The organism is Microbacterium salitolerans (genome assembly GCF_019720895.1).
Taxonomy (GTDB): Bacteria; Actinomycetota; Actinomycetes; order Actinomycetales; family Microbacteriaceae; genus Microbacterium.
The window spans coordinates 511,163-568,328 of sequence record NZ_JAHKSH010000003.1 but is presented as its reverse complement, the minus strand read 5'-3'; the positions used below and the strand labels follow the sequence as shown (position 1 = coordinate 568,328).

The following is a 57,166-nucleotide window of genomic DNA, read 5'->3' as shown; positions in this document are numbered from 1 at the left end:
ACGGAGCGGATCGGGTTCGTGTTCCAGAACCCCGAACATCAGTTCGTGGCGCACACGGTCCGCGCCGAGCTCGCCCACAGCGCGGGCGGGGACGACGAGCGCGTCACCGCCATGCTCGACCGGCTCGGTCTCGCCGAGCACGCGGAGGATCACCCATTCCGACTGTCGGGTGGGCAGAAGCGGCGGCTGTCGGTCGGCACAGCGCTGATCGCCATGCGTCCCGGCGGCGTCCTGGTGCTCGACGAGCCGCTCTACGGCCAGGACGGCGCACGCGCGGACGCACTCGTCGAGATGCTCGAGGAGCTGCGACGGGAGGGCACGACGATCGTCGTCGTGACGCACGATCGGCGGCTCGTCGCCCAGCACGCGACGCACGTCATCGAGCTCTCGGCGGGGCCGCCTGCTCCCGTCGCCCCCGCTTCTGCGCGCACGCGCCCACTCGAAGTCCGCGATCCCCTCGCGAAGCTCGCCGCCGTCGTCCCCGCGATGATCGGCCTCGTCTTCACCCGGGACATGCTGACGCCCGCGATCTTCCTCGTGATCGCGTACGCCGCACTGCTCGTCGGCACGCGGTTCACGCGCCGCGTCGCGATGTGGCTGCTGATCGCGCTGCCCGCGATCGTCGGGATCCTCGCGCTCGGCTTCGGCCTGTGGAGCACGCCGGCCGTCGGGCTCGCGACGGGCCTCCGACTGGCCGCGCTGCTCGCCCTCGCGCTCATCCCCGGGCTCACGAGCGAGGGCGTCGACATCGTGCGGGCTCTCGTCGCTCACGCGCGCGTGCCGTATCGCATCGGCTACGCCGCCTTCGCGGCGCTGCGGTTCGTTCCGCGATTCCGGCACGAGCTGCGGGTGATCCGCGCGGCCCACCGCGTACGCGGCATCGGCGGACGCGGTCCGTGGGCTGCCTCCCGCACGCTCGTCCCCCTGCTCGCGGGCGCGATCCGTCATGCCGAGCGCGTCGCCCTCGCCATGGACGCCCGCGCCTTCGGGGCATTCCCGACGCGCACAGAGCGGCACGCCGTGCAGTGGCACGCCGCCGACACGGTGCTCGTGATCGGCGGCATCGTGATGACGGCCGCGGTGTTCACCGCCGGGATCCTGCTGTAGTCAGCGCGAACGGCGGGGCGCCTCACTCGTAGCTCGGCGCGGCGGACAGGCCGAAGAACTCCTCGTAGGTCGCGTAGCCGCCCTCGCTGTAGGCCCGCGCCAGCTCCTGGCCGACGTAGCGCAGGTGCCACGGCTCGGGTTCGTAGCCTGTCGTGTCGGTGGTGCCCTCCTCGTAGCGCACGATCCAGCCGTGCTTCCACGCGTTCTCGGCCACCCAGGACCCCTGCGGCGTCGCTCCCACGTCGTAGATTGTTCCGCAGGATCCGTCCGCGCACGCCACGACGTCGGCGGCGAGCCCGAGCTGGTGCTCGCTGTATCCGGGGCGCGCAGAGGTGAGGTCGGCGTCAGCCTGCCCGAGCGCGCCCACCTGCGCGTCGTATGTCGTCACCTGCATGTCGTGCGAGCGATAGCCGCTCTCGAGGGCGATCTCGCCGACGCCCGCCTCGCGCGCCGCCGAGGCCAGCTCGTCGAGCGCCGTCGCAGCCGCGGGCGTGAGGTGCCCGCCGACGGGGCTGAACGTCTCGGGCTCGACGAGCGAGTTCGGCTCGTAGTCGATCGGCTCGACGGGACGCTGCTTGTTGACGACGACCCAAGCCCACGCCGGGTGCTCGAGGGAGATGCAATCGCTCGCTCGGCCGTCGACCACACCTGAGCGGAAGGCCTCGCCGCCACCCGCTGCCACGACCACGGCTTCGGCGTCGCCCGTCGCGATCGCGTCCCGCACCGCGGGGGTGCAGAACGGCTCCGCGTCGTCCTCGGGCTCCGGCATCGAATCCGGCGCAGACGCCTGGATGCCCTCGATGCTCTCCTCGACGATCGTCGTCAGCGACGGGATCACCGCCGTGGTCTCCGAGGTCTCGGACGCGGCCGACCCATCGACCCACCCCGCGGCCATGACGCCGCCTGCGACCACCATGACGCACGCGGCGAAGGACGCCGCGATCGTCGCCACGGCACGGCGCCGGCGCGCGGCGATGCGCTCGCGTCGCTGAACGCGGCGCGCGTGCTCGTCGGACATCGTCATACCGCCATTGTGACTCGGGGCACCGGCCTCAGGCCGCGTACGCCACGCCCCAGCGCAGCTCCCACGTCTCGCCCGGCTCGATCCAGTGCAGTCCCTGGCCCGAGTTGAAGGCCTCGGCCGGCGCCGACATGGGCTCGATCGCGACCGCGACCTCCTGCCCGGGGTAGCTGTCGGTGGTGAACACCTGCACGTAGTCGAACGTCTCGTCCTGCCACATCGTGACGGTCTGCCCGTCGGGCGCGCGCAGCGTCGTTCCCGCCAGACCGTTGGCGTCGCGGGAGAGCGTGCCGAACGCATCGTCGAGGCTCACGTCGCCGAGGCGGACACCCTCACGCAGGTCGCGGTCGCCCGTCACCGGTCGCTCGGCGACCGGCAGCAGGCGCTCGTCGACCTCGAACCACGTCGCGGCCGGAACAGTGAGCGTGAGATCGGCGGGACGGACGCCCTCGATCTGGAAGAACGGGTGCGTGCCGACGGCCACGGGCGCGGCCTCGGATCCGACGTTCGCGATGCGGTGCGTCACGTGGATCCCATCGTCGACCAGGGCATAGGTCACGCGTGTCTCGAGCCCGAACGGGTAGCCGTTCTGGGGCGCGACCGCGGCCGTGAGGGTCGCGGATCCGTCGCCCTCCTCGACGACGTACGGCGTGGCGCTCAGCAGGCCGTGGATGGCGTTGGCGAGGGCCGGCTCGGTGATCGCGAGCTGCTCGTCGTACTCCGTGCCGTGCGGATCCGTTTGCGTCCAGCGTCCGTCGCGGATGCGGTTCGGCCACGGCACGAGCACGATGCCCGATCCGAACGGCGCGCGCGATCCCTCGGGGAACGGGGCCACGACGGCGGTGCCGTCGACCGTGAGTCCGCGAAGAGACGCGCCCACCTGCGCGATGTGGGCCGTGACGCCGCCTCGCGTGAGACGGATCTGGTGGCCAGTGGGATCGAGCGGCATGGAGGTCCTTCCGTGGGGTGCTGACCCATTCTGTCGTGCCGCGCGAGAGCGACCAACACGGCGCGCAGCACGACGGGGCCGCCGGGAGAAGAACTCCCGACGGCCCCGTATCGATGCGCTGCGGATCAGACGAGCGCGGCGCCCGCGATCTCGGCGATCACGACATCGCCCGGCGCGGCGTCGCGGAACGGCGCCTCGATCTCGGCGCGGTGCAGCAGGTCGCTCATGCGGCGACGACGGTTGCGCGGGATGAGCGTGACGACGCGGCCCTCGCGGCCCGCACGACCCGTGCGGCCCGAGCGGTGCAGGTACGTCTTGTACTCGTCGGGGGCGTCGGCCTGCACGACGAGGTCGACGTCGTCGACGTGGATCCCTCGTGCCGCGACGTCGGTCGCGACGAGAACGCGGATCCGACCCTGCGAGAAGCGCTCGATGTTGCGCGAGCGCTTCGCCTGGTTGAGGTCGCCGTGCAGAGCGATGGCGCGCACGTCGGCGTCCTCGAGCTGCTCGACGAGCTGGTCGGCGAACGCACGAGTGCGCGTGAAGACGATGGTGCGACCGTCACGGTCGGCCAGCTGCGCGATGACGTCGCGCTTGGAGCGCTGGTCGACGACAAGCACCTGGTGGTCGATCGTGCCCGAGTCCTGGTCCTCGCCCGCGACCTCGTAGACCTCAGGGTCCTTGAGGAACTCATCGACGAGAGCCGACACCTCGCGGTCCAGCGTCGCGCTGAACAGCAGCTTCTGGCTGTTGTCCTTCGTGCGACGGAGGATGCGCTGCACGGGCTCGAGGAAACCGAGGTCGCACATGTGGTCGGCCTCGTCGAGAACCGCGACGCGGACGTCGCTGAGGTCGAGCTTGCCCTGCTCGAGCAGGTCCTCGATGCGGCCCGGCGTGCCGACGATGATGTCGACGCCCTTCTTGAGCGCACCCACCTGGCGCGCCTGGGGCACGCCGCCGTAGATCTGCGTCGTGAAGAGGCCGACGCTGCGCGCGATCGGCTGGATCGTGCGGTCGATCTGCAGTGCGAGCTCGCGCGTCGGCGCCAGGATCAGCGCCTGCGGCGTGCGGCCGAACTCACGCGTCTTGCCGGCACGGCCACGGAGCAGGCTCTCGACGAGCGGGGCACCGAAGGCGATCGTCTTGCCGGAGCCGGTGCGGCCGCGTGCCAGAACATCCTTGCCGTTGATGATCGGAGCGATCGTGGCCGACTGGATCGGGAAGGGCGACGGGGCGCCGAGGTCGGCGAGGGCGCGGACGATGTTGTCGCCCAGACCGAGGTCGCCGAAGGACTGGCCCTCGACGACGTCGGCCGTGACGGCGTCCGCCGTCAGGCGCTCGTGCACGACGTCGATGTGCTGCTCCTGCTGCGCCGTGCGCTGCGGGCGCTGCTCATCGCGGCGGTCCTGCCACTTCTTCTCGCCGTCGAACTCGCGGCGCGCGGGGCGCGCATCGCGGTCGTCGAAACGGCGCTTGGGACGGTCGTCCTCGAAACGGCGCTTCGGACGCTCGTCGCGGTCGTCGAAGCGACGCTTCGGACGGTCGTCCTCGAAACGGCGCGCGGGGCGCTCGCTGCGGTCATCGAAACGACGCTTCGGACGGTCATCCTGACGCGGGCCGCGGTCACCGCGGTCGTCGAAGCGACGCTTCGGGCGGTCGTCTTCAAAGCGACGCGCGGGGCGCTCGCTGCGGTCATCGAAACGACGCTTCGGACGGTCATCGCCGAAGCGCTCGCGGCGCTGGTCATCGCGGTTGCCGCGGAAGCCGCGGTCATCGCGGTCGTCGAAACGACGCTTCGGACGGTCGTCGCCAGCGCGACCGCGCTGGTCGTCACGGCGCGGGCCACGGTCGCCGCGGTCGTCGAAACGACGCTTCGGGCGGTCGTCGTCGAAGCGACGGGGACGGTCGTCGTTGTCGCGACGCGGTGCGCGGTCGTCGTAGCGGCGCTCGCCACCGCGGCCTTCGAAGCTGCGGGGACGCTCATCGCGGCCACCCGTGCGGGCGTCGCGGTCGTCACGCGACCAGCGCGGCTTGCGCTCGTCATCACGGCCGTGGCCGCGGTGCGGACCGCCCGTGCTGCTCTTCTTCGCGTAGCGAGGATCGAAGTTCTTCGCGGGGCGTCCGCCCTTGGGCTTGGTGTTCTTGGGCATGCGAAAGTACGCACCTTCCATAGGTGTAGTTGCGGCCAAATAGGACACAACACACACCCGCGCATACGGCGCGGCATCCCAGAGCCGACAGGACAGAGTATCGCGCCGCCCTGAGAAACCGCCGGGTCAGGTCGGATCCGCGCCCCACGCCCTTCTCGAGGGGCGCGGGAAGGGGGGTCCGGGGATCCTTCGGGTGACGCCTGTGCCCCTTCGTGCGCGGGGGACGGGCCACAGGCGTCATTCGAAGCGGTCGTCTGGCGCGGTGGGCGCTTCGGGTGACGCGCGCGGCCCCTTTCCGGCATGGGACGGGTCGCACGAGGCATATGAAACAGGCATCTGAACCCGGGATCACTCAGGTGACGCCCGCGACCTTTCCCGGGCGCGCGACGGGTCGTACGCGTCACGCGAAGCAGACGTCGCGCCCCGCGGACACCCCACGTGACGCGCGCGACCCCTCCCCCGAGCCGGGGCGGGTCATACGCGTCACCGGATCGCTCAGTCGCGCCAGCCGCGCGAGCGCAGCGCCGCGTGGACCCGGCGTGCGAGCTCCTGCGGATGCAGGGTCAGCTCGCTCGTCACCTGGATCACGATCCAGCCGGCTGCACGCAGGCGTTCGATGCGCTCGATGTCCTGCGCGTACTGGGCGCTGTGGTGCCAGCCCTGATACTCGACCGCGACCTTCTGCCTCGGGAAGCAGAGATCGACGCACGCCAGAAAGCGCCCCCAGTCGTCGAACACGTCGACGTTGAGGTCGGGCTCCGGAAGCCCCGCCCGAGTCAGGACGAGACGCGTGCGCGTCTCCTTCGGCGACCACGAGTCGAGCCGGATCTGCGGGAGCGCCTCTCGGAGCTTCTTCGCGCCTCGACGGCGCCCCGCCTCCGTCGCCCCCGCGAGCTGTTCCGGCGTCGCAAGCGAAAGCCGCCCGACGTCTCGTCGGCGATGACCATCCCGCCACACCCGGCAGAAGAAGTCGCCCGCGATGACGAGGTCGTCGACCGACAGCACGGACCCGAGCATCGCCCACGTCGATGCCGGAGATGACACGCATATGCCGTCCAGATCGCGGACGGATACCATATCGGCGCGCACGCGGTGCCCCCGCACGCCGGCTGCGCGAGGGAAGCTGCCCTCGCCGACGACCGTGATGTCGACGTCCGCGTCGGAGCGCACCACCACCGGCGCACCCCACAGCACGGCGGACGACACGTGGCTGACGAACTGATCCGACCCGACCAGCCGCGCGGCCGCACGCGCGCGCCACGCGTGATCCGCTCGCGCCGCTTCCCAGGGATCCGTCGCCTCATCGTCACGATGGGGACGTGCCCGGATCCCGCGGAACGGCCTGGCGAGATCCGCCCCGCGCAGCCGCGAGGTGCTCACGCCCGCCGCCCGCGCGTCGCGCACATGGAACTGTGCGCCCAGTTGCTCCGGCAGCTCGATTCGCGACCCCATGCGCACGAGCATGCCTGTTTCACTTCCGGCGACTCGAAAGTTATCCACAAACCGTGTGGGGGTGACGCCCGCGACCCTTCCCGCGCGCGTGAAGGGTCGTACGCGTCATTGGAAGCGCGCGGCCGACCCGCGCGGCGTCGATCACCCGGCGCGAGGATCGGTGACGCGGATCCCTGGAGTGACGCCCGCGACTCTCCCCGAGCGAACGAAGGGTCGTACGCGCCACTCGAAACGGGCGTCAGACGCCGTGGATCCTTCATGTGACGCCCGCGCCCCTTCGCCGGCGCGAGAAAGGGTCATACGGGTCACGCGAAGCCGGCGCCGGCCTTCCAGTGGCACCCGCACCCGTAACCCAGCGCGCGAATGGCCTCACGCGTCACTCGAAACGCGCCCCAGGCCCCACGGATCCCTCACGTGACGCCCACGACCCTCCCCGAGCGGACGAAGGGTCATTCGCGTCACTCGAAGCGGACGTCAGACCCCGCGGAGCGCGTCGGCGTCAGGGCGTGTGGTCGCGGAGGGTGCGACGCGAGCGGTAGATGGGGGCGCCGAGCGTCTCGGTCGTCGCGGTGACTGTGCCGGGCGAGGAAGGCTCCGGGTCCGGCTCCTGCTCGGGCGACGCGGATCCGCCGCTGCCCTTCGCCTGACGCCGCTCCTTCGCGCCCTCGACGAGGTTGTAGAGCGTCGGCAGCACGATGAGCGTGAGGAACGTCGACGAGACGAGTCCGCCGATCACGACGATCGCGAGCGGCTGCGAGATGAAGCCGCCGTGGCCCGTGATCCCGAGCGCCATCGGCGTGAGCGCGAAGATCGTCGCGAGCGCCGTCATCAGGATCGGACGCAGACGCATCGAGGATCCGGCGAGCGTGGCGTCGCGCGCGGAGAGCCCATGATGCGACCGATACTGATTCACCAGGTCGACGAGCACGATCGCGTTCGTCACGACGATGCCGATGAGCATGAGCACGCCGATGAGCGAGGCGACGCCGAGCGGCACGCCGGTCACAACCTGCAGAAGGATCGCGCCCGTGGCCGCGAACGGCACGGAGACGAGCAGCAGGAGCGGCTGACGCAGCGACTTGAACGTCGCGACCATCACGATGTAGATGATGAGGATCGCGGCGAGCATCGCGAGACCGAGCTGCGCGAACGCGTCGGCCTGCTGCTCGGCGACGCCGCCCACCGTGGCGCGCGCACCCTCGGGCATGTCCACCTGGTCGATCGCGGCCTGCACCGAGGCCGTCGCGGTCGCGAGGTCGTCTGTCGCGGGCGGCACCGTGATCGTCGCGGTGCGCAGCCCGCCGACCGTCGTGATCGACGTCGGGCTCTCGGCCTCTTCGACCGTCGCGATGTCGCTCAGCGGCACGGTGCCCGTCGCGCTGGGGATCTCGAGCTCGCGCAGCTCCTGCACGGTCGCGGGCGGGTCCTCGCTCGCCACGTAGATCGTGAGCGACGCGTCGTCGATCTCGACCGATCCCGCCTGCTGCGGCTGCATCGTTCCGTTCACGATGCCGCCCACTGCGGCTTCTGTGAGCCCGAGCTCTGCCGCCGCTTCGCGATCGACATCGACCGAGATGAACGGCATGGCCGTCTCGAGGTCGTCGCTGACGACTCCGATGCCGTCGCGGCCGTCGAGCTCGGAGACGAGCGCGGCCGTCGCCTCGCGCAGATCCGTGTCGTTCGCGGCCTCGACCTGCACAGAGATGTCGCTGGATCCGCCCATCGCCTGCGCCGCCGACACCGAGATGTCGCCAGCACCCTGGATGTCGGCGACGGCGCTCTCGACGTCTGCCCGGACGGCCTCCTGGTCGGCGCCATCATCCGTCATGACCGAGTAGGTGATGCCGGCTCCGCCGCTCATCAGGCCGGCCATGCCGGATCCGCCGCCGATCGAGACCTGTACGCTCTCGATGCCGTCGATGCCGTCGAGCGTCTGCTCGACGTCCTGCGCCGCGGCGTCCTGCGCCTCGAGGCTCGCAGCCTCGCCGATGTCCTGGGTGACCGTGAACGAGTTCTGACCGGAGTCGCCGAGGAAGTTGATCTTCATGAGCGGCGACATCGCGACGGTGCCGATCATGACGAGCGCGGCGATTCCGAGCGTGGACCACGAGTGCTTCAGGGTCCACGACAGGATGGGCGCGTACGCCTTCTGCAGGCGCGACGGCGGCGCGTCGGGGTGCTCGGGGTCGATGCGCTCGCCCTGCTCGTCGAGCAGCGGCTTGCCGGGGCGCATGAACCAGTACGCGAGCACCGGGACGATGGTGAGCGCGACGAGCAGCGACGCGAGCATTGCGATCGTCACCGTCATCGCGAAGGGACGGAAGAGCTCGCCGACCATATCGCCGACGAACGCGATCGGCAGGAACACGGCGACCGTCGTGACGGTCGACGCCGTAATGGCGCCCGCCACCTCGCGCACCGCGAGTCGGATCGCATCGCCCTTGTCAGCGCCCTCGACGTAGTGTCGCTTGATGTTCTCGATCACCACGATCGAGTCGTCGACGACGCGGCCGATCGAGATCGTGAGCGCGCCGAGCGTGAGCATGTTGAGCGAGTACCCGAACGCCTGCATGCTCGCGAAGGAGATCAGCACGCTGGTCGGGATCGAGATCGCCGTGACGAGGGTCGACCGGATCGACAGCAGGAACACGAGGATCACCAGCACCGCGAACACGAGGCCCAGCACGCCCTCGACCGCGAGCGTCTCGATCGACTGCACGATGAACGGCGCCTGATCGAACACGACCGTGAACTCGACGCCGGGGATCTGCTCGCCGAGGTCGTCGAGCACCGCGAGGACGCCTTCGGAGACCTCGACCGTGTTGCCGTCCGGCAGCTTCGTGACCGAGATCGAGATGGCGTCCTGGCCGTCGACGCGGGAGATCGACGTGACGGGGTCGTCCTCTCGCACGACCTTCGCGACATCGGCGATGCGATAGACCTCGGGCTGCGCCACCTGGCCCGTGATCGGGTCGACCTGCGGCTGCTGCGTCGACACGAGCGGCAGGTTGCCGATGTCGTCCACCGAGCCGAGCTTCTCGCCCGTCTGCACGGTGAGCGTGTCGTCGCCCTCGGTGATCTCGCCGCCCGGCGCCAGCATGCCGTTCTGCTGCAGCGCGTCGGTAATCGCCTGCTGCGTCACGCCCGCGGTCTGCATGTTTTCGGGAACGGGCGTGATCGTCACGCGCTCGCCCGTCGCGCCGACGACCGACGCGGATCCGACGCCGTCGACGTCCTCGATCTCGGGAATCGCGATCGCGTCGAGCTGATCCTGCACGGTCGCCGCGTCGTCGAAGCCCGACACCGCGACCTGGATCACAGGAAGGTCGTCGAGCGAGATCGCGAGCACCTGCGGGTCGACGTCCTCCGGCAGCTGGCTGGAGATGCGGCTGATCGCCTGCTGCATCTTCTGCTCGGCCGTGGCCATGTCGGTGCCGTAGTCGAACATCGCCTGAACGGTCGACATGTTCGACGAGCTCGTCGCCGTCGAGGAGTCGAGACCGGGCACCGCCTGGATCGCGGTCTCGATCGGCGTCGACACGTCGTCCTCGACGACGTCGGGCGAGGCACCCGGGTAGCTCGTCGTGACGACGAGGGCCGGGAGCTCGACCGCGGGGATGAGCTCCTGCTTGAGGCTCGTCAGTGAGATCCCGCCGAAGATCGCCGCGCAGATCGTGATGAGCGCGATCAGCGCACGGTTCTTCAGGCTGAGAATGGCGAGATTCGACACAGAGGATCCTTGGAATCGGCAACGGCGCGGGAGAACGGAGCCGCGCTCGATACGCGCGTGTATCCGACGGCTCCAGTGTTCCACAGACACCGCTCATCACCATCGGGGCAGCCCCCGAAATCAGACCGTGGGATGACAAGTGCTCCCTGCGCCTCCCCCATTCGGGGGAGGCGCAGGGTCAGGCGACGGGGAAGGAGGCGACCAGGCCGGCGACCGACGCGACGATGCACAGAAGCAGCGTGCCTGCGGCGTTGCCGATGGCACCTCGATAGCGCCGCTGACGCCACATCTCGGCGGCGTCGACCGAGACCGTGCTGAACGTCGTGAAGCCCCCGAGGAGCCCCGTGCCGACGACGGTCTGGAGATCCGCGGAGATCAGGGCGCCGCTGCCCGTGAGGAACGCGAGCGTGAAGCAGCCGACGACGTTGACGAGAAGGATCGGCCAGGGGAACCCCCGGCGGCGCCACCGCCGCAGTCCGACGTCGGCGAGCCAGCGCAGCCCGGCTCCGACACCGCCCGCGAGAGCGACGCCCAGCGCGAGGATCATGACCTGCGCCTCTTCGAAGCCGACCCGCCGATCGCGAGCCCCGCGAGGGCGCCCGCCACGGATCCCGCGACGACGGCGAGCATGATGCCCGCGTACATCAGCATCGCGCCGAGTGCCGGCCCGACGGCGAAGAGACCGGCGTACCCGAACGCGGGCGCCAGGGCGCTGTACGACGTGAAGCCGCCGAGCACGCCGGTCCCGAGGAAGGCGCGTCGACGCGGCGCACGGTCGCCGAGCGCACCGACGACGACGCCGAGCAGGAACGATCCAACGATGTTGATCGCGAGGATCGGGAGGAAGACGCCGCTCGCCCCGGCCCCGGTCGCTCCTGTGAGCAGGTAGCGCAGCAGGACCCCGGCGGCGCCGCCGGCGATCACGAGCGGAAGCTGGCCCCAGTCGATCGCGGGGCGGGGAACGGACGTCACTCGGGGATCCTAGGACACGCGGGGCGCCTCAGACGGTCGCCCGCGGCGCCCCGACCAGATCAGCGCGTCACGCGCAGCGTGCGCACCTCGAACGCGCGCAGGTCGAGGTCGACGCGCGCGCCGCCGACGAGGTCCGGCTGCGCCAGCTGCGGATCGTCGTCCTCGATCAGCGTCGCGGTGCGCACCGACGCGACGGGCTTCGCGAACTCCATCGAGGCCTTCGCCCGGCGCCCATACGGCTCGTAGATGCGGACGATGAGGTCGCCCGAGCGGTCCGCCGCGAGCTTCACCGAGGACACGAGCGCCCCGCCGTCGACGCGCACGAGGGGATCCACGGGGGCGCCCGTCGTTTCGCGGGCGGGCACGTTGAGCGCGATGCCCTCCCGCGTGGCCTCCTCGATCGTGGATCCGATGACGAATCCGTAGCGGTGCGTCTGCTCGCCCTGATCCGTCTCGGGGTCGGGGAACCGCGGAGCGCGCAGGAGCGACAGTCGCACGGTCGTCGTCACGCCGAGTTCGTCGTCGGCGTCGCGCGTGACGTCGTACCCGTACGTCGAGTCCGTCACGAGCGCCGCCCCGAAGCCCGGCTCCTCGACCTGCACGAACCGGTGCATCGATGTCTCGAACTTCGCGGCCTCCCAGCTCGTGTTCGTATGCGTCACGCGCTTGGCGTAGCCATACTGCGTCTCGGCGGCCGTGTGCTCGGCCTGGATGTCGAGTGGGAACGCGAGCTTGAGGAACTTCTCGGTCTCGTGCCAGTCGGTGCTCTGCGCGAACTCGACCGTGCGGGATCCCGGGCGCAGGACGAGCGTCTGCTCGACGGACGACTCCGAGAACGAGCGGCGAATCGTCACGACGGCCGCACCGTCCTCCCCCGTGTCCGCGCGCAGCTCGTCGACGCCCCGGAGGTCCGTGACGCGGTTGCGGTAGAAGCGGTCGACGTCCCACGCGTCCCAGAGGTTCGGGAAGTCCTGATGGAGCTGCAGCAGGTTCGCCTCGGCGCCCGCGGGGATCGCGTCGCGCCCCGTCGCGAGATCGATCGCGGAGGTCAGCAGTCCCGCGCTCGAGACGGTCACGCGCAGGAGGTCGTTCTCGAGGACGTATCCGCCGTCGTGGTCCGTCACGGAGACGGGATCGCTGTCGCCCCTCTCCGGCGCCGACGCGCCCAGCGCCGGCGCGCCCCCGCGCGCGAACGGCGCCGCGTTGAACACGACGCGCCCGTCGCCGTCCCCCGCCAGGATGCGCTGCGCGCGGGTGATCAGCTCGCGCGCCCGCCCTGCGACCCGGTCGTAGTTCTCGGTCGCCTCGCGGTGCACCCACGCGATCGACGTGCCGGGCAGGATGTCGTGGAACTGCTGCAGCAGCACCTGCTCCCACAGGGCGTCGAGCTCGTCGTACGGGTAGTCGGCGTCCTCCCAGAACGTCGCGCTGGCCGACCAGAGCTCGGCCTCGACGAGCAGGTGCTCCGTCAGCCGGTTGCCCTGCTTCGTCTGGTGCTGGCTCGTGAGCGTGGCCCGGTGCAGCTCGAGGTAGAGCTCTCCGACCCAGACGGGCGGATCCGGCAGCTCCTGCTTCGCGCGGTCGAAGAACGCGTCCGGGTGCTCCCAGCGCACCTGCGCGGATCCCTCGAGATCTGCGAGTCGGCGTGCCCGGCCGACCATCTCGCGCGTCGTGCCGCCGCCGCCGTCGCCCCAGCCGACGGGCGCGATCGAGCTGCGCGCCACGCGCGACTCGCGGAACTGGCGCGACGCCTTCGCGACCTCCTCGCCGGACAGCTGCGAGTTGTAGGTGTCCATGGGCGGGAAGTGGCTGAAGACGCGGGACCCGTCGATCCCCTCCCAGTCGAACGTGTGGTGGGGGAAGCGGTTGACCTGATTCCACGAGATCTTCTGCGTGAAGAACCACTCGAATCCGGCGCGGCGGATGAGCTGCGGCAGCGCCGGCGAGTATCCGAACGAGTCGGGGAGCCACACGCCCTTCGAGCGCACGCCGAACTCCTGCTCGAAGAAGCGCTGCCCGTAGAGGAACTGGCGCGCGATCGCCTCGCCGGTCGGCATCACCGTGTCGGACTCGACCCACATGCCACCGATCGGCAGGAAGCGCCCGTCCGCGACGGCGGCCCTGACCTTCTCGTACACCTCGGGCCGGTGCTCCTTGATCCACTTGTACTGCTGCGCGCTCGACATCCCGTAGAGGAAGTCGTCTGTGTCGCCGATCAGCTCCGTCATGCTCGACGTCGTGCGCGCGACCTTGCGGATCGTCTCGCGAACCGGCCACAGCCACGCCGAGTCGATGTGCGCGTGGCCGATCGCCGAGATCTGGTGCGCACTCGCTGCGGCCGGCGCTTCGTATGCGGGGGCGAGGCGCGCCCGCGCGTCGCCAGCGGTCCCGGAGATGTTCTGCAGGTCGAGGGCGTCGAGCGATTCGTCGAGCGACTGAAGGATCTGCATGCGCCGCGGATCGCTCTCGGGCAGCTCGGCCTGCAGCTCCAGCAGCACCTCGATGTCGAGCGCGAGCTCATGCGCCTCCGTGTCGAACACGGCGAGGTCGACATGACGCGTCGCGTAGATACGGCGCGAGGACGATGTCTGGATGTCGCCCTCGCTCGTGGGGAGGAAGGGGTGGGCGTCGAGCACGACGGGGTTCGAGGCGGCCTCGATGAAGAACTCGACGCTCTCGCCGCCCTCGGCCTCGTCGCACACGGTGACCCACTGGTTGCGCGGATTGAGCGACTTCACCGGCTCTCCGGAGGGGAGGTACACGAGGCCCTCGCACTGAAACCCCGTCCGGTCGGTGTCGAAGCCGAGGTCGATCGCCGCTTCGACGCGACGCCCGCGCCATGCGGCCGGCACGGATCCCCGCACGCGGAACCACGTCGTCCCCCACGCCGCGCCCCACGGGGAGCCGACCTCGTACGGCGAGTAGTCGAGGGCGAGGCCGTCGGAGGGCGGAACCGGCTCGTCCGGCAGCTCGTGCCACTGCACCTCGAGCGGCACGCGCTGCGCGTGGATCGCGGGCCGGATGCGCTCGCCGAGCACGCGCGTCGCGCGTCCGACCGTCAGGGGGATGTCGTCGTGCATGGTGTGGGCCCTTCCGCCGAGTCGGTCCGTGTCGACCGCCTATTTAATAAATCGTCTTGATTTACTAATGTCAAGAGGTCACCGCTGCTGACGCGCGGGCGCTCAGTATCCTGCCGAGATGAGACGAGGACCCCAGATGAGACGACGCGGCGCGAACCTCCCCGCGATCGGGGGCTTCAATCAGGCGCTCGTCTTCGACATCGTCCGGCGCGCCTCGTCCGGCGTGAGCCGCACCGAGATCGCCGCGCAGACGGACCTCTCCGCGCAGACGATCTCGAACGTGACCCGCCGCCTGCTCGACGACGGCCTCGTCCGAGAAGGCGACAAGGTCTCGTCAGGGCCGGGAAAACCCAGAACGAGGCTCCACCTCGTGCCCGACGCGCGTCTCGCCGTCGGCATCCACCTCGACCCCGCGCGCATCACCTACTCGATCGTCGACCTGGTCGGCCGCGTCATCGCCCGCCGCGCGACCCCGACCCCTCGGGGTCAGGCGCCGAAGGACGTCGAGGAGAGCATGATCGCGACGACCCGCGCGCTCATCGAGGACAACGAGGTCTCCCAGGATCGGATCATCGGCATCGGCATCGCCGCCCCGGGGCCCGTCGACATCGCGCGCGGGAGCGTCAACGATCCGCCGCTCCTCCCCGGCTGGAACGACGTGCCCCTGCGCGACGCTCTCGCGGAAGCCTTCGAGGTGCCCACGGTGCTCGCGAAGGACGTCGCCTCCGCGACGGTCGGCGAGCTCTGGGCGGGCGGCCAGGATGCCGTCGGCGATCTCGCGGTCGTCTACATCGGCTCGGGAATCGGCCTCGGAATCGCGCTCGACCACACGGTGCTCCACGGCGCGACGTCGAATCTCGGCGACATCGGGCACCTGCGCGTCTCGGCCGAGGGACCCGTGTGCTCCTGCGGGCAGCGCGGGTGCCTCGGTGTGAACGTCTCGCCCGCCCGCATCGTGAACCTCGCCGCCGACCAGGGCGTGGGCAAGGCGGTCGCCGAGACCGACCATGCGCGGGTCGCCGATGCCTTCACCGCACTGTGTCGGCACGCAGACGACGACGCCGACGCGCGGGCGCTGCTCGACGACGCCGCCGCCGACATCGCCCAGGGGATCACGGTCGTCGCCAACATGCTCGACGTCGCGACCATCGTCATGAGCGGCCCGATCTGGGCGGATGCCGCACGCCACATGCTCGACGGGGTGCGCTCACGCGTCGCCGCGTCAAGGGCGGACGCGCTGCCGCACCCCCTCGACGTGGTGAACTCCGCCCTCGGCCCCGATGCCGCTTCGGTCGGCGCCGGCTGCCAGGCGCTCGAGAGCGCGTTCGCGCGGGGTGAGGCGTCGCCGTTCGCGGCGCGCCTGCCCTGACCGCGCGGAGCGATCGGAACACGACGGAAGCGCCCGGCCACACGACGGATTCGTCGTGCGACCGGGCGCTTCCGGACTCAGCGCGAGAGGCGCCCGCTCAGTCGTCGGCCCAGATGTCCTTGTCGTCGGCCACGGGCTCCTCGACCGGCACGACCAGCAGCGGACGGTGCTGGCGGTGCGAGAGCCGCGCGGCGACGGATCCGGTGAAGAACTCGCGCAGCGTCTCCCCGAACCCGCGCTTGCGCGTGCCGAGGACGACGAGCTCGGCGTCGACCTTGTCGGCGTAGTGCTTGATCGCCAGAGCGGGGTCACCCACGAGCTGCGTCGTCGTCCAGCGGACGTCGACCCCTTCGAGTGCTCGCGCGACGTGCTCTGCGACCGCCTGCAGCTCTTCCGCTCCGGCGTCGACGTTGATGTCGATGGGCGCGGTGTGCGGGATGCCGTCGGGATCCTCGTACGTGACGAAGCGCGTCACATCGACGTGGACGACGACGAGCGGCGCACCGAGCAGCTTCGCGTATCGCGCGGCCTCCGTCACGACACGCGGTGACTGGTCGGGGATGATCGCCGCGATCACCGCTCCCTTCAGGTCGGCAGCGGGGTTCTCGGGCGAACTCTGGGCGTCGGTCACGTGGGCGTCCCTTCTGCCGGCGGAGCCCGCGGTTCAGGCCCCGTGGTATCCTGAATCCTACTCTTCCCGGCAGGTTTCCGGGTCCCGTGAAAGCATGTATCTGCATAGGGTTTGAGAGATCGCCCGCAGATGATCGTTAGAGGGGGTCGACGCGTTATGGGGCGTGGCCGTCAGAAGGCGAAGCACACAAAGCTCGCGCGTGAGCTCAAGTCGTTCAGTCCGACTGTCGACTACGCCGCGCTCGAACGTGAGCTGACGCACGACACTGATGAAGAATCGTACGTCGACCGCTGGTCCGACATGTACGAAGACGAAGATGAGGACGACGAGCCCGCGAGGGTGTGATTCCGACTTCTCCCCTTCTTGTTCGATGAGCGCCGCAGGCAGCCCCTGCGGCGCTCATCGTGCTCTCCGTCGGACTCGCATGTCCGGCCATCCCACCGCGCCGGCACGGCACCGCCGCCGCGTCACTCGGCGGGCAGCTCCTCCCACGTGATGAAGACAGACGCCTCATCGATGACGGCGCCGATCCGCTCGTACGTCGCGAGGGCAGCGACGTTGTCCTTCTCTGTCCCCGTCCACATCCCCGCGCATCCGCGACGGCGGGCCTCCGCGCCGAGCGCCGTGAGGAGCGCCGTGGCGATGCCCCGCCGGCGCCACCCGTCATCGACGCCGAGCTCGTAGACGAACATCTCGGGGCTCTTGTCGGGGTGCTGCATCTCGACCCCGGAGACGAACCCGATCCCCCGGCCGTCCGCCGACAGCGCGAGAAGCAGCACGTGCCCCGGCCGGCTCAGGAAGCTCGCGGCACCCTCCTGGGTGACCGGTCGGTCGAAGAGGTGCGAGTTCGCGACGAGCCGCGAGGGCTCGTCGGCCCGGTGAATGCTCCATTCCGTCGTCACACCGGCACGCTATCTGTTCCGACGCGGCGCAGGTTGCCCCGTGATGCGACGTCTCCCTCCGCGAACCGTGTGGAGGATCCGCGCGGTTCGCGTCAGCCGCAGAAGGCCGACACGGAGTCGCTCGCCTGCTCCACAGCCTCGATGGCCTCGGGCGACTGCAGATCGCCCGCCCCGGCGAGCCGGTCGGCGTTGGTGCGGATCACATCGCCGATCTGGCCGCCCACATCGTCGGCGAGATCCTCGAGCGTCGTCACGAGGTCGTCGCGCGCCGCCTGGACCTGCGCCTCCGTCGCATCGCCCTGGTCGAGCAGGGTCTCGTACTGCGCATACGCGTCGTCGAAGGTCGTGCAGATCTTCTCGACCGGGACCCCGGCGGTGTCGCCGGCGAACTGCGTCACCTGCGAGCAGCCGGCGAGGAGCACCACGGCGAAGAGCGGGATGATGGCGAGTCGGCGCATGCGATGAGGCTAGCCGCGGTTCTGAGGGATGGGCTGTATGCGCACTTCGCACGAGCGCACATGAGACCGCCGCAGGTACATGACATGTCAGGTACCTGCGCAGGAATCGTGTGCGCTCGACCGGAGCTACTTCGCGGATCCGCGGCGCACGCGGCGCGCGAGCAGCAGGAAGACGCCGAGCCCGATCGTCAGGATCGCGAGCATCGGCAGATACGCGATGCGAAACAGTTCCATCGTGTAGTCGTCGGGCGTCGTGGCGCCCTGCAGCGTCAGCATCGCGCCGATCGACCAGATGAACACGAGCGCGCCCGTGAACCCGCCCGTGTTCACGACGCCGTTCGCGCGGGCCGCGAGGTGTCCCGGCACGAGCTGGCGCGACAGGTCGAAGGCGACGAGCGACGTCGGGCCGCCGATCGCCGTCGTGATCGCGAGCAGGAGCAGCAGTCCACCAGGCGTCGGAGTCGGCCAGAAGAGGACGAGGATCCACGCGACGATCTGGGCGACGACGGACCCGATGATGAGCGGTCGCCGCACGCGCGGGTGCGTGCCGACCGCGCGGCCGATGATGGGCCCGGCGACCATGCCCGCGAGCGGGATCCACAGGAAGTACGCGCCGATTCCCGCCTGATCCATCTCCGCGCCGTGTTCGAGGAACAGCGGCCCCCATGTCACGACGAAGGCCGTGAAGCTGGCGCTCGCGATGAGGTGCGTCGTGAAGGCGAGCCACGTGCCGGGGTGGCGCATCGCCTCTCCGGTGCCGCGGAGCACGGACCCGATCGGCTCGCCGTGCGCGGTGCGCGACGGATCCGGCCCCATCCGCACGAGCACGATGGCCGCCGCGAGCGCGATGACCCCCGTGAACGCGGCCATGATCGCGTAGGCCGCCGGCCAGCTCGTCGTGGTGACGAGCAGGAGGAGCGGCGTCGCGGTGATGACCATGCCGAAGTTGCCGACGACGCCGATCATCTGCGTGCCGGTCGAGATCCAGGCGGGCCGCAGGGAGACGGCCGTGAGACGCACCGCGGACGGGAACACCATCGCGTCGCCGAGCCCCGCGAGTGCGCGCGCCGCGAGGAGCACCTCGAATGACTCGCCGACGCCGATCAGCAGCTGACTGCCCGCGACGATGGCGAGCCCGGAGAGGAGCACGGCGCGCCCGCCGAGCCGGTCGATGAGCATGCCGACAGGGATCTGGGCGGCCGCGTAGACGAGCAGCTGCAGGATCCCGAACGCCGCGAGCTGGTCGCTCGTGAGATCGAAACGATCGCTCGCCAGCGCGCCGGTCGCCGACAGCGAGGTGCGCGACATGATCGCGGCGAGATACGAGATGCACCCGACGACCCAGACGGCGATGCGCAGGCTGGAGCGCGCAGAGGACGAATGCGGCATATCAGCACTGAGTCTACGCTCGCGTGCCTGAGTGCCCCGGTGCTGTTCGCGTGCGCGGACGCCCGCGCCACGGATCCTTCAGGTCACGCACATGACCTCTCCCCCGCCGACGAAGGGTCGCAGGCGTCGCCTGAGTGCGGCGCGGGCGCCCGCAGTCGTCACACGAACGCCGCCAGCCGGCCCGCGCAACACAACGCAGTCAATCCGCTGCTCCCCCGGCGCCGGAGGCGGCGTGTCGCGGGGGTGCGAGCTGAATCGACTGCGTTGTGTTGGTGGCTACTGCGAGAGGGAAGCGCGCACGCGGCCCACGATCGCGTCGAGGTCGGCCTGCATCGCGTCGACGAGAGCCGGTGACAGCTCGCCGCCGCGCGCGACGTGGGTGCGCAGGTCGGCCCGGACGGACGCGCGGAAGCCCGACAGCGCGGTCTCGGCCCGTCCCAGCTGGGCGCGGGCGGCGACGCGCGGGTCGTCCTCCCGAGGCGGATCCTCGACGGGCGCGTTCGCCGCGGCCGCGAGATCGGCCCGGAGGCTCTTCATCGCCTCGCTGACGTTCTGACGCACGCCGTCGGCGATGAGCCGCACGGAGTCGGAGAGGCCGTCCTGGATGCCCGAGATGTCCTCCGCGCGGCTGCGCACCTCGGCGCGGCCCGCGTCGGTGATCTCGTAGACCGCCGTGCGCCCGTCCTTCGTCTTGGTGACGAGCCCCTCCTCCTCGAGCTTTGCGAGGCGCGGATAGATCGTTCCGGCGCTCGGGGTGTAGGTGCCCCCCGTGCGCTCGCTCAGCGCCTGCATGATGCCGTAGCCGTGCAGCGGCTTCTCCTCGAGCAGGCTGAGCAGATAGAGGCGCAGGTCGCCGTGACTGAAGACCGCCGCCATCAGCTCTGCCCCTCGCGCTCGGCTCCCGGCCACTGCACCTCGCTGTCGACCCCGATCTCGCGCGCGGTCTCGCCGCGCCGCACGACCGTGATGTCTCCGCTGACCGAGTTGGCCCGGACATCCGCGAACATGCCCGACAGCGCCCCGGTGTGCCCCTGGTGGTTGCGCGAACGGGCGACGCCGTCGACGTGCACGCGGCCGCTGAGCGTGTGGATGTTGTAGTCGGCGGCGTACTCGTCGTCGAGGCGCAGCGTCGTCGCACCCGAGACCGAGTTGAGCTGCGCCGACTGCAGCGCACCCGTCCCGTCGAGGAGCACCGTGCCCGAGACGGTGTTGATGTCGGTCTTCGTGACCTCGCCCGAGACCGCGATGTCGCCCGAGACCATGTCGCAGGAGAAGGCGCCGACGAGTCCGCGCACCTGCACGTCACCCGAGACGGCGTGCGTGTTGAGGTCGCCCGTGAGACCGTCGACGAGCACGTCGGCGGAGACCGTGTTGATCGTCGCGTCGCCCGCGAGACCCGCCACGAGCGCGTTCGCGCTGACGACGCCGAGCGTGAGCTCGAGGTGTCGCGGGACGGCGACGCTGATCTCAGCGCGCGGACCCGAGGATCCGACGTTGCCGAAGACCTTGATGAAGTTGTCCCAGCGCAGCTGCGGGTGGTCGATCTCGAGCGCGCCGCGCGTCACCTCGATGCGGAGGTCCTTGACGGCGACGCCGTGCACCTCGACGCGCACATGCGGCTCGTCGTGGCCGATGATGTCGATCTGCCCGCCGACCAGGCTCGCCTTCAGCCGCGCGACGTCGGCGACGTCGATCACGCGAGTCTCGCCCGGGTGGATGATCCACTTCTCGTGCTCCATGTTCCCTGCCTTCGCTCGGCCGGCTCCCCCGGCGTCAGATTCGAGTTATATCTCGACTTAGTCGATTGAAACACGATGTATCGCGTTTCGCCACCGCGTGACGAGAACTCCCAGGAACGACCCGCGGTCGCGCGCCGCCCTCGTCTCGCCGCACGCCACGGAGTAGCGTCGTCTTCGACCGCACGACCACGCCCGGGAGGCACCATGTCCTACGAACTCCGCCCCGATTACGGGATGCGCCAGGCCCTGCGCACGGCCATCCTCATCGGCAGCATCGTCTCGCTCGTGTTCGGTCTCCTGATCCTGATCTGGCCCGCGAAGTCGGCCATGGCCGTCACCGTGCTCCTCGCGATCTACGCGGTCATCGGCGGCCTGTTCCAGCTCGCCTACGGGATCTTCGCGCGCGGCACGTCAGGGTGGATGCGCACGGGGATCATCGTCCTCGGGCTCGTCTTCCTCGCGGGCGGCATCGCCGCCTTCGCGAACCTCTCGGGCACCACGACCGTGATCGCCGTCATCGTGACGACGCTCATCGGCATCGCGTGGATCCTCGACGGAATCGTCTCGCTCACGTCGCTCCGACGCCCGTCGCAGCCGTCCTGGCCCGGCGCCGAGAAGCCTCATCGCGGCTGGACGATCGCCTTCGCGATCATCACCATCGTCGCGGGCGTGCTCGTGGTCCTCTCTCCGCTGGCGACCGCCGTCGGCCTGTGGATCCTCATCGGCGCCTCGCTCGTGCTCTTCGGCGTGATCGGGATCATCCGCGCGGCCACGCTCGAGAAGTGAGGCGGCGCGTCACCTGGACGCCGACGCACGGCGCTCTCTGCGCGCCCGCCACCAGGCGACGAAGCGGTCGAGCTGACGCTTGAGCCACGCCGCCGCGCGCCGCGCCCAGGGGAACTCCGTCGCGAGCACGACGAGACCCGCGAAGACGATCAGCCAGCCGGGCCCAGGCAGAGGAACGAGCACGAGACCGATGACGGTGATCGCGCCGCCGACGACGCCGATGATCGTCTTGTACGCCCCCTCGACGTAGCGGTTGCGCCCGATCGCGCGACGAGCGGCACGCCCGCCGCGACGCGCGAGACCGGGCTTCTCGCGGGAGGACGCATCGGCCGGACGCGGCATCGACACCACGTGGATCGAGTCATGTGACATGACTCGATGGTAACGAGATATATCTCGAGGAGGAATCGGGTCAGCCCGAGAGCGCGATCCTCCGCGACGGGGTCAGGTCCCCTGCGTCTCGGCGACCCACTCGAGATACTCGTCGCTCACGGTGCCCGTCACATAGCGGCCATCGAAGCAGCTCATATCGAGGTCGTCGATCGTCACGCCGTTCGCGCGCCCCTCGATGATGGCGGCCTTGAGGTCGTCAATCTCCTGATAGACGAGGTGGTCGGCTCCCAGCTCATCGCGGATCTCGGGGATCGTGCGGCCATGCGCGATCAGCTCCGTCGCCGAGGGCATGTTGATGCCGTAGACGTGCGGGTAGCGGACGGGCGGCGCGGCCGACGCGAAGGAGACGCTCGCGGCGCCGGCGTCGCGCGCCATCTGGATGATCTGACGGCTCGTCGTGCCGCGCACGATCGAGTCGTCGATCAGCAGCACCTTCTTGCCGCGGAACTCCATCGACATCGCATTGAGCTTCTGGCGCACGCTCTTCTTGCGCGCCGCCTGCCCCGGCATGATGAACGTGCGGCCGACGTAGCGGTTCTTGTAGAAGCCCTCGCGGTACTCGATCCCGAGCATGCGCGCGACCTCCATCGCCGCGGGGCGCGCCGAGTCGGGGATGGGCATGACGACGTCGATCTCGCCCGCGGGGATGTGCCGCGCGATCGTCGCGGCGAGCTTCTCGCCCATGCGCAGACGCGACTCGTACACGCTCACGCCGTTCATGATCGAGTCGGGACGCGCGAGGTAGACATACTCGAACGAGCAGGGCGCGAGCGTCGGATCCGCTCCGCACTGCTGCGAGAACAGCTCGCCGTCGTTCGTGATGAAGACGGCCTCGCCGGGTCCGATCTCGCGCACGACGTCGTAGTCGCCGTTCTCGAGCACGAGCGACTCGCTCGCCACGACCCACTCGTCGCTGCCGTCGGCGCCGTCGCGTCGTCCGAGGATGAGCGGGCGGATCCCGTGCGGGTCGCGGAACGCGAGCAGGCCGTAGCCCGCGATGAACGAGATGACGGCGTAGGCGCCCTCGATGCGGCGCTGCGTGCGGGTGACGGCCTTGAAGATGCGGTCGGCGTCGAGGTCGACGGAGCTCGTCGTCGCCTGCAGCTCGCTCGCGAGCACGTTGAGCAGCAGCTCGGTGTCGCTCGACGAGTTGAGGTGGCGACGATCGCGGCGCTCCATCTCGCGCGACAGCTCGCGCGTGTTCGTGAGGTTGCCGTTGTGGATGAGCGTGATGCCGTAGGGGGCGTTCACATAGAAGGGCTGCATCTCCTCTTCGCTGGAGGCCGTGCCCTTGGTGGCGTAGCGCACGTGCCCGAGGCCGACGCCTCCGAGGAGCGAGCGCATGTCGCGCGTGCGGAACGCCTCGCGCACCATGCCCTTATTCTTGGCCATGTGCATGACGCCGTTCGCCTCGGCCGTGGCGATGCCCGTGGCGTCCTGCCCGCGGTGCTGCAGAAGCAGCAGTGCGTCGTAGATGTCCTGGTTGACGTGGCCGCGACCGACCACTCCGACGATGCCGCACATGGGTGGGTTACTTCGCTCCGTCCGCGTATGTGCCGACGAGCCGGACGGCACCGCCGTCGACCCCCTTGGCACCCTGCTCATAGCCTGCCGAGGAGGGAGTTCCCGCCTCGACGACTCCCGCCTGCCAGGCGGGGATCCCCTCGGCGGCGAGCGCGCTGATCGCGGCGCCGGCGGCCTCCGGGGCGACGACGGCGAAGAAGCCGATGCCGAGGTTCCACGTGCCCTCCGCCTGCTCGAGGGTCGTGCCCGCGATGTCGCTCAGCGTGCGGAACACGGGGCTCGGACTCCACGTCGACCGATCGACGTCGGCCCACGTGCCCTGCGGAAGCACGCGCGCGAGGTTCGCGGCGATACCGCCGCCCGTCACGTGGCTCAGCGAGTGGACACCGGATCCGAGCTGGTCGATGAGGCGCAGCAGCGGCGACGTATAGAGGCGGGTCGGCTCGAGGAGCGCCTCACCCCAGCTGGTTGCGAGGTCGTCGGCGCGATCGGAGTACCCGATGCCGGCGTTCTTCAGGACGTGACGCACAAGCGAGTAGCCGTTGGAGTGGATGCCGCTGGACGCGAGCGCGAGGATCGCGTCGCCCGGCTGCACGAGGTGCGCACCGAGCATGCGATCGGCCTCGACGACGCCCGTCGCCGCCCCCGCGACGTCGTAGTCGTCGGGACCGAGGAGTCCGGGATGCTCGGCCGTCTCGCCGCCGACGAGGGCCGTGCCCGTCGCGGTGCAGGCGTCGGCGATGCCGCGGACGATGTCGGCGATGCGCTCGGGCACGACCTTGCCGCACGCGATGTAGTCGGTCATGAAGAGCGGCTTCGCCCCCATCACGACGATGTCGTCGACGACCATGCCGACGAGGTCCTGCCCGATCGTGTCGTGCTTGTCGATGGCCTGTGCGATCGCCACCTTCGTGCCGACGCCGTCGGTGCTCGAGGCGAGCAGCGGGCGCTCATAGGCCTTGAGCGCGCTCGCGTCGAACATGCCGGCGAAGCCGCCGACACCCCCGAGGACCTCGGGGCCCTGGGTTGCGCGAACAGACGACTTCATCAGCTCGACGGCGAGGTCGCCGGCGGCGGTGTCGACGCCTGCTTCGGAGTAGGTCGAACTCGAGGCGGAGGAGGGAGAGGGCGCGGATTCGGAAGCCACACCACAATCTTACGGCAGACGAATCCTCTCGCCGGCCGTGCGCCGAGGCGGAACGGCATGGTACGGTCGCCTCACAAACCGACCAGACGGTATGGAGGCAGTGTGCAGAGGTTCTCGGGAAGGGTCGCCCTGATCACGGGCGCGAGCAGGGGCATCGGCTTCGCGACAGCCCGCCGGCTCGTCGACGAGGGCGCCGCCGTCGTGCTGACCGGCCGCCGGCAGGAGGCGCTCGACGAGGCCGTCGGCGCGCTCGGGCCCGATCGCGCGTCCGCCGTGGCAGGGAAGGCTGACGACGACGCGCACCGCGCCGCGGCCATCGCGCACACGATGGAGCGCTTCGGCCGCATCGACCATCTCGTCAGCAACGCCGGCATCAACCCCGCCTACGGTCCGGCGACCGCCATCGATCCGGGGCTCGTGCGCAAGATCCTCGAGGTCAACGTGCTCGCCGCGTTCGAGTGGACGAGGGACGTCGTCGCGGCGGCCGCTCCCGCGTCGATCGTCAGCACCGCGTCGATCGCGGGAACGACCGCGAGCCCGAACATCGCGTTCTACGGCGTCTCGAAGGCCGCGCTCATCAACCTCACACAGCAGCTCGCGATCGAGCTCGCGCCCGCCGTGCGCGTCAACGCCGTCGCACCCGGCGTCGTGAGGACCCATCTCGCCCGAGCCCTGTACGAGGGCCACGAGGAGGAGACCGCGGCGCGCTATCCGCTGCGGCGCCTCGGCGAACCCGTCGACGTCGCCGGCCCCATCGCGTTCCTCCTGTCCGACGACGCCGCCTGGGTGACCGGCCAGACCCTCAAGATCGACGGCGGCGCAAGCGTCGCAGCCGTCGAGTGAAGAATGGATCCATGAAGTCCACTCACGTCGCCGACCAGGTCACCCGCGCAGCCGTCGAACTGTTCGCCGCGCAGGGCTATGCGAACACGAGCGTCCAGCAGATCGTCGCCGCCGCCGGCGTCACCAAGGGCGCGATGTATCACTACTTCCAGTCGAAGGACGACCTCCTCTTCGGCATCTACGAGCGCATGCTCACGCTCCAGCGCGCGCGCCTCGACCAGATCCTCGACGAAGGGGGCCCGGCCGAGGAGGTCCTCGAGCGGATGTGCCGCGACGTCGTCGAGACGTCGATCGACTCCCTCCCCGAGGGCACGGTGTTCTTCCGCAGCCTCCACATGCTCAGCGAGCCGCGCCAGCAGGAGGTCACCCGCCGGCGCCGCGCCTACCACGACCGTGTGACCGAGCTTCTCCATCGCGGTCAGGCGGAGGGCGTCTTCCGCACCGACATCCCCACGTCCGTTCTCATCGCACACTTCTTCAGCGACGTGCACTATCTCTCGCACTGGTACCGCCCAGAAGGCCCGGAGGACAAGCGCGAGGTCGCACAGCAGCTGACGGATCTCTTCCTGCGCAGCATCCGAAAGGAATGATCGTGACCGCACCCCTGCTCCCCGAATCGATGCGCGCCTGGCAGATCACCGCCCATGGCGAGCCGCGCGAGGTGATGCACCTCGCCGACGTTCCGACGCCGTCGCCCTCCCCCTCGGAGGTGCTCATCCGCGTACGCGCCGTCGCCGTCAACTTCCCCGATGTCCTGCTCGCCCGCGGCGAATACCAGGTCCGGCCCGACCTGCCCTTCACTCCGGGTATCGAGCTGTGCGGCGACGTCGTCGCGGTGGGGGAGCAGGTGCGGCATGTGGGCGTCGGCGACCGTGTCGTCGCCTCGCACATCGGGTCGCTCGCGGAATACACCTCGGTCCCCGCGGGCGACGTCCGCGTCGCCCCCGCGGGGCTCGATGACACCCAGGCGGCAGGGCTCACGATTGCCTATCAGACGGCGTGGTTCGCCCTGCACCGCCGCGCACGTCTCCAGCGCGGCGAGACGCTCCTCGTACATGCGGCGGCGGGCGGCGTCGGCCTGGCCGCGGTGCAGCTGGGCGTCGCGGCCGGCGCGCGCGTCATCGGCGTCGTCGGCTCCCCGGAAAAGGCCGAAGCGGCACGAGCCGCGGGGGCCACGCATGTGCTCGTGCGCCCGGAGGTCGGCGACGGCCTCGCGCAGCGGGTGAAGGATCTCACCGACGGCGACGGCGCCGATGTCGTCTTCGACCCCGTCGGCGGCTCCGCGTTCGACGCGTCGACGAAGTGCATCGCGTTCGAGGGCCGAATCGTCATCGTCGGGTTCGCGAGCGGCGAGATCCCCGCGGCCCGCATGAATCACGCGCTCGTCAAGAACTACAGCCTCCTCGGGCTGCACTGGGCCCTCTACCAGCAGCGCCTCCCCGAGCTCGCGGACCAGGCGCACGCCGAGCTCGTGCGCCTCGCGGAGGCCGGCGAGATCCAGCCCGTCGTCGACGACGTCGTCGCTTTCGCCGATGCCCCCTCGGCCATCGAGCGCCTCGCCGCCGGCAGCACGGTCGGTCGCGTCGTCATCACGATCGCCGAGTGACGGTCGCACGAGCATGAGAAGACACGACATGGCCGTCGAGGAGGGGACGCTCGCGGGATCCACGGCGGTCGTGACGGGCGGATCCCGCGGGCTGGGCGCGTCATACGCACGCGCACTGCATGCCGCCGGAGCGCGCGTCGTCATCGCCGATGTGCAGGTCGTCGAGGGCCAGGCGCTCGCCGATGCGCTCGGCGAGCGCGCGCGGTTCACGCATCTCGATGTGACCGACGAGGGCGCCTGGGAGCATCTCGTCGCCGAGACCGTCGGTGCCTGGGGAGGGATCGACGTCCTCGTCAACAACGCCGGCATCGCCAACTCGGCCCCGATCGAGCACTTCTCCCGCGCGAAGTGGGATGCCGTGATCGGCGTGAATCTCACGGGAACGTTTCTCGGGTGCCGGGCCGTGGTCCCCACGATGAAGTCGAGGGGCGAAGGCTCGATCATCAACATCTCCTCGGTCGAGGGACTGCGCGGCAGTCCGAGCCTGCACGGATACACGGCCGCCAAGTTCGGCGTGCGCGGGCTGACGAAATCGCTCGCGGTCGAGCTCGGCGCCGACGGCATCCGCGTGAACTCGATCCACCCCGGGTTCATCGACACCGAGATGACGACCCGCATCGATCCCGCGGTGCTCCCCATTCCGCTGGGCCGAGGCGGCCGCCCCGACGACGTCGCCGGCGTCGTCCTGTTCCTCGCGAGCGATGCGTCTCGATACGTGACGGGCGCAGAGCTCGTCGTGGACGGCGGCATGACCGTCGGCATCGGCCACCGCTGACCCCTCGCACGTCGCGCTCGGAACAGAACTCGCTCCCGCACATACCGTCCAGTCGGTTTTTCGCTATCGTGGACCCACATCAACACGAAGAGGTGCCGATGTCCCGCAACACCAGCCCCCGCCTCGAGGTCGACGCGCTCACCGTGACCTTCGGAGGACTCACCGCCCTCGACGACGTCGGATTCACGGTGGATTCGGGCGAGATCGTCGCCCTCATCGGGCCGAACGGCGCCGGGAAGACGACCGTGTTCAACGCCGTCTGCGCGCTCGTGCGCCCCGCTGCCGGCACGATCCGCATCGGCGGCCGCCCTGCGCCGCGCCGACCGGAAGCCCTCCTCGACCGCGGCGTGGCCCGCACCCTGCAGGGGCTCGGGCTGTTCGGCGGGATGACGGTGCTCGAGAACATCGTCATCCCGATCGCGGGCGCACCCGACCGCGACGCGCGGGCGGCGTCCGCGCTCGAGCGTGCCGAGCTGGGAGGCGTGGCCTCGTCCGACATCGACGCGCTCCCCTACCCCGTGCGCAAGCGCGTCGCGCTCGCGCGCGCCCTGGTCACGCGCCCCGACCTCCTGCTCCTCGACGAGCCGGCCGGTGGCCTCGGCGACGACGACATCGAGGACCTGTCCATCCGGATTCGCGCGGTGCGCGACGACGGCTGCTCCGTCCTGCTCGTCGAGCACCACGTCGACTTCATCATGAGCATCGCCGACCGCATCGTCGTCCTCGACTTCGGCCGCGTCGTCGCGTGCGGCACCCCCGACGAGGTACGCGCGGATCCCGCCGTCGAGAGCGCCTACCTCGGGTGGGAGGCCGCATGAGCACCGACACCGGGGGCGCGGCCCGCGCAGCCCAGGGAACCGCCCTCGCGATCGAGGATCTGACCGTCGGGTACGGCGGATCCCCCGTGATCGGCGACCTGACCCTCACGATCCCCGACGGCGCCATCATCGCGCTGCTGGGCGCGAACGGCGCCGGCAAGACCACCCTGCTCCGAACCCTCTCGGGCCTCGTGACTCCCCGCCGGGGTCGCGTGCTGCTCGATGGCGAGGAGATCCACGCCGTCCGCGTCGAGGACCGTGTCCGTCTCGGGCTCGCGCAGGTGCCCGAAGGACGCAGCGTCGTCGCGGAACTCACGGTCGCGGAGAACCTGCAGCTCGGGGCGCTGTGGCGGCATCGGGATCGCGCTCGGCGTCGAGAAGCCGTCGACGAGATGTACGACATGTTCGAGCCGCTCGCCCGCCGGCGGACGAGCTTCGGCCATCAGCTGTCGGGCGGCGAACGGCAGATGCTCGCGCTCGCCCGTGCGCTCATCTCCCGCCCGCGCGTCCTCCTGCTCGACGAACCGTCGCTCGGCCTCGCGCCCCGCGTCGTCGCTCAGCTGATGACCGTGCTGAGAGAGACGGCCGAGCGCACGGGGCTCACGATCCTGCTCGCCGAGCAGAACGTCACGAGCGCCCTATCGATCGCCGATCGCGGTGTCGTGCTCAGCCTCGGCGAGATCGTCGCCGACCTCCCCGCGGCCGACCTCGCCGCGGATCCCGCACTCCGCCACGCCTACCTGGGGTTCTGATGGACACCTTCGTCTTCCTCCTCGCCACGGGCATCTCCCGCGGCCTCGTGATCGCGCTGTTCGCGCTGTCGCTCGTGATCATCTGGCGCGCCGCGCGGATCGTGAACTTCGCACAGGCGGCGATGGCGATCGTCGCGGTCTTCGTCGCGGTGGCCGTCACGGGCGCCACCGGGTCGTACTGGCTCGGGCTCGCGGCGGCGGTCGTGACGGGCGCCGTCATCGGCGCCATCGTCGAACGGGGCCTGATCCGCCTCGTGCCGAGCACGACCCCGATGCCGGGCATGATCGTCGCGATCGGCCTCGTCATGGTGCTGCAATCCGCGCTCGCGATTCTCTTCGGCCCGGAGCACCGCCCCGTCCCCGCCCCGTTCCCGACGACACCCATCGTCATCGGCGGTGTGCCGGTGCTGTCGCCGTACGACCTGTTCGTCCTCCTGATCGCCCTCGTGGTGCTCGGGGCGCTCGGTCTGCTCTTCAACCGGTCGACGCTCGGTCTCCAGCTGCGCGCGTCCGCCGTCGCCCCCGAGGTGTCGAGGATGCTCGGCGTGCGCGTGTCGCGGATGGTGACGATCGGCTGGATGCTGTCGACCGCCATCGCCGCGCTCGCGGCGCTCCTCCTCGTTCCCGCCGAGCTCGGCCTCAACGCCCACTCCGCCGATGTGCTGTTCGTGCACGCGTTCACGGTCGCGGTCCTCGGCGGCCTCGACTCCGCCACCGGCGCCCTGATCGGCGGCGTCGTCGTGGGCGTGGTCATCACCCTCGTGACCGGCTACATCGGTGCGGGCATCGCACCGCTCGCCGTGCTCGCGCTGCTCACCCTGGTTCTGCTGGTGCGCCCCGGCGGGATCTTCGCCCAGAAGGAGGCGAGGACGGCATGAAGACGATCCTCTTCCGCGCCGGAGTGCTCACGGTCGTCGCGATCGGTGCGACGTTCCTGTTGGATCCGCACCGCAACTACCAGCTGGCGATCATCGCTGCGAGCTTCTGCGCCATCGCGGGGCTCAGCCTGCTCATCGGCCTCACCGGGCAGCTGTCACTCGGCCACGCGGTGCTCATGGCCTCGGGCGGCTACGGCTACGCGCTCGCGGCCGGCCCCGCGGCGAACGCCGGGCTCGATGGAATCTGGCTGTTCCTCGTCGGCCTGCTGGGGGCGGTGCTCCTGTCGGGATCCGTCGGCGCGCTCCTCGGACTCGCCAGCGCGCGCCTGCGCGGCCCGTATCTCGCCGGCCTCACGCTCGCGCTGGTCATCGCTCTCCCGGCGTTCACGAGCCAGGTGCGCGCGCTCGGCGGCGCGCAGGGGCTCACGATCGGCTTCGTCGGGGTCCCCGAGCCGCTGCAGACCATCATGGTCCCGGAGCAGTGGCACGCGTGGATCGCGATCCTGCTCGCGTCGCTCGCCGTCACGCCGCTCGCCCTGATGCGCGCGAGCCGTGCGGGGCTGCGGATGCAGGCCGTGCACGGGGACGAGACGGCGGCCCGTCTGAGCGGCATCGCGCCCGGCCGCGTGAAGGTCGGAGCATTCGTGGCCAGCGCCCTGTCGGCCGGCGTCGGCGGCGCCGCGCTGTGCATCGTGACGCAGTCGGTCGTGCCCGGGTCGTACGACCTCGCGTTCTCGCTGCTGCTCGTGGTCGCCGCCGTCATCGGCGGGCTCGGCAGCATCGGCGGCGCCGCGGCCGGATCCGTGCTCGTCGTGATCCTCCCCTGGCTCATCGACGCCGCAATCGCCGCTCTCGGCCTCCCGCCCGCGTGGGAGCAGCGCCTGTCGGGCAACCTCGGGATCCTCGTCTTCGGCGCGCTTCTGATCGCCGTCATGGTCCTGTGGCCCGGCGGGCTCGCGGGCGCGATTCAGCGCGCCGTCGCGCGCCGCCGGGCCCCTTCTCTCTCCACCCACGAGAACGCGGAGGGCGCGACGCGCACCCCCGCTCCCACCCCGCACACGATCACAGAGAGGTGACATCCATGCGGAACCCCAGAAACAGCACGAGTCCTCCCCTCCGCCGCGCGGTCGCGATCACGGGCGCCGCGGCACTCGCCGTCGCAGCGGCCGGCTGCAGCGCACCGGCCACGCAGGGAGCGTCGGACACGACGGACGCACCGGGCGTGACGGACGACACCGTGACGATCGGCACGCACCAGCCCCTCACCGGGCCCGCCGCAGCCGGATTCGCCTCGATCTCGGCGGCGACCAGCGCGTATTTCGCCTACATCAACGACAACGGCGGGATCCACGGTCGCACGATCGACTACATCGTGGCCGATGACGGATACAACCCCGCGAACACGCAGAGCGTCGTGCGCGGTCTCGTGCAGGACGACGACGTCTTCGCGATCGTCAACGGCCTGGGCACGCCCACTCACTCATCGGTGCTCGACTACCTGGATCAGAACGGGGTCCCCGATCTGTTCGTCTCGTCCGGATCCCTCGCCTGGAACCAGCCGGAGACGTATCCGAGCACCTTCGGCTTCAATGCCGACTACGTGACAGAGGGCGCCGCCCTGGCCCAGTACGCCCTCGACGCACAGGAGGGCGCGACGGTGTGCGTGCTGGGTCAGGACGACGACTACGGCGAGAGCCTGCTCGAAGGCGTGGAGGGCGTCGTCGGCGCCGACGAGATCGGGGAGGTGCAGCTCTACTCCACCGCGAACGAGGACGTCACCGCGCAGGTCGGCGCGATGCAGGCGGCGGGGTGCGACGCCAACATCCTCGCCACCATCAACGGCTTCACGGCCCTCGCGATCGGCACGGCCGCGCAACTGGAGTACGCGCCGACCTGGTACGTGTCGTCGTCGGGTGCCGACCACCCGACGCTCGTCGAGTACCTCGGCGAGGCCGCGCCTCTCCTCGAGGGCCTCGTGTCGGCCAACTACCTGCAGAACTCCCCGTCCAGCGACTGGTACGCGCTGTTCGAAGAGGTCAACGAGGAGTACAACGACGGGGCGCCGTTCACGGGCAACACCACCTTCGGCATGAGCGTCGCCTACGTGTTCGCGGAGTCGCTCGCGCTCGCGGGCGAGGACCTCACGCGCGAGGGGATCGTCGAGGCGATCGAGTCGGGCGATCTCGTCGGCAACGGCATCGCGCCGCTGACGTACTCCTCGGACGATCACTTCGGCAACCGCACCGTGCAGATCGCGGTGGTCGAAGACGGCGTCCAGGACTTCGTCGATCGGGCGTACGAGGTCACGGACGGCGTCGCGACGTCCGTGGATCCGCAGCCCGTCCCACTCGAGAACGACGGGATCCCCGCTCCCTGATCGCACGCGAAGAGGGCGGGCATCCGGAGGCGCCGGATGCCCGCCCTCTTCTCTCCTCAGGCGCGCTGCGGCGCGAGCATGGCCGGGAGCTCGCGCTTCAGGACCTTGCCGCTCGCTCCGAGCGGCAGCTCGTCGACGACGTGGACGACACGCGGATACTTGTACGCGGCCACGCGGTCCCTCGCGAACGCCACGACCTCGTCGGCGTCGACCTCGCGCCCCGCCGACGCGACCACGGCCGCGTGGACCTCCTGACCGTGCGTGGCGTCGTCGACGCCGAACACGGCCGCGTTCGCGATGTCGGGGTGCCGCACGAGCACGTCCTCGACCTCGTTCGGATACACGTTGTACCCGTTGCGGAGGATCATGTCCTTCTTCCTGTCGATGATCGTCACGACGTCGTGCTCGCCGACCGTGCCGAGATCACCCGTGCGGAACCAGCCGTTCTGCACGGCCGCCGCCGACGCATCGGGCCGGCCGAGGTACCCCTTCATGAGACAGTGCCCGCGCACGACGATCTCTCCGAACGCACCGGGCTCGTCGAGGATATGCACCTCGTCGTCGATGTGCGGGTCGGCGACGGCGACGTCGACACCCCAGAGAGGGCGGCCGGCGGTGCCGGGCCGGATCGGCTCGTAGATGGTGTTGAACGACACCGTCGGCGAGGTCTCGGTGAGCCCGTAGCCCTCGTGGACCTCGGCGCCGAGCACCTCATGGAATGCCTCGAGCACCGCGCCCGGCAGCGCGGCGCCGCCGGAGATCGCGTAGCGGAGGGGCGGCCGTGCCGTGCTGTGCTGCGCAGCCTCGAGCATGCCCACGTACATCGTCGGCACGGCGGTGAACACGGTCGCGCCGTGCGCGACGAGCAGCGCGAGCGCGTCGTCGGGGTCGAACTTCGGCAGCAGGATGATCGAGGCGCCGACGCGGAACGCCGTGTTCAGAACCGACGTCTGGCCGAACGCGTGAAAGAGCGGCAGCCCGCCGAAGACGACGTCGTCGGCGCGCAGGTCGAAGGCGTCGATGAGCGCGCAGTGCACCTGCTCGACTCCCGCGACGTGGGACCCCACGGCTCCCTTGGGCCGCCCCGTCGTGCCGCTCGTATACAGGATCGTCGCCGCGTCGGTGGGGAGCACCGACTCGTGGCGCACGATCGGATCGGCCGCCGCGGCCTCCGCCTCGAGGCGCGGGAGCGGCGGGATCCCCTCCCCGCGCGCGGGGAGCAGCACCGTGACGAGGGGCACGCCGGCCGCCTCCGCGGCGGGTGCCGCCTCGGCGAGCAGGGGCGCTGCGACGACCACGACGTCGGCGCCGCTGTCGCGCAGCACGAACTCGATCTCGCCCGACTTGAACAGGAGGTGGACCGGCACGACGACGGCGCCGAGCGCCAGCGCCGCGTAGTAGACCCGCGGGAAGTCGGGCACGTTGGGCACGATCATCGCGACGCGGGATCCGCGCCCGATTCCCCGCGCCCGCAGCGCACCCGCGTACGCTCGCGTCTCGTCCCACAGCTGCCCGTACGTCGTCGTGGCGCCCGCGAAGTGCAGGGCGGTGCGGTGGGGAGATCGCCGCGCCGTCTCCGACAGGATGCTCGCCATCGACAGCGTTCCGAAGCCGGCTCCATCGACGGCCTCGTCAGCGTGATCGGTCATGGTGTGCCCTCTTTCCTCGTCATCGAGTGGGATGTCACCCGCCACGGCGCTCGCCGTGACGGTCGGTCTCAGGCGCGCAGCTCGGCCTTCCCGAGCGATGCGAGGTGCACCTCGTCGGGCCCGTCGGCGATGCGCAGGGCGCGGACGCCCGCGAACATCTCGGCGAGCGGCTGACCCGCCGACAGGCCCGCCGCGCCGAACAGCTGCATGACGCGGTCGATGATGCGCTGCGCGGCCCGGGGGACGGCGATCTTGATCGCCTGGATCTCGGTCATGGCGCGTCGGTTGCCGACCGTGTCCATGAGCCAGGCGGTCTTCAGCACAAGCAGGCGCAGCGCCTCGAGTTCGATGCGCGCCTCGGCGGCCCACTCCCGGATGACGCCCTGCTCCGCGAGCGGGCGCCCGAACGGGGCCCGCGATCGCGCACGCTCCCCCGCGAGGGCGAGGGCCCGCTCCGCCGTGCCGAGGGCGCGCATGCAGTGGTGGATGCGTCCGGGGCCGAGCCGGGCCTGGGCGATCGCGAAGCCGTCGCCCTCATCGCCGATCAGGTTCTCGGCCGGCACGCGCACATCGTCGAACACGATCTCCGCATGGCCACCGTGGTCGCGGTCGTCATAGCCGAACACCGTCAGCGGCCGGATGATCCGCACGCCGACGGCGTCGCGCGGCACGATCACCATCGACTGCTGGCGGTGCCGCGGACCGTCCGGATCCGTCTTCCCCATGACGATCAGCACACGCGCATCCGGACTCATGGCGCCGGTCGACCACCATTTGCGCCCCGTGATGACGTAGTCGGATCCGTCGCGACGGATCCGCGTGCCGATCTGGGAGGCGTCGGACGAGGCGGCATCGGGCTCCGTCATGCAGAACGCCGAGCGGATGCGCGCATCGAGCAGCGGCTCCAGCCATTCGCGCTTCTGCGCGGGCGACCCGAAGTCGGCGAGCACCTCCATGTTCCCGGTGTCGGGGGCGGCGCAGTTGACGACGACGGGCGCGAGGCGCGGGCTCCAGCCGGTGATCTCGGCGAGCGGCGCGTACTGCAGGTTCGTGAGCCCTGCCCCTCCCTCGCCGGGCAGGAAGAGATTCCAGAGCCCCTCAGCACGGGCCGCCTGACGCAGCTCGTGGACGACGGGGCGGAACGACCACTCGTCGGGCGTTTCGGCGATCTGCGTCGCGAGCACTCTCTCGGCGGGAATCACCCGCTCGTCGACGAAGGCGCGCAGCCGCGTCGACAGGTGGGCGGTTCGGGGGTCGGTGGCGAAGTCCATCGGTCAGCTCCTCACGGCCGAGAGGTGTCGGATCCCGTCGTCGGCGAGCGGCCGGACGAGGTCGCCGATGAGATCGAAGCCCTCGCCGACGGTGTCGCCGGAGAGGAAGCGGCAGTGGATGCCCTCGAGGATCACGGCCAGCTTGTACGACGCAAAGGCCCGATACCAGGACAGGTCCCCGATCGCGCGCGATGTCCGCGCGGCGTAGACGTCGACGAGTTCGTCGAAGGAGGGATATCCGGCTCCGGGCACGACGGCGCTCTGGCTGACGGGATCGCCGGCGAGCTCGCGGATCTCCCAGTACAGGCCGAGGATGCCGAGATCGACGAGCGGATCGCCGAGCGTCGCCATCTCCCAGTCGAGCACGGAGGCGACGCGGGGGCGGTGGGGCGGACCCGCGACGAGCACGTTGTCGAGGCGGAAGTCTCCGTGCACGATCCCCACGACGTCGCTGCCTGCGGGGCGGGTCGACCCCAGTCGGTCCTGCAGCTCGTCGAGCAGGTCGAGCGGGCGCGTCCGCGACGCGTCGAGCTGCCGCCGCCACGTCGAGAGCTGGCGGTCGAGGTAGCCGTCCGGACGACCGAAGTCCCTGAGACCGACGTCTGCGGGGGCCACGGCGTGCAGGTCTGCGAGGATCTCGGCGAGCTGCCGCCCCAGCGCATGCAGGCCGTCGGCGGTGAAGGCCGCGTTCTGCTCGGGCTGAGACAGCACGGCTCCCTCGACGAGCTCCATCACGAAGAACGGCGTGCCGGTGACCTCGTTCGCCGCCGTGTCGTCGACGACGTCGATCGTCGGCGGGACCGGGACGGCGGATCCGGCGAGCGCGGAGATGACCCGGTGCTCGCGGCGCACATCGTGGGCACTCGAGAGCACATGCCCGAGTGGTGGACGGCGGAGCACGAGGGGCCTCGCCGCGCCGTCGATGCGGTAGGTGAGGTTGCTGCGCCCGCCCGCGATCACGCTCGCCGAGAGAGGGCCCGCCGCGAGCGTCGGGTGGGCGCGCGTCAGCCACTGACTCAGCCCCGCGCAGTCGAGGCCCGGTACATCGGTCATCGTCGACCCGCCTTCCGTCGGTACCCACGAGCATACCGCGCGGTCGGTATGTCTTTGCAACCCGACATCCCGACGAGCATCGAGACGCCGACTCAGTCGACGCGCAGGACGTGGCGGAACGCGGCGCGCGCTCGGTCGATGCTGGGCGACTCGCCGGCGATGAGATCCGAGTAGGTGAACGACTCCGAGACTCGCACGAGCAGATACGCGAGCGCATGGGGCTCCAGCTGGCCGACGGCGACTCCGCCGAGGCGGGTGGCGATGAGCCATTCGGCCGTCGCGACGTACCGCCGCTGGATCGCCCCCTCGGTCGTCGTGAGCAGCCGCAGCGCACGGGCTGGCTCACGCTGAAGAAATGCGCGGAAGTACGGCGCCTCGATGAGGTCGGCGGCGAACGCGCCGAACAGCTCGGCGAGCGCCTCCGGCCCGGGCCCCTCTCCCGCCACCCCCTCGGCCTGGACGAGCGTCGGGATCGCGAGCGACCAGAGCACCTCGCCGAGCAGCGCGTCGCGATTGCCGACCCACCGGAACAGCGAGGTGCGGTCGACGCCGAGCGAGGCGGACAGCGCGCCCATATCGATCCGCCTCCCGTCGACGAACGTCTCTCGCGCGCGCTCGAACGCACGCTGGGCATCGGGATGCTCGCGACTCGACAGCTTCTGCGAGAGCGCGGTCGGGACGGCTTCGAGACCCACCGTGGCGATCGTCGACATAGCCGCATCGTATCGATGCGACGGGAAAGGGATGCAACATTCTCAAAAATGATGCACACTGGTCGCGTTCACCGACGAACAGGAGGAACGATGACGTTCACGACCGAGGCGGCACCCGCCGTCGATGCCCCCGCCGCCGCGCCGCTTCTCGACGCCGACTTCTACGGGTTCCAGAACCTGCTCGCCCCCCACGAGCAGGAGTCCGTGCTCGCCGTACGCGAGTTCATGGAGCGGGAGGTGCGCCCCATCGCCGATGACTACTGGGATCGGGCCGAGTGCCCCGTGCACCTCTTCCAGCCGTTCGCGCAGCTGGGCACAATGGGCGCGGCGTGGGAGGAGACGTCGACCCGCCCGACGTCCGCCGTGCACCGCGGCTGGATCGGGATGGAGCTCGCGCGCGTCGACTCCTCGTTCTGCACGTTCGTGGGCGTCTCGAGCGGGCTCGCGATGACGTCGATCGCGGTCGGCGGGTCCCCGGAGCAGCGCGCACAGTGGCTGCCGAAGCTCGCCGACGGATCCCACATCGGCGCCTTCGGCCTCACCGAGCCCTTCGCCGGCTCCGACACCGCCCGCGGCCTGCGCACAACGGCGACGCGGCACGGCGACACCTGGATCCTCAACGGCGCCAAGCGCTGGATCGGCAACGCGACCTTCGCCGACGTCGTCGTCATCTGGGCCAAGGACACGGCGGACGACCAGGTCAAGGGCTTCCTCGTCCGGAAGGGCACGCCGGGCTTCACCGCGACGAAGATCGAGCGCAAGCAGTCGCTGCGCATCGTGCAGAACGCCGACATCATCCTCGAGAACGTCGAGATCGCCGAGGCGGATCGTCTGCAGCGGATCAACGGCTTCCGCGATCTGGCCGAGGTGCTGCGGATCACGCGCGACGGCGTCTCGTGGCAGTCGCTCGGTACGATGATCGGCGCCTACGAGGCCGCCCTGCGCTACGTCGGCGAGCGCGAGCAGTTCGGCCGCCCGATCGCGTCGTTCCAGCTCGTGCAGGACAAGATGGCGACCGCTGTCGCGAACATCACCGCCGGCTTCGGCATGTGCATGCGAGTCTCGCAGATGGCCGACGAGGGGAATCAGCGCGACGAGCACGCCGCCCTGGCGAAGTCGTTCGTGACGACGCGCATGCGCGAGACGGTGGCGCTGTGCCGCGAGGTGCTGGGCGGCAACGGCATCACGCTCGACCACGGCGTCGCGCGCTACTTCGCCGACGCCGAGGCCGTCTACACCTTCGAGGGCACGAAGGACATGAACCAGCTCATCGTCGGGCGCTCGATCACCGGCCAGTCGGCCTTCGTCTGAAGGGGACGCTGATGACCGAGGCGTACATCGTCGCGACCGCCCGCTCGCCGATCGGCCGCGCACACAAGGGATCCCTGAAGGGCCTCCGCTCCGACGATCTCGCTGCGCGCATGGTGCAGGCAGCCGTCGACCGGGTTCCGGGGCTGGATCCGCACCGGATCGAGGACATCATCCTCGGCTGCGGGCTGCCGGGCGGGTACCAGGGCAGCAATCTCGCACGCATCGTGTCCGTGCTGCTCGGCTGGGACGGCGTGCCGGGCACGACCGTCACCCGCTACTGCTCGTCGAGTCTGCAGTCCACGCGCATGGCGTTCCATGCGATCAAGGCCGACGAGGGCGACGCGTTCATCTCGGCAGGTGTCGAGTCGGTCAGCGGTATGGCAGTCGGCTCGAGCGACATGATCCCCGGCGTCGACCTCACGAACCCGGCCTTCCGCGAGGCGATCGCGCGCACGCAGAGCCGGTCGATCGCGGACGCCCCGCAGTGGACCGATCCGCGGCTCGAGGGGGCGCTGCCCGACCCGTACATCGCGATGGGCGAGACGGCCGAGAACGTCGCAGCCCTCCACGGCATCACGCGCGAGGAGCAGGACGCCTTCGCCGCGCGCAGCCAACAGCGAGCGGAGCGGGCGATCGTCGACGGATTCTGGGCGCGCGACATCACGCCCGTGACGCTCCCCGACGGGACCGTCGTGTCGTCCGACGACGGTCCGCGCGCCGGGACGACGACCGAGAAGCTCGCGACGCTGGACCCCGTCTTCCGACCCGACGGCACGGTCACGGCCGGCAACGCATGCCCGCTCAACGACGGCGCCGCAGCCGTGGTCATCGTGTCGGGTCGCCTGGTCGACGAGCTCGGGCTCGAGCCGCTCGCGCGCATCGTCTCGACGGGCGTCAGCGGGCTGTCGCCCGAGATCATGGGCCTCGGCCCCGTCGACGCGAGCCGATCGGCTTTGGCTCGCGCGGGACTGACCGTCGACGACATGGACCTCGTCGAGATCAACGAGGCGTTCGCCGCGCAGGTGCTCCCGTCGGCGCGCGAGCTCGGAGTGGACGAGGACCGGCTCAACGTGCACGGCGGCGCGATCGCCGTCGGCCACCCCTTCGGGATGACAGGTGCCCGCATCACCTCGACGCTGCTCACGGGCCTCGCCACGACGGGCGGGCGCTATGGGCTCGAGACGATGTGCGTCGGCGGCGGCCAGGGCATGGCCATGGTGCTCGAGCGGCTCTGAACCCTCGACGACGAGCACCCCTTCCCCCGCGAGAAGGGGCGCTCGTCGTCTGTCAGGACTCGGGCACGTAGACCGCGAGGGTCTGCGCCACGAGGGCCGGCTTGTCGGAGCCCTCGAGCTCGATCGTCACGGTCGACGCCGCGCGCACACCCCGGGGCGTATCTTCGACGCCCGTGAGCTCCGTCGTGGCCCGCACCCGGGATCCGGCCGGCACCGGAGCGAGAAAGCGCACCCGGTCGAGCCCGTAGTTCATCGCCAGCGCGACGCCGCCGACCTCCATCAGCGATGCGGCGAGGTGCGGCAGCAGCGACAGGGTGAGGAATCCGTGCGCCACGGTCGCACCGAAGGGCCCCGTCGCGGCGCGCTCGGCATCGAGGTGGATCCACTGGTGGTCGAGGGTCGCATCGGCGAAGTCGGAGATGCGCTGCTGATCGATCGCGAACCACTCGCCCGTCGCCGTCCGCCCGATGGCGCTGGGAAGGTCGGCGACCGCGTCGACGGCGATCACGCTCGCCCGCTCCGTGTGCGCGCTCATGCGGTCGGTCCTCCTGCCACATACAGCACCTGGCCGGAGGTGAAACCCGCCCCCTCCGCACAGAAGAATGAGGCGGCGGCCGCGATGTCGGCCGGGGCGCCCGCCCGCCCGACGGGGATCTGCGCGATCGCCCCGGCGACGAAGTCCTCGAACGAGACGCCCACGCGCGCGGCGGTCTCACGCGTCATGTCGGTCTCGATGAAGCCGGGCGCGATGGCGTTCGCCGTGATGCCGAAGCGCCCGAGCTCGATCGCGAGCGTCTTGGTGAAGCCCTGGATTCCCGCCTTCGCCGCCGAATAGTTCACCTGACCGCGGTTTCCGAGGGCCGACGTGCTGGACAGATTGACGACCCGCCCCCATCCGGCATCGACCATGTGCTTCTGCACGGCCCGCGTCATGAGGAAGGCGCCGCGCAGGTGCACGTCGAGCACCTGATCCCAGTCGTCGGACGTCATCTTGAACAGGAGGTTGTCGCGCAGGATCCCGGCGTTGTTCACGAGGATCGCGGGCGCCCCGAGTGCGTCGGCGACGCGGGCCACGCAAGCCGCGACGGCCGCCTCATCGGAGACGTCGGCGCCGATGGCGATGGCCGTGCCGCCGTCGTCGCGGATGCTCTGCGCCGTCTCGGCCGCCTGCTGCTCGCGCAGATCGACCACGGCCACGGCGCATCCGTCGGCGGCGAGGCGCCGGGCGATCGCCTCGCCGATGCCCCGCGCACCTCCTGTCACGATCGCCACGCGTGCGGTGGTAGATGTCATGGGGATCCTCTCGTCATCGAGCATGTGGAACCCGTTCATCATACCGACCGGGCGGTATGTTTGAAAGACGCGGCACTGCACGCCCGCTCCCGCCCGCCCCTCAGCGCTCGTCGACGATGTCGACCGTGACGGTGGCCTGGCGCACCTTGCGCGCCGCGACCCGGTCGAGGATGAGCGCGAGGATCATCATGAGCGCGATGCCGGCAGGGATGCACCACAGGAGGATGAATCCGAACGCCTGCATCTGCGAATACGTCACCTCGGTGAAGGGGCTCGCCTCGGTCGTGCCGTCGAACGCCGTCGCGAGAATCATCGCAGCGAGGAGTCCGATCGCGACGCCGAGTGCGGTGAAGACGCCGTACTTCGGCGAGCGCCGCACGGCGACGCGCGCCTCCGGCGTGTGCACGACGCGCTCGTCCGTCTCCGGCGTCTTCGCCGCGTCGGTGGTCTGTGCGTCATGGATCCCGGCCATGACCTCATTCAATCACCGCAACACTGGGAGTGGTCGGGGCATCGGCTCACCAGCGCACGGGAAGAAGATGCGAGATGTCCGCACGCGTGCCCGACGCGCTGATCCGATCGCGCGCGTCCGGCCACGCGAGATCGCCCGTCGCGAGCGCGATCCAGGTGGCCGGATCCGTCTCGATGACGTTCGGCGGCGTGCCGCGCGTATGAGCGGGCCCCTGGATCACCTGAACGGCGCCGAACGGCGGCACACGCACCTCGACGCTCTTGCCGGGCGCCCGCTCCTCGAGCAGCTGCAGCAGGTAGCGCACCGACGTGGCGAGGTCGGTGCGCGCGGGCTGCTCGGCGGCGCGCACGGCGTCGAGCGCGACGCGTCCGGTGGCGGTATCGATCTTGCGGGGCATGGGTCCATCCTCGCGTGTGCCGCGTCTCAGCGCTCGGCGATGCGGGGTGGGTCGAAGGCCTCCACCGGCAGGAGCTCGCCGTCGAAGCGCTCGACCTCGACGAGCGTCGTCTGCGCCGTCGTCGCCTGGGCGAGCTTCGAGGTGCCGCGGTCGGCCGTCAGCACGTTGGGGTTGCCGTGCCGCTCGAGGCCTGTCGCGGGATCCGGGTCGTACCAGGCGCCGGTCGGCAGCACGACGACGCCCGGCGCCACCGCGTCGGTGACGACGGCGCCCGCGAGGCACGCCCCGCGGTCGTTGCGGATCCGCACGATGTCACCGTCGCGGATCCCCCGGGCCACCGCGTCAGCGCGCGAGAGCCGGCACGCCTCGCGACCTCGGATCTTCGCCGCGCGGCTGACGGATCCGTGATCCAGCTGGCTGTGGAGCCGCGTCGTCGGCTGGTGCGAGATGAGCTGCAGCGGATAGCCCGTGGCCCACTCGCGCGGGGTCATCCAGGCGGGGTGCCCGCCGCAGTCGTCGTACCCGAAGCCCGCGATCGTCTCGGAGAAGATCTCGATGCGCCCGCTCGGGGTCGCCAGCGGCTCTCCCGCGCGAAAGCGGACGAGCGGGTTCCGCGGCTCGACCCGGGGCAGCTCGACGGATCCGCTCTCCCAGAACTCGTCGAAGGGCGGCAGCTCGAGACCGATGCCGGCGGCCGACGTGCGCCCGGCGTCGTACATCTCGCGCAGCGCGGCGTCGACGGACTGGTGCGGTGCGTCGAGGCCGAGCGCGAGCGCGAGGCGGCGGAAGATCTCGGAGTCGTCGAGGGCCTCGCCGACCGGATCCACGGCGCGCTTCATGGCGACGATCCACCCATCGCTCGAGGTCGCCGCGATGTCGTCGCGCTCGAGGGACGTCGTCGCGGGCAGCACGATGTCGGCGTGCTTGGCCGTCGGCGTCCACCACGGCTCGTTCACGATGATCGTGTCGGGGCGCTGCCACGCCGCCGTGAGCCGCCCCAGGTCCTGATGGTGATGGAAGGGATTTCCGCCCGCCCAGTACACGAGCCGGATGTCGGGGTACGTGCGCCGCTCGCCGTCGAAGTCGTACGCGCCGCCGGGGTTCTCGAGTGCGTCGACGATGCGCGCGACGGGGATCTCGCGCCCCGCGAGCGGATTCACGCCCTTCGTGAGCGACGGCGGACGGAATCTCTGCGACCCCGATCCGATGCCGTCCGTCGAGCCGAAGCCGAAGGCGAAGCCCTCTCCCGGACGGCCGACGCCTCCGAGCATCGCCGCGAGGACGACCGTCATCCAGTACGGCTGCTCACCGTGCTCCGCGCGCTGCAGCGACCACGTCGTCGTGATGAGCGTGCGGGTGACGGACATGTCGCGGGCGAGTCCGCGGATCCGCTCGGCCGCGATTCCCGTGATGTCGGACGCCCACTCCGCGTCCTTCGCGACGCCGTCCCCATCGCCCCGGACGTAGGCCGCGAATCGGTCGAACCCCGTCGTGAACGTCTCGAGGAACGCGCGGTCGTGACGGTCTTCGACGAGCAGCGTGTGCGCGATGCCGATGAGCAGCGCGACGTCGGTGCCGGGACGGATCGGCTGCCACTCGACGCCCGCCGGCGCCTCGTCGCGGATCGGGTTGACGTTGATCGCCCGCGCTCCCGCGGCGAGCGCACGGGAGAGCCCGCGTGCGCCGCGATGCGCGCCGACGCCGCCCGAGTCGACCTTCATGTTGCGGGTCGGGACGCCGCCGAGCATGAGCCACGTCTCGGTGTGGGCCGCGATGTCGTCCCACGAGTGCGAGTCGCTCGTGTTGGCGTCGAATCCGAGCACGCGCGGGAGGATCACCGACGACGCCCCGAAGCTGTACGTCCCGACGTGCGCGATGTACCCGCCCGACGCCGCGAGGAACCGCTGCATCTGGGTCTTCGCGTGGTGGAAGCGACCGGCGCTCGCCCAGCCGTAGGATCCGCCGAAGATCGCTTCGGAGCCGTGCTCGCTCCGCACGCGCGTGAGCTCTCGTGCGACGGTGCCGATCGCCTCATCCCAGGAGACCTCGACGAACTCGTCGCCGCCGCGGGGCGCCTCGTCGCGCGACCGACCCTCGAGCCAGCCGCGTCGGATGGCCGGCCTCCGGACGCGATTCGGCGCGTGCACGACGTCGGGGACGGACGCGAGCAGGTCGGCGGGGTCCGGATCCCCTTCGAAGGGCACGGCCTCGACGAGGCGGCCGTTCTCGACGCGGGGACGGAAGGCGCCCCAGTGGGCACTGTGGATGGCGGCGGTCACGGGTCCCCCCTGTTCGGTGTGCCCGCCCCACCCTTCCGCACGTGCCGGGCGGGAGCAAAGCGCGCTCGCGACCAGAGAGCCGCCTCATGATGCAGGACGCCCCCGCGCGCCCGTACGCTGGAGCACGTGAAGATCCTCGTTCTCGGCTCCGGCGCGCGCGAGCACGCCATCGTCCTCGCTCTCGCGTCCGAATCCGCGTCGCACGAGCTCCTCGCCGCTCCCGGCAACGCCGGCATCGGGCGCGATGCGACGCTCGTCGACGTCGACATGCTCGACCCGACGGCCGTGACGACGTTCGCGAAGGAGCACGCCGTCGACCTCGTCGTGATCGGCCCCGAGGCGCCGCTCGTCGCCGGCGTCGCCGACACCCTGCGCGAGCACGGGATCCCCGTCTTCGGCCCGGGCCGGCAGGCGGCGCAGCTCGAGGGATCCAAGGCCTTCGCGAAGCGGATCATGGAGCAGGCCGGCGTTCCCACGGGCCGCGCGGTGCACGCACGCTCACTCGAGGACACCGCCGCCGCCCTCGACGACTTCGGCGCGCCCTACGTCGTGAAGGCCGACGGGCTCGCAGCCGGCAAGGGCGTCATCGTGACCGAGGATCGCTCCGCCGCCCTCGCCCACGCCGAGCAGTACCTCCCGAAGGGCCCCGTGCTCGTCGAGGAGTTCCTGTCGGGGCCCGAGGTGTCCCTCTTCCTCCTCAGCGACGGCGACACCGTGCGCCCCCTCTCGCCGGCTCAGGACTTCAAGCGCGCGCTCGACGGCGACGCGGGCCCGAACACGGGCGGAATGGGCGCGTATTCGCCCCTCCCCTGGCTCGCCGAGCAGTACGGATCCGTGCAGGCGTTCGTCGACGAGGTCACCGAGCAGATCGCGCTGCCCGTCGTCCGCGAGCTCGACCGCGACGGATCGCCCTTCATCGGTCTGCTGTACGCGGGGCTCATCCTCACGGAGCAGGGCGTCCGCGTCATCGAGTTCAACGCCCGCTTCGGCGACCCCGAGACGCAGATCGTGCTGCCGCGCCTCGCGACGCCGCTGTCGCGTCTGCTGATGGCCGCCGCCGCCGGCACCCTGGAGGACGAGAGCGCCCCCGAGTTCCGCGACGAGGCCGCCGTGACGGTCGTGCTCGCGAGCGAGGGCTACCCCGCCTCCCCGATCACGGGACGCGTGATCACGGGCCTCGACGAGGCCGAGCGCATCGAGGGCGTGCACATCACGCATGCCGCGACGCGGCGCGACGGCGACGACCTCATCGCGACGGGCGGACGCGTGCTCAACGTCGTCGCCCGCGGCGCCACGTTCGCCGAGGCGCGCTCCCGCGCCTACGAGGCGATGAGCCGGATCCACCTCGAGGGATCCCACTTCCGCACCGACATCGCGGCGCAGGTCGCGTAGCGGGTCGCACTCGGCCGGGCGCCGTCAGGCGTCTGACCGGCGCCGTCCGAGCGTGCCGGGGATCGCGATCGTCGCGAGCGCCGTGCAGGCGGCGAACGCGAGTGCCATCCCCACGACCAGGGGCCACCGCCCCGCGTCCCACGCCCACCCGAGGGCGAGGGAGCTGACGGAGGATCCCGCGTAGTAGAACAGCGTGTACCAGGCGGATCCGACGACGGGTTTCGGCGACACCGCGGGGACGGTCGCGCTCGCGACCGCGTGCGCGAGGAAGAACCCTCCGGCGAGCGCGACGAGCCCGGCGATCACCGACACGAGGTTCTCGGGCAGAGTGAGCAGGTGGCCGAGCGCCATGAGTCCGATGCCGATCAGGATCGCGCGGCGCACGCCGAATCGCTCGAGCGCGACGCCGGCGCGCATCGATGTCGCGGTCCCGGCGATGTAGGCCAGGAACAGCATCGAGGTGAGGCCGACGCCGTATGAGAAGGGCGGCTCGAGCATGCGGAAGGCGACGGCGTTGAAGACGCCGATGAACGCGCACATCGCGAAGAATCCGACGCCGAAGAGGCCGGCGCGCACGACCCACCGAGTGGTCAGCGGCGAGGGCCTCGAATCCGATGCGCGCGCGGTGGGGGCGGCCCGCGCGCGCCGACGGGCGAGGAGCGCCACGAGCAGGACGCCGACGGCGCCGCTCACGAGGACCACGACGTCGACCGCGAGGATCCCCGCCCGCCAGCCGAGCCACTCGGTGACGAGACCCGCCAGGAGGCGCCCGATCATCCCTCCGGCCGTCGTGCCGGCGATGTAGGCGGCCGCGACCCGCGCCCGGCGGGACCCCGGAACCGCCCCGCCGGTCCAGACGACAGCCGAGACGAGCACGCCGCTCATGATGAGCCCGCCCACGATGCGAGATGCGACGAGCAGCCACCAGTCATCCACGAGCGCCGTGACCGCCGTGAGGACGGCGCCGCCCGCCAGCGAGACCGCGATGGTGCGGCCGCGGCCGACGCGATCGGCTACCCAGGACGCCGGGAACACGCCCAACGCGATCCCGAGCGTGGTCATCGACACGACGAGGTTCGCTTCGAACGCGCTGCGCCCGAAATGCGCGGCGATCTCGGCGAGCAGCGGCTGCGGCGCGTAGATCGCCGCCATGACGCCCATGCCGATCAGCAGGGCACCCGATTGGACTCCCCGCCAGCGCTCGTCAGGAGGGGTCTGTGCGCGCATCACCTCTATCTTGCACCCGTGGATCCGGCCCGCTCGTGTCGGCCGCGCCCTGCCTGCTGCGTGCGTAGCCCATCAGCGACGCGCAGAACGCGACGAGCAGGCCCACCGCCGTGCCCGCCGCGGCGAATGCGCCCGTGTGCACGAGGAGCGGCTCCAGCCAGCCGTCGCCGGACGCCTGATCCCACAGCCACCCGAACGACAGCACTGCGAGCCCCGAAGCCATGACGGGGATGAGGATCCACGCACGACGGAACGCCCGCACCGTGCGGTGCAGGTACGTGCCGAGGGCGAGCACACCCACCGCCGACGCCACCCAGAAGATCGGCAGCGCGAAGACGCCCAGAGAAAGCAGGCTCACAATGAGGTCGGGCTCGAGCACCGTCGCAACCGGGCCGACGGGAAACGCAACCGCCCACATCGCGAAGAGGGAGACGAGCACTCCCCACGGTCGAGGCCGTCGACGGAGAGGCGGCACTGTCGGAGGAGGAGGAGGACGCGGCGGAATCGCTGTCATGCCGCGACGCTATCCAGGGCGTGCTCTGGGCTGTCCAGTCCCAGTTCTGGGGTGTGGATAACGGGGCGAACGGCCCCCCATGTCGATCGGAGAGCAGGCCCGAGGAAGGACCTGGTGTCTTCGACTCCTGCCACCGGGTGTGGTTCCAGCTGCACGAGGATCTCCTCGCCACGCTCGGCCTCGACCGGGGCGCCGGGAGCACGGCCCTCGAGTGAGGCCGGGAGCACCACCTGCGGGGGCGGCCCCCGCGCGCGTAGCCTGGGCGCCATGGAGTTCACGGGCCTCGAGAACTGCGGCAACTCGCCGAAGAACACCCTGCTCGCCGAATGGGAGCAGGCGCTCGCGCTCGACGACTCGGCGGGCATCCGCGCCGTGCTCACGGACGACGTCACCCTGGAACATGCCGGCGGCTCCGCCCACGGCATCGAGGACGTCGTCGCCGAGCTCGCGCGCATCCGCGGCGACCTCACCCGCGCACACCTCGACATGGCCGTCACGCACGGCAAGGAGGGCGCGACCGGCGGATCCTGGACCCGCGGATCCGCCACGATCCACATCGCGCACCTGTTCCGCTTCTCCAGCGCGAAGGGCACGGCGATCAGCTGGATCCGGGTGGTGCAGAGCTGACGCGAACGGGCACCCGCGCAGCGCGCGCATCGGGCTCGTCATAATGGACGGATGAGCGACGCACCCCAGATCCCCGGTTGGAAGCACGTCTACTCGGGAAAGGTGCGCGATCTGTATCGACCGGAGGACGGATCCGCGACGATGCTCGTCGTCGCGAGCGACCGCGTCAGCGCCTTCGACCACGTGCTCGAGCCGGGGATCCCCGGCAAGGGCGAGCTGCTCACGCGACTCAGCATGTGGTGGTTCGACCAGCTCGCGGGCGCGGACGGCGGCGCGGCAATCCCGAACCACCTGACCGGCGAGGAGGCCCCGGCGGACGCCGCAGGGCGCGGCATGGTCGTGCGCTCGCTCGACATGCTGCCGGTCGAGTGCGTCGTGCGCGGCTACATCACCGGGTCCGGCTGGCTCGAGTATCAGGAGCACGGCACCGTCTGCGGCATCGTCCTGCCGGCCGGTCTGCAGAACGGCGACCGCCTTCCGGAGCCGATCTACACCCCCGCCTACAAGGCGCCGCTCGGCGAGCACGACGAGAACATCTCGTTCGAGAAGACCGTCGAGCTCGTCGGCGCCGAACGCGCCGCCGAGCTGCGCGACACCTCGCTCGCGATCTACACGCGCGCCGCCGCGGCGGCCGAGGCGAAGGGCCTCCTCCTCGCCGATACGAAGTTCGAGTTCGGGACCGACGAGCACGGCACGCTGCGGCTGGCCGACGAGGTGCTCACGAGCGACTCGTCGCGGTACTGGGAGAAGCAGGCGTGGGACACCGGATCCACGCCCGCCGAGCGCATGGCGAGCTTCGACAAGCAGATCGTGCGCGACTGGCTTGCCGCGAACTGGAACCGAGAGGGAACGCCACCCGAGCTGCCCGCCGAGATCATCGACCGCACCGTCGCCCGCTACCGCGAGCTGCTGGAGCGCATGACGGCGTGACGCACGCGAAGGGCGCCGGGAACGGAGTTCCCGGCGCCCTGTGTATGCGCTACTTCTCGCCGCCGTCTTCTTCGCCGTCACGCGGACGACGCCGACGACGGTTCTCGCCGACCGTGAGCGACGCGTCGCCGGACGCCGTGTGCGACGGATCCTGGGGCCCGGGAGCCTGGATCCGCCCCGGCTCGAGCGTGCGCGCGATGTCCTCCGCCGTCGTCGCCTGCGGCACCGTCGGGATCTGTCCGGTGGCAGCCGTCCACCACTCCGTGTAGGTCGGATCCGAGGTGTCGATGCCTGACCCCGCGCCGTGCTGCGGAGCGACCTCCGTCGCGTCGAACACGAAGTCGTCGCCGTGCTCCTCGATGCCCCGGCGAACGCCCTGCGCGATCGCCGCCTTCGCGAACCTCCGGCGGAGCATGTACGGATCCGTCCGCAGGTCCTTGCCCCACGCGAACAGGATCCCGATGAGGATCACCGCGAACGGCAGCGCCGTCACGACCATGATCGACTGCAGTCCGGACAGCGCGTTCTCGCCGCCGGCGAGCAGCAGGGCGAGTGAGGCCGCTCCGAGCAGGACTCCCCACATGATCGTGATCCACGTGGTCGGCTCGGGGCGCCCGCGCTGGCTCATGGACCCCATGACGATCGCCGCGGAATCGGCCGATGTCACGAAGAACAGGATGATCGAGATCATCGCGGCGACCGACAGCACCGTCGAGATCGGCAGCTCGACGCCTCCGAACACCAGGTTCGACTGCAGGACGTCGAAGACCCCGAACAGCACGCCCTCGTTCCCTGCCTCGCCCCGGATCTCGGTCAGACCTCCGCCGGTCTGCTCGTCGTAGAGCATCGTCGTGCCGCCCATGACGCCGAACCACACGATGCAGACGATCGACGGGACGATGATGACGACCGTGACGAACTCGCGCAGCGTGCGACCGCGCGAGATCTTCGCGATGAACATGCCCACGAACGGCGTCCACGAGATCCACCAGGCCCAGTAGTAGTTCGTCCAGCTGCCCATGAAAGCCGCCGCTTCCTCGCCCTGAGCGGGGTTGCGCGACAGCATCGTCCACAGCTCCCCGAGGAATGACGTAGCGCCGGCCGGGACCATGTTCAGGAGGAACAGCGTCGGACCGCCGATGAAGATCAGCACGCCGATGATGCCGGCGAGCACCATGTTGATGTTCGACAGGATGCGGATCCCGCGCTTGATGCCCGACACCGCCGAGACGACGAACGCCGCGGTGAGGACCGTGATGACGACGACGATGGCGCCGTTCCCGAGCGGGCCGATGCCCGTGACCACTTCGACGCCCGCCGTGATCTGCAGGGCTCCCATGCCCAGGGTGACGGCCGTTCCGAACAGCGTCACGATGATCGCGAAGATGTCGATGACGGATCCGATCCACCCCTCGGTCTTCTCCCGGAAGATCGGGGACAGCACCGCGGAGATGAGCGGCGCGCGGCCACGACGATAGGCCGCGTATGCGATCGCCCCGCCGACGAGCGCGTAGAACGACCACGCGATCGGACCCCAGTGGAGGATCGACTGCGCGAGCGCCGTCAGCATCGCATCGCGCGACCCCGGCTCCGCGTCGAACCCGTAGGGCACGTCCGCGAAGTAGATGAGCGGCTCACTCGGGCCCCAGAAGAGCAGTCCGATGCCCATGCCGGCCGAGAAGAGCATGGCCACCCATGCCGTCGTCGAGAACTCCGGCTTCTCATCGTCGGAACCGAGGCGCACACCCCCCGTTCGGCCGTAGCCGATCGCCAGCATGAAGCCGATGCTCACGACGGCGAGCAGCGAGAACAGCCAGCCGAAGCTGTCCGTCGTCCAGGTGAGAGCGGCTGTTCCCGCCGCGGCGATGCCCTCGGGGCTCACGAACCCCCAGATCGCGACGGCGAGCACCGCGACCCCGGCGATGGCGACGACGAGCCAGTTCGTCGAGAATCTGCGTGGGGTGTCCTCTACGCCGATGCCCGGGATGAGGGCCGGGTGGGTCACCTCCCGGAGGAGGCTCCTGACGGGCTCTTTCCTCTCGGGCCCCTCCCCCGATTGCGGTCGATCGTCCATCACCGTCTCCAGTTCTGTGTCGGGCAGGTGCGTACACGCGTGCAAAACAGTAGCGGGACCGGTGAGTCCATGCGAGTGCATCGACAACGAGACGAACCCGTCGACCCGGTGCCCCTGCGCACCCACCGCGCACACGAAGGGCGCCGGGGAGCGGATCCCCGGCGCCCTCCCCGTGCACTACTTCTCGCTGTCGCCCTCGTCTTCTTCGTCGTCACGCGGACGACGCCGACGACGGTTCTCGCCGACCGTGAGCGACGCGTCGCCGGACGCCGTGTGCGACGGATCCTGGGGCCCGGGAGCCTGGATCCGCCCCGGCTCGAGCGTGCGCGCGATGTCCTCCGCCGTCGTCGCCTGCGGCACGATCTCGATCTGCCCCGTGGCGGTGGACCACCACTCGGTGAGCGCTGGGTCGTCCGTGTCGATCCCCGAGCCCGCGCCGTGCTTCGGCGCCACCTCGGTCGCGTCGAACACGAAGTCGTCGCCGTGCTCCTCGATGCCCTTGCGGACACCCTGCGCGATCGCGGCCTGTGCGAACTTGCGGCGGATGATGTATGGATCGTTGCGCAGATCCGACGCCCAGGAGAACAGGATCCCGATGAGGATCACCGCGAACGGCAGCGCCGTGACGATCATGACCGCCTGCAGGCCGTCGAGCGCGTTCGTTCCGCCCGCGAGGAGCAGCACGAGCGACGTCGCGGCGAGCAGGATGCCCCACATCACCGTGATCCACGTCTGGGGCTCGGGACGGCCGCGCTGGCTGATGGATCCCATCACGATCGAGGCCGAGTCGGCCGACGTCACGAAGAACAGGATGATCGAGATCATCGCGCCGATGTTGAGGATCGTCGCGATCGGGACCTCCCAGCCGCCGATCACGAGGTTCGACTGCAGCGCGCTGAAGAGCGCGTACAGCACGCTCTGCGCACCGCCCTCGCCGTAGGCCGCCGTGAGCTCGCCACCCGACTGCTCGTCGAAGAACATCGCGGCGCCGCCCATGATGCCGAACCAGAGGACGCTGACGATCGACGGGACGATGATGACGACCGTGACGAACTCGCGCAGCGTGCGGCCGCGCGAGATCTTCGCGATGAACATGCCCACGAACGGCGTCCACGAGATCCACCAGGCCCAGTAGTAGTTCGTCCAGGAGTTCACGAACGCCTTCGCCTCCTCGCCCTGCGCCGCGTTGCGCGACAGCATCAGGAAGAGGTTGTCGAAGAAGCCGGGGACGGCCGCGGGGATCATGTTCAGGAGGAACACGATCGGGCCGAAGACGAACACGATCAGCGCGATGACGCCCGCGAGGACCATGTTGATGTTCGAGAGCATGCGGATGCCGCGCTTGATGCCCGAGACGGCCGACACGACGAACCCGGCGGCCAACACGGTCACGATGATGATGAGACCGGCGTTCCCGACGTCGCCGATGCCCGAGACGACCTCGACGCCCGCCGCGACCTGCAGCGTGCCGAGGCCCAGCGTCACGGACGTGCCGAACAGCGTGACGAGGATCGCGAAGATGTCGATGACGGATCCGATCCACCCCTCGGTCTTCTCCTTGAAGATCGGGTAGAGGATCGCCGAGATCAGCGGGGCGCGCCCGCGCCGGTACGCGGCGTAGGCGATCGCGCCGCCGACGAGCGCGTAGAAGCCCCACGCCATCGGCCCCCAATGGAGCGTCGCCTGCGCGAGCGAGGCGAGCATCGCGTCGCGCGAGCCCGGCTCGGCGTCGATGCCCGGCGGGACATTCTGGAAGAAGTCGAGCGGCTCTGCCGCGCCCCAGAACAGCAGGCCGATGCCCATGCCGGCTGAGAACAGCATGGCCACCCACGCCATCGTCGAGAACTCCGGCTTCTCGTCATCGGACCCCAGCCGCACGCCTCCCGTGCGCCCGAAGCCGATGATGAACATGAACAGCACCGTGACCACCGCGAGCAGCGAGAACAGCCACCCGAAGTTGTCCGTCACCCACCCGAGCGCGCTCTGCCCCACCGTGAGGAGGTTGTCGGGGGCGATGATGCCCCACAGCACGATGCCGATCGTCGCGGCACCGGCGACCCCGAGCACGACCCAGTTCGTCGGGAAGTCGCGCGGAGTGTCCTCGACGCCGATTCCCGGGATGAGCGCGGGGTGCGTGACCTCGCGCACGAGCTTCTTCACCGGCTCGCGTCTCTCTTTTGTGCCTTCCGGCTTCTCTTCGTCCGCCATGTCCTTGTCCTGGTTCCGTATGCGTCGCCTCGTGAGAGTGGCCCTGCGATACCGTAATCCGATCCATCGACGTATGCGAGCGCATCGACGGGTCGCCGTGAAACCCACGCGTGAAACTGGGAGGAAGCGGCCGGTAACGTTGATATGACCGGCATGCGCTCTCTTCCGGTCCCCGCACCGAGAAGAAGGATCCGCATGTTCGGTTGGACCCTGCACGGCGACGGTCGCACCGTCGCTCCCGGAAAGGTCGTCGCCCCTGGCGAGCGCCTGAACTGGCCCGCCACTGTCGCGATGGGCGTGCAGCACGTCGTCGCGATGTTCGGCGCGACGTTCCTCGTGCCGACCCTCACGGGCTTCCCCGTGTCGACGACGCTGCTGTTCAGCGGCCTGGGTACGATTCTGTTCCTCATCATCACGGGCAACCGCCTGCCCAGCTATCTCGGTTCCTCCTTCGCCTTCATCGCGCCGATCACAGCCGCGATGGCGCAGGGAGCCATCGGGTCCGCGCTCGCCGGCATCATCGCGGTCGGCCTGCTGCTGGCCGTCGTCGGCGTCGTCGTGCAGGTCGCGGGGCTGGGGTGGGTCGACAGGCTGATGCCGCCGGTCGTCGCGGGCGCGATCGTGGCGCTCATCGGCTTCAATCTCGCGCCGACGGCGTGGTCCAACTTCCAGGCCGACGGCATCGCGGCGACCATCACGCTCGTCGCCGTGATCCTCTTCGCTGTGCTGTTCCGCGGCTTCCTCGGACGCATCTCGATCTTCCTCGGCGTCATCGTCGGCTTCGTGTACAGTGCCGCGACCGGCTACTTCGGCGTCGAGAACCCCGACACGGGCCTCTCGCCCGCCGAGGTCATCGACCAGGCCGCGTGGATCGGCCTGCCGCAGTTCCACGTGCCCGACTTCGCGTCTCCCAGCACCTGGTCGACGATCGCGATGTTCCTGCCCGTCGTCCTCGTGCTCGTCGCCGAGAACGTCGGCCACGTGCGCGGCGTCGCGACGATGACCGACGACAGCGTCAACCGCTATACGGGCCGGGCGCTCATCGCCGACGGCGTCGCGACCATGGCCGCGGGGGCCGGCGGCGGATCCGGCACGACCACCTACGGCGAGAACATCGGCGTCATGGCGGCGACGCGCGTGTACTCGACCGCCGTGTACTGGGTCGCCGGCGCGGCCGCGATCGTGCTCGCGTTCTCGCCCAAGATCGGCGCCGTGTTCAACTCGATCCCTGCCGGTGTGCTCGGCGGCGTGACGACCGCGCTCTACGGCCTGATCGGCATCATCGGCATCAAGATCTGGGTGGACAACCGCGTCGACTTCTCGCGCCCCGTCAACCAGTACACGGCCGCCGTCGCCCTCGTGATCGGCATCGCCGGCTTCACGATGCAGGTCGAGGGGTTCGAGTTCGGCGGCATCGTCATCGGCACCGTGGCGGCGCTCGTCATCTACCACCTCGGCAACCTCATCGCACGTGCCCGCCGGACGGGCGCCGACGACGGCGGTCCGATCCCGGCCGTCGGCCAGATGGGCGGCGACCCCGAGGCGTGAGCCGCGGATCCGCTCGGGTGACGCTTGCGGCCCTTCGTGGCCCCGCGGAGGGTCACGCGCGTCACGCGAAGGGATCCGCGCCCGCGCGCTCGCACTCACGTAACGCGAACGACCCCTCGCCCGTCGAGGAAGGGTCGCCCGCGTCACGCGAATGGGCGCCCTCGCGTCAGCCGCTCGCGCGGACGACGAGCTCGAGCGGGAGGAGCGTCTCGTGCGGCGGATCCTCGCCGGCCAGACGACGGAGGAGGGTGTCGGCCATCGCGGCGCCCTGCGCGTGCGACGGCTGGCGGACGGTCGTGAGCTGCGGCGTGACGGCGGTGGCGACCGGCGAATCGTCGAACCCGACGACCGCGACGTCGTCCGGTGTGCGGATGCCGCGACGGGCGAGCGCGCTGAGCACACCGCGGGCCATGAGGTCGCTCGCGACGAAGAGCGCGTCGGGCGCGGCCCCGGAGTCGAGGATCCGCTCCACCGCCCGCGCACCCCCCTCGGCCGTGAACTCGCCGTCCTCGGAACCCACCGGCTCCAGGCCGGCTTCCGCGAGCACCTCGCGGAACCCCGCGAGGCGGTCGATGCCCGGCGGCATGTCCACGGGGCCCGCGACCGTGGCGATGCGGCGATGCCCGCACTCCACGAGGCGCCGCGTCGCGATTCTGGCGCCTTCGACGTTGTCGACGTCGACCCAGAACTCGCCGTCGCGGACGCGCATCGGACGCCCGCCGTACACGACGGGCGTCGACGCGGCGATGCGCTCGACGTAGGTGTCGCTCGTGTGGTGCGACACGATCAGCGCACCGTCGACGTTTCCCGACGAGACGAAGCTCGTCGCCTTGTCATCCGGGTCGTCGGACGCGATGAAGAGACCGAGCATGTACGGCGAGTCGGCGATCCGCTCATTGATGCCGGAGACGACCGCGGCGAAGTACGGATCACCGAAGAAGCGCGTCGCGTCCTCCGGGACGACGAGCGCGATGGCGTGGGTCTGCCGCGACGCGAGCGAGCGCGCCGCGCGGTTGGGCACGTACCGGAGCTCGGCGATGGCCCGCTCGACCGCCGTGAGCGCGTCGGCGCTCACACGGGATCCGCCGTTGACGACGCGGGAGACGGTCGACCGCGAGACGCCCGCGCGCTCGGCGACCTGCTCGAGCGTCGCCGCTCCCTCGCTGTTCGGGTTCATCGCATCCTCCTCCCGGATTCCCCCATCATTCCGCACAACGAGCCGCGGGACCGCGTCAGACGGCGCGGTCCGCGATGATCCCGGCGTATTCCGCGCCCGAGCGCTTCACCGTGCGCGTCTGCGTCTCGTAGTCGACGTGCACGATGCCGAAGCGCTTGTCGTACCCCCACGCCCACTCGAAGTTGTCGAGCAGCGACCAATAGAAGTAGCCGCGCACGTCGACGCCCTGGTCGATGGCATCGGCGACCGCCGCGACGTGCGCACGCACGTAGGCGGCGCGCTCGGCGTCGTCGATCGATCCGTCCACGACCTCGTCGTCGTACGCCGCGCCGTTCTCGGTGACGAAGAGCGGGACGGCGGAGTACTCGTCCGCGACGCGCGTCAGGAGCCGCGTGAGCCCCTCGGGCTGCACCTCCCAGCCCATGCCCGTGCGTTCGAGCCCGCGCTCGTGCCAGTGGATCCCTTCGTGCGAGGGGAACGGCGACCCGACGGCGCGGCCCGTGGCGGCCTGATCGCCGGCGGGCGCCGTCTCGGCGGGGCGGCCGCCGACGAACTCGCCGTGATAGTAGTTCACGCCGAGGAAGTCGAGGGGCTGCGAGATCGTGTCGAGATCGCCGGGCCGCACAGCCGCGACGAACGCGTCCACGGCCGGAGCGTCCACGCGACGGATGTCCTCGACGATGTCCTGGGGGAAGGATCCGCGGAGGATCGGATCCAGGAACCACCTGTTGAACTGCCCGTCGATGCGACGGGCGGCATCGCGGTCGGCGGCATCGGACGGGTCCGCCGGCTCGGCGACCGTGAGGTTCAGCGTGATGCCGAGATCGAGCTCGGGATCGCGGGCGCGCAGCTCGGAGATCGTGCGTCCGTGGGCGAGCAGGAGGTGGTGCGACGCGAGCAGCCCGTCGTGCACGCTCTGCCGCCCCGGGGCGTGTGCGCCGGCCGTGT

At 70.4% G+C, this 57,166-nt stretch carries 51 protein-coding genes (2 of these 51 cut by a window edge); 19 read left to right on the top strand and 32 right to left on the bottom strand.

Features of this window, described 5'->3' with window-relative positions; genetic code table 11:
* On the top strand, positions 1–1,107 hold the 3' portion of the coding sequence (locus KOL93_RS09165; RefSeq protein ID WP_308291593.1) for an ATP-binding cassette domain-containing protein. It extends 978 nt beyond the left edge of the window; only the last 1,107 of its 2,085 coding nucleotides appear in the window; the start codon falls outside the window, past its left edge; the stop codon is at positions 1,105–1,107.
* Between the two features lie 22 nt (positions 1,108–1,129).
* On the opposite strand, the gene KOL93_RS09160 is transcribed toward KOL93_RS09165, so the two are convergent.
* The 8 genes from KOL93_RS09160 to KOL93_RS09125 all read right to left on the bottom strand — a co-directional run bounded on the left by KOL93_RS09160 (position 1,130) and on the right by KOL93_RS09125 (position 14,461).
* Positions 1,130–2,131: a M15 family metallopeptidase gene (locus tag KOL93_RS09160; RefSeq protein ID WP_221585025.1), complete on the bottom strand. Its 1,002-nt coding sequence runs from the start codon at positions 2,129–2,131 to the stop codon at positions 1,130–1,132.
* Positions 2,132–2,159: 28 nt separating this feature from the next.
* A complete protein-coding gene (locus tag KOL93_RS09155; RefSeq protein ID WP_221585024.1) occupies positions 2,160–3,077 on the bottom strand; it encodes an aldose 1-epimerase family protein in 918 nt (305 codons plus the stop codon).
* A 125-nt stretch (positions 3,078–3,202) separates the two neighbouring features.
* A complete protein-coding gene (locus KOL93_RS09150) occupies positions 3,203–5,227 on the bottom strand; it encodes a DEAD/DEAH box helicase (RefSeq protein ID WP_221585023.1) in 2,025 nt (674 codons plus the stop codon).
* 495 nt (positions 5,228–5,722) lie between these two features.
* Positions 5,723–6,679 (bottom strand): DUF559 domain-containing protein, encoded by a 957-nt coding sequence (locus tag KOL93_RS09145; protein WP_221585022.1) that lies wholly within the window; start codon positions 6,677–6,679, stop codon positions 5,723–5,725.
* Positions 6,680–7,178: 499 nt separating this feature from the next.
* Positions 7,179–10,409, bottom strand: coding sequence for an efflux RND transporter permease subunit (locus KOL93_RS09140; protein WP_221585021.1), 3,231 nt, complete (start codon positions 10,407–10,409; stop codon positions 7,179–7,181).
* 178 nt (positions 10,410–10,587) lie between these two features.
* Positions 10,588–10,956 (bottom strand): fluoride efflux transporter FluC, encoded by a 369-nt coding sequence (locus tag KOL93_RS09135; protein ID WP_221585020.1) that lies wholly within the window; start codon positions 10,954–10,956, stop codon positions 10,588–10,590.
* Complete coding sequence (locus KOL93_RS09130) at positions 10,953–11,381, bottom strand: fluoride efflux transporter FluC (RefSeq protein ID WP_221585019.1); 429 nt, start codon at positions 11,379–11,381, stop codon at positions 10,953–10,955. The genes KOL93_RS09135 and KOL93_RS09130 overlap by 4 nt, the downstream gene beginning before the upstream one ends.
* Positions 11,382–11,440: 59 nt before the next feature.
* The gene (locus tag KOL93_RS09125) at positions 11,441–14,461 is read right to left on the bottom strand and encodes an alpha-mannosidase (protein WP_221585017.1); all 3,021 of its coding nucleotides are present in this window, start codon (positions 14,459–14,461) and stop codon (positions 11,441–11,443) included.
* A gap of 136 nt (positions 14,462–14,597) precedes the next feature.
* Here KOL93_RS09125 and KOL93_RS09120 point away from each other — a divergent pair, with 136 nt between their 5' ends.
* Complete coding sequence (locus tag KOL93_RS09120) at positions 14,598–15,830, top strand: ROK family protein (RefSeq protein WP_221585016.1); 1,233 nt, start codon at positions 14,598–14,600, stop codon at positions 15,828–15,830.
* A 97-nt stretch (positions 15,831–15,927) separates the two neighbouring features.
* On the opposite strand, the gene KOL93_RS09115 is transcribed toward KOL93_RS09120, so the two are convergent.
* Positions 15,928–16,461 (bottom strand): universal stress protein, encoded by a 534-nt coding sequence (locus KOL93_RS09115; RefSeq protein ID WP_221585015.1) that lies wholly within the window; start codon positions 16,459–16,461, stop codon positions 15,928–15,930.
* Positions 16,462–16,617: 156 nt separating this feature from the next.
* Between KOL93_RS09115 and KOL93_RS09110 the strand changes: the two genes are divergently transcribed.
* Positions 16,618–16,806: a DUF3073 domain-containing protein gene (locus KOL93_RS09110; RefSeq protein WP_221585014.1), complete on the top strand. Its 189-nt coding sequence runs from the start codon at positions 16,618–16,620 to the stop codon at positions 16,804–16,806.
* A gap of 122 nt (positions 16,807–16,928) precedes the next feature.
* Here the strand turns inward: KOL93_RS09110 and KOL93_RS09105 are convergent, their stop codons facing one another.
* From KOL93_RS09105 to KOL93_RS09085, 5 genes are all read right to left on the bottom strand, one after another.
* Positions 16,929–17,363: a GNAT family N-acetyltransferase gene (locus tag KOL93_RS09105; RefSeq protein WP_221585013.1), complete on the bottom strand. Its 435-nt coding sequence runs from the start codon at positions 17,361–17,363 to the stop codon at positions 16,929–16,931.
* Positions 17,364–17,455: 92 nt separating this feature from the next.
* Positions 17,456–17,821, bottom strand: coding sequence for a hypothetical protein (locus KOL93_RS09100; RefSeq protein ID WP_221585012.1), 366 nt, complete (start codon positions 17,819–17,821; stop codon positions 17,456–17,458).
* A 126-nt stretch (positions 17,822–17,947) separates the two neighbouring features.
* Positions 17,948–19,210 carry an MFS transporter gene (locus tag KOL93_RS09095; protein ID WP_221585011.1) on the bottom strand — a complete coding sequence of 421 codons (1,263 nt, stop codon included), beginning with the start codon at positions 19,208–19,210 and terminating at the stop codon, positions 17,948–17,950.
* A 276-nt stretch (positions 19,211–19,486) separates the two neighbouring features.
* Positions 19,487–20,086 carry a PadR family transcriptional regulator gene (locus KOL93_RS09090; RefSeq protein ID WP_221585010.1) on the bottom strand — a complete coding sequence of 200 codons (600 nt, stop codon included), beginning with the start codon at positions 20,084–20,086 and terminating at the stop codon, positions 19,487–19,489.
* On the bottom strand, positions 20,086–20,949 hold the full coding sequence (locus KOL93_RS09085) for a DUF4097 family beta strand repeat-containing protein (protein WP_221585009.1): 864 nt from the start codon (positions 20,947–20,949) through the stop codon (positions 20,086–20,088). The genes KOL93_RS09090 and KOL93_RS09085 overlap by 1 nt, the downstream gene beginning before the upstream one ends.
* A gap of 204 nt (positions 20,950–21,153) precedes the next feature.
* Between KOL93_RS09085 and KOL93_RS09080 the strand changes: the two genes are divergently transcribed.
* Positions 21,154–21,735, top strand: a complete 582-nt coding sequence (locus KOL93_RS09080) for an HdeD family acid-resistance protein (RefSeq protein WP_260406190.1) — start codon at positions 21,154–21,156, stop codon at positions 21,733–21,735.
* Positions 21,736–21,744: 9 nt separating this feature from the next.
* Here KOL93_RS09080 and KOL93_RS09075 read toward each other — a convergent pair whose 3' ends face one another.
* The 3 genes from KOL93_RS09075 to purM all read right to left on the bottom strand — a co-directional run bounded on the left by KOL93_RS09075 (position 21,745) and on the right by purM (position 24,799).
* On the bottom strand, positions 21,745–22,107 hold the full coding sequence (locus KOL93_RS09075; protein WP_260406187.1) for a TIGR02611 family protein: 363 nt from the start codon (positions 22,105–22,107) through the stop codon (positions 21,745–21,747).
* 72 nt (positions 22,108–22,179) lie between these two features.
* Positions 22,180–23,652, bottom strand: a complete 1,473-nt coding sequence (gene purF / locus KOL93_RS09070; RefSeq protein WP_221585008.1) for an amidophosphoribosyltransferase — start codon at positions 23,650–23,652, stop codon at positions 22,180–22,182.
* 7 nt (positions 23,653–23,659) lie between these two features.
* Entirely contained in the window at positions 23,660–24,799 is a 1,140-nt protein-coding gene (purM, locus tag KOL93_RS09065) for a phosphoribosylformylglycinamidine cyclo-ligase (protein ID WP_221585007.1), read from the bottom strand.
* Between the two features lie 102 nt (positions 24,800–24,901).
* On the opposite strand from purM, the gene KOL93_RS09060 reads away from it, so the two are divergent.
* The 9 genes from KOL93_RS09060 (at position 24,902) to KOL93_RS09020 (ending at position 32,848) form a co-directional block, all read left to right on the top strand.
* Positions 24,902–25,642, top strand: coding sequence for an SDR family oxidoreductase (locus KOL93_RS09060; RefSeq protein WP_308291592.1), 741 nt, complete (start codon positions 24,902–24,904; stop codon positions 25,640–25,642).
* An 11-nt stretch (positions 25,643–25,653) separates the two neighbouring features.
* Positions 25,654–26,232 carry a TetR/AcrR family transcriptional regulator gene (locus KOL93_RS09055; RefSeq protein ID WP_221585005.1) on the top strand — a complete coding sequence of 193 codons (579 nt, stop codon included), beginning with the start codon at positions 25,654–25,656 and terminating at the stop codon, positions 26,230–26,232.
* A gap of 2 nt (positions 26,233–26,234) precedes the next feature.
* Entirely contained in the window at positions 26,235–27,248 is a 1,014-nt protein-coding gene (locus KOL93_RS09050) for an NADPH:quinone oxidoreductase family protein (RefSeq protein WP_308291591.1), read from the top strand.
* Positions 27,249–27,276: 28 nt separating this feature from the next.
* Complete coding sequence (locus KOL93_RS09045) at positions 27,277–28,023, top strand: SDR family NAD(P)-dependent oxidoreductase (RefSeq protein ID WP_221585004.1); 747 nt, start codon at positions 27,277–27,279, stop codon at positions 28,021–28,023.
* 98 nt (positions 28,024–28,121) lie between these two features.
* The gene (locus KOL93_RS09040; protein ID WP_221585003.1) at positions 28,122–28,841 is read left to right on the top strand and encodes an ABC transporter ATP-binding protein; all 720 of its coding nucleotides are present in this window, start codon (positions 28,122–28,124) and stop codon (positions 28,839–28,841) included.
* Positions 28,838–29,593 (top strand): ABC transporter ATP-binding protein, encoded by a 756-nt coding sequence (locus tag KOL93_RS09035; RefSeq protein ID WP_221585002.1) that lies wholly within the window; start codon positions 28,838–28,840, stop codon positions 29,591–29,593. The genes KOL93_RS09040 and KOL93_RS09035 overlap by 4 nt, the downstream gene beginning before the upstream one ends.
* The gene (locus KOL93_RS09030; protein ID WP_221585001.1) at positions 29,593–30,471 is read left to right on the top strand and encodes a branched-chain amino acid ABC transporter permease; all 879 of its coding nucleotides are present in this window, start codon (positions 29,593–29,595) and stop codon (positions 30,469–30,471) included. Before KOL93_RS09035 ends, KOL93_RS09030 begins: the two co-directional genes overlap by 1 nt.
* Positions 30,468–31,547 (top strand): branched-chain amino acid ABC transporter permease, encoded by a 1,080-nt coding sequence (locus tag KOL93_RS09025; RefSeq protein ID WP_221585000.1) that lies wholly within the window; start codon positions 30,468–30,470, stop codon positions 31,545–31,547. Before KOL93_RS09030 ends, KOL93_RS09025 begins: the two co-directional genes overlap by 4 nt.
* A gap of 5 nt (positions 31,548–31,552) precedes the next feature.
* Entirely contained in the window at positions 31,553–32,848 is a 1,296-nt protein-coding gene (locus KOL93_RS09020; protein ID WP_221584999.1) for an ABC transporter substrate-binding protein, read from the top strand.
* A gap of 56 nt (positions 32,849–32,904) precedes the next feature.
* On the opposite strand, the gene KOL93_RS09015 is transcribed toward KOL93_RS09020, so the two are convergent.
* The 4 genes from KOL93_RS09015 to KOL93_RS09000 all read right to left on the bottom strand — a co-directional run bounded on the left by KOL93_RS09015 (position 32,905) and on the right by KOL93_RS09000 (position 37,534).
* Positions 32,905–34,497, bottom strand: coding sequence for an AMP-binding protein (locus KOL93_RS09015; RefSeq protein ID WP_221584998.1), 1,593 nt, complete (start codon positions 34,495–34,497; stop codon positions 32,905–32,907).
* 68 nt (positions 34,498–34,565) lie between these two features.
* Entirely contained in the window at positions 34,566–35,768 is a 1,203-nt protein-coding gene (locus tag KOL93_RS09010) for an acyl-CoA dehydrogenase family protein (protein WP_221584997.1), read from the bottom strand.
* 3 nt (positions 35,769–35,771) lie between these two features.
* Positions 35,772–36,821 carry a phosphotransferase family protein gene (locus KOL93_RS09005; protein ID WP_221584996.1) on the bottom strand — a complete coding sequence of 350 codons (1,050 nt, stop codon included), beginning with the start codon at positions 36,819–36,821 and terminating at the stop codon, positions 35,772–35,774.
* Positions 36,822–36,913: 92 nt separating this feature from the next.
* Positions 36,914–37,534, bottom strand: coding sequence for a QsdR family transcriptional regulator (locus KOL93_RS09000; RefSeq protein WP_221584995.1), 621 nt, complete (start codon positions 37,532–37,534; stop codon positions 36,914–36,916).
* Between the two features lie 90 nt (positions 37,535–37,624).
* On the opposite strand from KOL93_RS09000, the gene KOL93_RS08995 reads away from it, so the two are divergent.
* Together KOL93_RS08995 and KOL93_RS08990 are read left to right on the top strand one after the other, a co-directional pair.
* Positions 37,625–38,845, top strand: a complete 1,221-nt coding sequence (locus KOL93_RS08995; protein WP_221584994.1) for an acyl-CoA dehydrogenase family protein — start codon at positions 37,625–37,627, stop codon at positions 38,843–38,845.
* Positions 38,846–38,856: 11 nt separating this feature from the next.
* Entirely contained in the window at positions 38,857–40,080 is a 1,224-nt protein-coding gene (locus tag KOL93_RS08990; RefSeq protein WP_221584993.1) for an acetyl-CoA C-acetyltransferase, read from the top strand.
* Positions 40,081–40,132: 52 nt separating this feature from the next.
* Here KOL93_RS08990 and KOL93_RS08985 read toward each other — a convergent pair whose 3' ends face one another.
* From KOL93_RS08985 to KOL93_RS08965, 5 genes are all read right to left on the bottom strand, one after another.
* A complete protein-coding gene (locus KOL93_RS08985; protein ID WP_260406175.1) occupies positions 40,133–40,615 on the bottom strand; it encodes a MaoC family dehydratase in 483 nt (160 codons plus the stop codon).
* A complete protein-coding gene (fabG, locus tag KOL93_RS08980) occupies positions 40,612–41,373 on the bottom strand; it encodes a 3-oxoacyl-ACP reductase FabG (protein ID WP_221584992.1) in 762 nt (253 codons plus the stop codon). The genes KOL93_RS08985 and fabG overlap by 4 nt, the downstream gene beginning before the upstream one ends.
* A 100-nt stretch (positions 41,374–41,473) precedes the next feature.
* Positions 41,474–41,845: a potassium transporter Trk gene (locus KOL93_RS08975; protein ID WP_260406173.1), complete on the bottom strand. Its 372-nt coding sequence runs from the start codon at positions 41,843–41,845 to the stop codon at positions 41,474–41,476.
* A 46-nt stretch (positions 41,846–41,891) separates the two neighbouring features.
* The gene (locus tag KOL93_RS08970) at positions 41,892–42,242 is read right to left on the bottom strand and encodes a sterol carrier family protein (protein WP_221584991.1); all 351 of its coding nucleotides are present in this window, start codon (positions 42,240–42,242) and stop codon (positions 41,892–41,894) included.
* Positions 42,243–42,268: 26 nt separating this feature from the next.
* Positions 42,269–44,521, bottom strand: a complete 2,253-nt coding sequence (locus KOL93_RS08965; protein WP_308291590.1) for a molybdopterin-dependent oxidoreductase — start codon at positions 44,519–44,521, stop codon at positions 42,269–42,271.
* A gap of 126 nt (positions 44,522–44,647) precedes the next feature.
* Here KOL93_RS08965 and purD point away from each other — a divergent pair, with 126 nt between their 5' ends.
* Positions 44,648–45,913 (top strand): phosphoribosylamine--glycine ligase, encoded by a 1,266-nt coding sequence (gene purD, locus KOL93_RS08960; RefSeq protein WP_221584990.1) that lies wholly within the window; start codon positions 44,648–44,650, stop codon positions 45,911–45,913.
* Between the two features lie 24 nt (positions 45,914–45,937).
* Here the strand turns inward: purD and KOL93_RS08955 are convergent, their stop codons facing one another.
* Complete coding sequence (locus KOL93_RS08955; protein ID WP_221584989.1) at positions 45,938–47,140, bottom strand: MFS transporter; 1,203 nt, start codon at positions 47,138–47,140, stop codon at positions 45,938–45,940.
* Positions 47,118–47,579, bottom strand: coding sequence for a hypothetical protein (locus tag KOL93_RS08950; protein WP_221584988.1), 462 nt, complete (start codon positions 47,577–47,579; stop codon positions 47,118–47,120). The genes KOL93_RS08955 and KOL93_RS08950 overlap by 23 nt, the downstream gene beginning before the upstream one ends.
* A 342-nt stretch (positions 47,580–47,921) precedes the next feature.
* Here KOL93_RS08950 and KOL93_RS08945 point away from each other — a divergent pair, with 342 nt between their 5' ends.
* Positions 47,922–48,281, top strand: coding sequence for a nuclear transport factor 2 family protein (locus tag KOL93_RS08945; RefSeq protein WP_221584987.1), 360 nt, complete (start codon positions 47,922–47,924; stop codon positions 48,279–48,281).
* Positions 48,282–48,332: 51 nt separating this feature from the next.
* Positions 48,333–49,211, top strand: a complete 879-nt coding sequence (locus KOL93_RS08940) for a phosphoribosylaminoimidazolesuccinocarboxamide synthase (protein WP_221584986.1) — start codon at positions 48,333–48,335, stop codon at positions 49,209–49,211.
* 49 nt (positions 49,212–49,260) lie between these two features.
* On the opposite strand, the gene KOL93_RS08935 is transcribed toward KOL93_RS08940, so the two are convergent.
* Together KOL93_RS08935 and KOL93_RS08930 are read right to left on the bottom strand one after the other, a co-directional pair.
* Complete coding sequence (locus KOL93_RS08935) at positions 49,261–51,216, bottom strand: BCCT family transporter (protein ID WP_308291589.1); 1,956 nt, start codon at positions 51,214–51,216, stop codon at positions 49,261–49,263.
* Positions 51,217–51,462: 246 nt separating this feature from the next.
* The gene (locus KOL93_RS08930) at positions 51,463–53,493 is read right to left on the bottom strand and encodes a BCCT family transporter (RefSeq protein WP_221584984.1); all 2,031 of its coding nucleotides are present in this window, start codon (positions 53,491–53,493) and stop codon (positions 51,463–51,465) included.
* Between the two features lie 195 nt (positions 53,494–53,688).
* On the opposite strand from KOL93_RS08930, the gene KOL93_RS08925 reads away from it, so the two are divergent.
* Positions 53,689–55,041, top strand: coding sequence for a uracil-xanthine permease family protein (locus tag KOL93_RS08925; RefSeq protein ID WP_221584983.1), 1,353 nt, complete (start codon positions 53,689–53,691; stop codon positions 55,039–55,041).
* A 166-nt stretch (positions 55,042–55,207) separates the two neighbouring features.
* Here KOL93_RS08925 and KOL93_RS08920 read toward each other — a convergent pair whose 3' ends face one another.
* A complete protein-coding gene (locus KOL93_RS08920) occupies positions 55,208–56,218 on the bottom strand; it encodes a LacI family DNA-binding transcriptional regulator (protein ID WP_221584982.1) in 1,011 nt (336 codons plus the stop codon).
* A gap of 55 nt (positions 56,219–56,273) precedes the next feature.
* On the bottom strand, positions 56,274–57,166 hold the 3' portion of the coding sequence (locus KOL93_RS08915) for a GH1 family beta-glucosidase (RefSeq protein WP_221584981.1). Its footprint extends 517 nt past the window's final position; the window shows 893 of its 1,410 coding nt (coding positions 518–1,410); the start codon falls outside the window, past its right edge; the stop codon is at positions 56,274–56,276.

What these genes read in the sequence shown, in the direction of transcription:
- KOL93_RS09160 (WP_221585025.1), bottom strand. Translation starts at nt 2,131, where the DNA reads ATGACGATGTCCGACGAGCACGCGCGCCGCGTTCAGCGACGCGAGCGC.
- KOL93_RS09155 (WP_221585024.1), bottom strand. Translation starts at nt 3,077, where the DNA reads ATGCCGCTCGATCCCACTGGCCACCAGATCCGTCTCACGCGAGGCGGC.
- KOL93_RS09150 (WP_221585023.1), bottom strand. Translation starts at nt 5,227, where the DNA reads ATGCCCAAGAACACCAAGCCCAAGGGCGGACGCCCCGCGAAGAACTTC.
- KOL93_RS09145 (WP_221585022.1), bottom strand. Translation starts at nt 6,679, where the DNA reads ATGGGGTCGCGAATCGAGCTGCCGGAGCAACTGGGCGCACAGTTCCAT.
- KOL93_RS09135 (WP_221585020.1), bottom strand. Translation starts at nt 10,956, where the DNA reads ATGATCCTCGCGCTGGGCGTCGCTCTCGCGGGCGGTGTCGGAGCCGGG.
- KOL93_RS09125 (WP_221585017.1), bottom strand. Translation starts at nt 14,461, where the DNA reads ATGCACGACGACATCCCCCTGACGGTCGGACGCGCGACGCGCGTGCTC.
- KOL93_RS09120 (WP_221585016.1), top strand. Translation starts at nt 14,598, where the DNA reads ATGAGACGACGCGGCGCGAACCTCCCCGCGATCGGGGGCTTCAATCAG.
- KOL93_RS09110 (WP_221585014.1), top strand. Translation starts at nt 16,618, where the DNA reads ATGGGGCGTGGCCGTCAGAAGGCGAAGCACACAAAGCTCGCGCGTGAG.
- KOL93_RS09100 (WP_221585012.1), bottom strand. Translation starts at nt 17,821, where the DNA reads ATGCGCCGACTCGCCATCATCCCGCTCTTCGCCGTGGTGCTCCTCGCC.
- KOL93_RS09095 (WP_221585011.1), bottom strand. Translation starts at nt 19,210, where the DNA reads ATGCCGCATTCGTCCTCTGCGCGCTCCAGCCTGCGCATCGCCGTCTGG.
- KOL93_RS09090 (WP_221585010.1), bottom strand. Translation starts at nt 20,086, where the DNA reads ATGGCGGCGGTCTTCAGTCACGGCGACCTGCGCCTCTATCTGCTCAGC.
- KOL93_RS09085 (WP_221585009.1), bottom strand. Translation starts at nt 20,949, where the DNA reads ATGGAGCACGAGAAGTGGATCATCCACCCGGGCGAGACTCGCGTGATC.
- KOL93_RS09080 (WP_260406190.1), top strand. Translation starts at nt 21,154, where the DNA reads ATGTCCTACGAACTCCGCCCCGATTACGGGATGCGCCAGGCCCTGCGC.
- KOL93_RS09075 (WP_260406187.1), bottom strand. Translation starts at nt 22,107, where the DNA reads ATGTCACATGACTCGATCCACGTGGTGTCGATGCCGCGTCCGGCCGAT.
- purF (WP_221585008.1), bottom strand. Translation starts at nt 23,652, where the DNA reads ATGTGCGGCATCGTCGGAGTGGTCGGTCGCGGCCACGTCAACCAGGAC.
- KOL93_RS09055 (WP_221585005.1), top strand. Translation starts at nt 25,654, where the DNA reads ATGAAGTCCACTCACGTCGCCGACCAGGTCACCCGCGCAGCCGTCGAA.
- KOL93_RS09045 (WP_221585004.1), top strand. Translation starts at nt 27,277, where the DNA reads ATGGCCGTCGAGGAGGGGACGCTCGCGGGATCCACGGCGGTCGTGACG.
- KOL93_RS09040 (WP_221585003.1), top strand. Translation starts at nt 28,122, where the DNA reads ATGTCCCGCAACACCAGCCCCCGCCTCGAGGTCGACGCGCTCACCGTG.
- KOL93_RS09035 (WP_221585002.1), top strand. Translation starts at nt 28,838, where the DNA reads ATGAGCACCGACACCGGGGGCGCGGCCCGCGCAGCCCAGGGAACCGCC.
- KOL93_RS09030 (WP_221585001.1), top strand. Translation starts at nt 29,593, where the DNA reads ATGGACACCTTCGTCTTCCTCCTCGCCACGGGCATCTCCCGCGGCCTC.
- KOL93_RS09025 (WP_221585000.1), top strand. Translation starts at nt 30,468, where the DNA reads ATGAAGACGATCCTCTTCCGCGCCGGAGTGCTCACGGTCGTCGCGATC.
- KOL93_RS09020 (WP_221584999.1), top strand. Translation starts at nt 31,553, where the DNA reads ATGCGGAACCCCAGAAACAGCACGAGTCCTCCCCTCCGCCGCGCGGTC.
- KOL93_RS09015 (WP_221584998.1), bottom strand. Translation starts at nt 34,497, where the DNA reads ATGACCGATCACGCTGACGAGGCCGTCGATGGAGCCGGCTTCGGAACG.
- KOL93_RS09010 (WP_221584997.1), bottom strand. Translation starts at nt 35,768, where the DNA reads ATGGACTTCGCCACCGACCCCCGAACCGCCCACCTGTCGACGCGGCTG.
- KOL93_RS09005 (WP_221584996.1), bottom strand. Translation starts at nt 36,821, where the DNA reads ATGACCGATGTACCGGGCCTCGACTGCGCGGGGCTGAGTCAGTGGCTG.
- KOL93_RS09000 (WP_221584995.1), bottom strand. Translation starts at nt 37,534, where the DNA reads ATGTCGACGATCGCCACGGTGGGTCTCGAAGCCGTCCCGACCGCGCTC.
- KOL93_RS08995 (WP_221584994.1), top strand. Translation starts at nt 37,625, where the DNA reads ATGACGTTCACGACCGAGGCGGCACCCGCCGTCGATGCCCCCGCCGCC.
- KOL93_RS08990 (WP_221584993.1), top strand. Translation starts at nt 38,857, where the DNA reads ATGACCGAGGCGTACATCGTCGCGACCGCCCGCTCGCCGATCGGCCGC.
- KOL93_RS08985 (WP_260406175.1), bottom strand. Translation starts at nt 40,615, where the DNA reads ATGAGCGCGCACACGGAGCGGGCGAGCGTGATCGCCGTCGACGCGGTC.
- fabG (WP_221584992.1), bottom strand. Translation starts at nt 41,373, where the DNA reads ATGACATCTACCACCGCACGCGTGGCGATCGTGACAGGAGGTGCGCGG.
- KOL93_RS08975 (WP_260406173.1), bottom strand. Translation starts at nt 41,845, where the DNA reads ATGGCCGGGATCCATGACGCACAGACCACCGACGCGGCGAAGACGCCG.
- KOL93_RS08970 (WP_221584991.1), bottom strand. Translation starts at nt 42,242, where the DNA reads ATGCCCCGCAAGATCGATACCGCCACCGGACGCGTCGCGCTCGACGCC.
- KOL93_RS08955 (WP_221584989.1), bottom strand. Translation starts at nt 47,140, where the DNA reads ATGCGCGCACAGACCCCTCCTGACGAGCGCTGGCGGGGAGTCCAATCG.
- KOL93_RS08945 (WP_221584987.1), top strand. Translation starts at nt 47,922, where the DNA reads ATGGAGTTCACGGGCCTCGAGAACTGCGGCAACTCGCCGAAGAACACC.
- KOL93_RS08940 (WP_221584986.1), top strand. Translation starts at nt 48,333, where the DNA reads ATGAGCGACGCACCCCAGATCCCCGGTTGGAAGCACGTCTACTCGGGA.
- KOL93_RS08930 (WP_221584984.1), bottom strand. Translation starts at nt 53,493, where the DNA reads ATGGCGGACGAAGAGAAGCCGGAAGGCACAAAAGAGAGACGCGAGCCG.
- KOL93_RS08925 (WP_221584983.1), top strand. Translation starts at nt 53,689, where the DNA reads ATGTTCGGTTGGACCCTGCACGGCGACGGTCGCACCGTCGCTCCCGGA.
- KOL93_RS08920 (WP_221584982.1), bottom strand. Translation starts at nt 56,218, where the DNA reads ATGAACCCGAACAGCGAGGGAGCGGCGACGCTCGAGCAGGTCGCCGAG.